Annotated in this window: 53 protein-coding genes and 1 other RNA gene (1 of these 54 only partly in view); 32 read left to right on the top strand and 22 right to left on the bottom strand. The window is 53.2% G+C overall.

Annotated elements, in window-relative coordinates:
- The 3 genes from ACT3TF_RS12470 to argC form a co-directional block, all read right to left on the bottom strand.
- A protein-coding gene (locus ACT3TF_RS12470; protein ID WP_096276735.1) for a transporter substrate-binding domain-containing protein crosses the window boundary here: on the bottom strand, nucleotides 1-187 show its beginning. Its footprint begins 590 nt before the window's first position; 187 of the gene's 777 nt are visible here — the first part of the coding sequence; its start codon is at nucleotides 185-187; its stop codon lies beyond the left edge, outside the window.
- A gap of 148 nt (nucleotides 188-335) precedes the next feature.
- Nucleotides 336-689 (bottom strand): iron-sulfur cluster insertion protein ErpA, encoded by a 354-nt coding sequence (gene erpA / locus ACT3TF_RS12465; protein ID WP_441672486.1) that lies wholly within the window; start codon nucleotides 687-689, stop codon nucleotides 336-338.
- A gap of 103 nt (nucleotides 690-792) precedes the next feature.
- A complete protein-coding gene (gene argC, locus ACT3TF_RS12460; RefSeq protein ID WP_096276731.1) occupies nucleotides 793-1,827 on the bottom strand; it encodes an N-acetyl-gamma-glutamyl-phosphate reductase in 1,035 nt (344 codons plus the stop codon).
- Nucleotides 1,828-2,033: 206 nt separating this feature from the next.
- Here argC and ACT3TF_RS12455 point away from each other — a divergent pair, with 206 nt between their 5' ends.
- From ACT3TF_RS12455 to ACT3TF_RS12415, 9 genes are all read left to right on the top strand, one after another.
- Nucleotides 2,034-3,863: a chloride channel protein gene (locus ACT3TF_RS12455; RefSeq protein WP_441684357.1), complete on the top strand. Its 1,830-nt coding sequence runs from the start codon at nucleotides 2,034-2,036 to the stop codon at nucleotides 3,861-3,863.
- Nucleotides 3,863-4,294: a protoporphyrinogen oxidase HemJ gene (gene hemJ / locus ACT3TF_RS12450; protein WP_096276727.1), complete on the top strand. Its 432-nt coding sequence runs from the start codon at nucleotides 3,863-3,865 to the stop codon at nucleotides 4,292-4,294. Before ACT3TF_RS12455 ends, hemJ begins: the two co-directional genes overlap by 1 nt.
- Nucleotides 4,294-5,103 carry a bifunctional hydroxymethylpyrimidine kinase/phosphomethylpyrimidine kinase gene (gene thiD / locus ACT3TF_RS12445; protein ID WP_441684356.1) on the top strand — a complete coding sequence of 270 codons (810 nt, stop codon included), beginning with the start codon at nucleotides 4,294-4,296 and terminating at the stop codon, nucleotides 5,101-5,103. The genes hemJ and thiD overlap by 1 nt, the downstream gene beginning before the upstream one ends.
- 36 nt (nucleotides 5,104-5,139) lie before the next feature.
- Nucleotides 5,140-6,420, top strand: coding sequence for a glutamate-1-semialdehyde 2,1-aminomutase (gene hemL / locus ACT3TF_RS12440; RefSeq protein ID WP_096276723.1), 1,281 nt, complete (start codon nucleotides 5,140-5,142; stop codon nucleotides 6,418-6,420).
- A gap of 170 nt (nucleotides 6,421-6,590) precedes the next feature.
- On the top strand, nucleotides 6,591-6,860 hold the full coding sequence (locus ACT3TF_RS12435; RefSeq protein WP_444672291.1) for a hypothetical protein: 270 nt from the start codon (nucleotides 6,591-6,593) through the stop codon (nucleotides 6,858-6,860).
- Nucleotides 6,861-7,007: 147 nt separating this feature from the next.
- Nucleotides 7,008-7,616 carry an RdgB/HAM1 family non-canonical purine NTP pyrophosphatase gene (rdgB, locus tag ACT3TF_RS12430; protein ID WP_441684354.1) on the top strand — a complete coding sequence of 203 codons (609 nt, stop codon included), beginning with the start codon at nucleotides 7,008-7,010 and terminating at the stop codon, nucleotides 7,614-7,616.
- Complete coding sequence (hemW, locus tag ACT3TF_RS12425) at nucleotides 7,609-8,793, top strand: radical SAM family heme chaperone HemW (protein WP_441684353.1); 1,185 nt, start codon at nucleotides 7,609-7,611, stop codon at nucleotides 8,791-8,793. Before rdgB ends, hemW begins: the two co-directional genes overlap by 8 nt.
- A 61-nt stretch (nucleotides 8,794-8,854) precedes the next feature.
- Complete coding sequence (locus ACT3TF_RS12420; protein WP_441684352.1) at nucleotides 8,855-9,535, top strand: OmpA family protein; 681 nt, start codon at nucleotides 8,855-8,857, stop codon at nucleotides 9,533-9,535.
- An 89-nt stretch (nucleotides 9,536-9,624) separates the two neighbouring features.
- On the top strand, nucleotides 9,625-10,467 hold the full coding sequence (locus tag ACT3TF_RS12415; protein WP_444672290.1) for a 23S rRNA (adenine(2030)-N(6))-methyltransferase RlmJ: 843 nt from the start codon (nucleotides 9,625-9,627) through the stop codon (nucleotides 10,465-10,467).
- A 9-nt stretch (nucleotides 10,468-10,476) separates the two neighbouring features.
- Here ACT3TF_RS12415 and mnmE read toward each other — a convergent pair whose 3' ends face one another.
- The 4 genes from mnmE to rpmH form a co-directional block, all read right to left on the bottom strand.
- Entirely contained in the window at nucleotides 10,477-11,847 is a 1,371-nt protein-coding gene (gene mnmE, locus ACT3TF_RS12410; protein ID WP_096276693.1) for a tRNA uridine-5-carboxymethylaminomethyl(34) synthesis GTPase MnmE, read from the bottom strand.
- 153 nt (nucleotides 11,848-12,000) lie between these two features.
- Nucleotides 12,001-13,689, bottom strand: a complete 1,689-nt coding sequence (gene yidC / locus ACT3TF_RS12405) for a membrane protein insertase YidC (RefSeq protein WP_096276691.1) — start codon at nucleotides 13,687-13,689, stop codon at nucleotides 12,001-12,003.
- Nucleotides 13,690-13,810: 121 nt separating this feature from the next.
- Nucleotides 13,811-14,203: a ribonuclease P protein component gene (gene rnpA / locus ACT3TF_RS12400; protein WP_096276688.1), complete on the bottom strand. Its 393-nt coding sequence runs from the start codon at nucleotides 14,201-14,203 to the stop codon at nucleotides 13,811-13,813.
- A 13-nt stretch (nucleotides 14,204-14,216) separates the two neighbouring features.
- Entirely contained in the window at nucleotides 14,217-14,351 is a 135-nt protein-coding gene (gene rpmH, locus ACT3TF_RS12395) for a 50S ribosomal protein L34 (RefSeq protein ID WP_008959105.1), read from the bottom strand.
- 534 nt (nucleotides 14,352-14,885) lie between these two features.
- Between rpmH and dnaA the strand changes: the two genes are divergently transcribed.
- The 4 genes from dnaA (at nucleotide 14,886) to gyrB (ending at nucleotide 21,233) form a co-directional block, all read left to right on the top strand.
- Nucleotides 14,886-16,355: a chromosomal replication initiator protein DnaA gene (dnaA, locus tag ACT3TF_RS12390; protein WP_096276686.1), complete on the top strand. Its 1,470-nt coding sequence runs from the start codon at nucleotides 14,886-14,888 to the stop codon at nucleotides 16,353-16,355.
- A gap of 60 nt (nucleotides 16,356-16,415) precedes the next feature.
- Nucleotides 16,416-17,519 carry a DNA polymerase III subunit beta gene (gene dnaN / locus ACT3TF_RS12385; protein ID WP_096276684.1) on the top strand — a complete coding sequence of 368 codons (1,104 nt, stop codon included), beginning with the start codon at nucleotides 16,416-16,418 and terminating at the stop codon, nucleotides 17,517-17,519.
- Nucleotides 17,520-17,657: 138 nt separating this feature from the next.
- Entirely contained in the window at nucleotides 17,658-18,761 is a 1,104-nt protein-coding gene (gene recF / locus ACT3TF_RS12380) for a DNA replication/repair protein RecF (protein WP_193063011.1), read from the top strand.
- A gap of 51 nt (nucleotides 18,762-18,812) precedes the next feature.
- Nucleotides 18,813-21,233, top strand: coding sequence for a DNA topoisomerase (ATP-hydrolyzing) subunit B (gene gyrB / locus ACT3TF_RS12375; RefSeq protein ID WP_444672289.1), 2,421 nt, complete (start codon nucleotides 18,813-18,815; stop codon nucleotides 21,231-21,233).
- Between the two features lie 132 nt (nucleotides 21,234-21,365).
- On the opposite strand, the gene gmhB is transcribed toward gyrB, so the two are convergent.
- The 4 genes from gmhB to glyQ all read right to left on the bottom strand — a co-directional run bounded on the left by gmhB (nucleotide 21,366) and on the right by glyQ (nucleotide 26,136).
- Nucleotides 21,366-21,929 (bottom strand): D-glycero-beta-D-manno-heptose 1,7-bisphosphate 7-phosphatase, encoded by a 564-nt coding sequence (gmhB, locus tag ACT3TF_RS12370; RefSeq protein ID WP_193063007.1) that lies wholly within the window; start codon nucleotides 21,927-21,929, stop codon nucleotides 21,366-21,368.
- Between the two features lie 13 nt (nucleotides 21,930-21,942).
- On the bottom strand, nucleotides 21,943-22,731 hold the full coding sequence (locus ACT3TF_RS12365; protein ID WP_444672288.1) for a hypothetical protein: 789 nt from the start codon (nucleotides 22,729-22,731) through the stop codon (nucleotides 21,943-21,945).
- Nucleotides 22,732-23,109: 378 nt separating this feature from the next.
- Nucleotides 23,110-25,176, bottom strand: a complete 2,067-nt coding sequence (glyS, locus tag ACT3TF_RS12360; protein WP_444672287.1) for a glycine--tRNA ligase subunit beta — start codon at nucleotides 25,174-25,176, stop codon at nucleotides 23,110-23,112.
- The gene (gene glyQ / locus ACT3TF_RS12355) at nucleotides 25,177-26,136 is read right to left on the bottom strand and encodes a glycine--tRNA ligase subunit alpha (protein WP_193063001.1); all 960 of its coding nucleotides are present in this window, start codon (nucleotides 26,134-26,136) and stop codon (nucleotides 25,177-25,179) included.
- Between the two features lie 109 nt (nucleotides 26,137-26,245).
- On the opposite strand from glyQ, the gene rfaD reads away from it, so the two are divergent.
- A complete protein-coding gene (gene rfaD / locus ACT3TF_RS12350) occupies nucleotides 26,246-27,202 on the top strand; it encodes an ADP-glyceromanno-heptose 6-epimerase (protein ID WP_444624794.1) in 957 nt (318 codons plus the stop codon).
- Entirely contained in the window at nucleotides 27,195-28,238 is a 1,044-nt protein-coding gene (gene waaF / locus ACT3TF_RS12345) for a lipopolysaccharide heptosyltransferase II (protein ID WP_444624793.1), read from the top strand. Before rfaD ends, waaF begins: the two co-directional genes overlap by 8 nt.
- On the opposite strand, the gene ACT3TF_RS12340 is transcribed toward waaF, so the two are convergent.
- Together ACT3TF_RS12340 and ACT3TF_RS12335 are read right to left on the bottom strand one after the other, a co-directional pair.
- The gene (locus ACT3TF_RS12340) at nucleotides 28,228-29,874 is read right to left on the bottom strand and encodes a sulfatase-like hydrolase/transferase (RefSeq protein ID WP_193062995.1); all 1,647 of its coding nucleotides are present in this window, start codon (nucleotides 29,872-29,874) and stop codon (nucleotides 28,228-28,230) included. The genes waaF and ACT3TF_RS12340 overlap by 11 nt on opposite strands.
- A gap of 86 nt (nucleotides 29,875-29,960) precedes the next feature.
- Nucleotides 29,961-30,713 (bottom strand): glycosyltransferase family 2 protein, encoded by a 753-nt coding sequence (locus ACT3TF_RS12335; protein ID WP_441684342.1) that lies wholly within the window; start codon nucleotides 30,711-30,713, stop codon nucleotides 29,961-29,963.
- 83 nt (nucleotides 30,714-30,796) lie between these two features.
- Between ACT3TF_RS12335 and ACT3TF_RS12330 the strand changes: the two genes are divergently transcribed.
- Both ACT3TF_RS12330 and ACT3TF_RS12325 read left to right on the top strand, forming a co-directional pair.
- Entirely contained in the window at nucleotides 30,797-31,834 is a 1,038-nt protein-coding gene (locus ACT3TF_RS12330; protein WP_441684341.1) for a glycosyltransferase family 4 protein, read from the top strand.
- Complete coding sequence (locus ACT3TF_RS12325) at nucleotides 31,831-32,730, top strand: glycosyltransferase family 9 protein (protein WP_444672286.1); 900 nt, start codon at nucleotides 31,831-31,833, stop codon at nucleotides 32,728-32,730. Before ACT3TF_RS12330 ends, ACT3TF_RS12325 begins: the two co-directional genes overlap by 4 nt.
- A 16-nt stretch (nucleotides 32,731-32,746) precedes the next feature.
- Here the strand turns inward: ACT3TF_RS12325 and ACT3TF_RS12320 are convergent, their stop codons facing one another.
- A complete protein-coding gene (locus ACT3TF_RS12320; protein ID WP_444624790.1) occupies nucleotides 32,747-33,451 on the bottom strand; it encodes a 3-deoxy-D-manno-octulosonic acid kinase in 705 nt (234 codons plus the stop codon).
- Here ACT3TF_RS12320 and ACT3TF_RS12315 point away from each other — a divergent pair.
- From ACT3TF_RS12315 to waaA, 3 genes are read left to right on the top strand one after another with little or no spacing between them, the layout of a single operon-like run.
- A complete protein-coding gene (locus ACT3TF_RS12315) occupies nucleotides 33,450-34,541 on the top strand; it encodes a glycosyltransferase family 9 protein (protein WP_193062985.1) in 1,092 nt (363 codons plus the stop codon). The genes ACT3TF_RS12320 and ACT3TF_RS12315 overlap by 2 nt on opposite strands.
- Nucleotides 34,538-35,968, top strand: a complete 1,431-nt coding sequence (gene hldE, locus ACT3TF_RS12310; protein WP_193062983.1) for a bifunctional D-glycero-beta-D-manno-heptose-7-phosphate kinase/D-glycero-beta-D-manno-heptose 1-phosphate adenylyltransferase HldE — start codon at nucleotides 34,538-34,540, stop codon at nucleotides 35,966-35,968. Before ACT3TF_RS12315 ends, hldE begins: the two co-directional genes overlap by 4 nt.
- Nucleotides 35,968-37,260 carry a lipid IV(A) 3-deoxy-D-manno-octulosonic acid transferase gene (gene waaA / locus ACT3TF_RS12305; RefSeq protein ID WP_444672285.1) on the top strand — a complete coding sequence of 431 codons (1,293 nt, stop codon included), beginning with the start codon at nucleotides 35,968-35,970 and terminating at the stop codon, nucleotides 37,258-37,260. The genes hldE and waaA overlap by 1 nt, the downstream gene beginning before the upstream one ends.
- A gap of 61 nt (nucleotides 37,261-37,321) precedes the next feature.
- Here waaA and rpiA read toward each other — a convergent pair whose 3' ends face one another.
- Nucleotides 37,322-37,993 (bottom strand): ribose-5-phosphate isomerase RpiA, encoded by a 672-nt coding sequence (rpiA, locus tag ACT3TF_RS12300; RefSeq protein WP_444672284.1) that lies wholly within the window; start codon nucleotides 37,991-37,993, stop codon nucleotides 37,322-37,324.
- Between the two features lie 149 nt (nucleotides 37,994-38,142).
- On the opposite strand from rpiA, the gene ilvA reads away from it, so the two are divergent.
- Nucleotides 38,143-39,657 (top strand): threonine ammonia-lyase, biosynthetic, encoded by a 1,515-nt coding sequence (gene ilvA, locus ACT3TF_RS12295; RefSeq protein ID WP_193062977.1) that lies wholly within the window; start codon nucleotides 38,143-38,145, stop codon nucleotides 39,655-39,657.
- Between the two features lie 433 nt (nucleotides 39,658-40,090).
- Here the strand turns inward: ilvA and ACT3TF_RS12290 are convergent, their stop codons facing one another.
- The 3 genes from ACT3TF_RS12290 to ACT3TF_RS12280 all read right to left on the bottom strand — a co-directional run bounded on the left by ACT3TF_RS12290 (nucleotide 40,091) and on the right by ACT3TF_RS12280 (nucleotide 41,295).
- Nucleotides 40,091-40,720 (bottom strand): 5-formyltetrahydrofolate cyclo-ligase, encoded by a 630-nt coding sequence (locus ACT3TF_RS12290; protein WP_193062975.1) that lies wholly within the window; start codon nucleotides 40,718-40,720, stop codon nucleotides 40,091-40,093.
- 38 nt (nucleotides 40,721-40,758) lie between these two features.
- Nucleotides 40,759-40,942, bottom strand: a non-coding RNA gene (gene ssrS, locus ACT3TF_RS12285) — 6S RNA.
- 53 nt (nucleotides 40,943-40,995) lie between these two features.
- Complete coding sequence (locus ACT3TF_RS12280) at nucleotides 40,996-41,295, bottom strand: cell division protein ZapA (RefSeq protein WP_193062973.1); 300 nt, start codon at nucleotides 41,293-41,295, stop codon at nucleotides 40,996-40,998.
- Between the two features lie 158 nt (nucleotides 41,296-41,453).
- Here ACT3TF_RS12280 and ACT3TF_RS12275 point away from each other — a divergent pair, with 158 nt between their 5' ends.
- The 4 genes from ACT3TF_RS12275 to ACT3TF_RS12260 all read left to right on the top strand — a co-directional run bounded on the left by ACT3TF_RS12275 (nucleotide 41,454) and on the right by ACT3TF_RS12260 (nucleotide 46,034).
- Nucleotides 41,454-42,032: a UPF0149 family protein gene (locus ACT3TF_RS12275; protein WP_193062971.1), complete on the top strand. Its 579-nt coding sequence runs from the start codon at nucleotides 41,454-41,456 to the stop codon at nucleotides 42,030-42,032.
- Between the two features lie 20 nt (nucleotides 42,033-42,052).
- Nucleotides 42,053-43,393 (top strand): Xaa-Pro aminopeptidase, encoded by a 1,341-nt coding sequence (pepP, locus tag ACT3TF_RS12270; protein ID WP_441684336.1) that lies wholly within the window; start codon nucleotides 42,053-42,055, stop codon nucleotides 43,391-43,393.
- 90 nt (nucleotides 43,394-43,483) lie between these two features.
- On the top strand, nucleotides 43,484-44,713 hold the full coding sequence (ubiH, locus tag ACT3TF_RS12265; RefSeq protein ID WP_193062967.1) for a 2-octaprenyl-6-methoxyphenyl hydroxylase: 1,230 nt from the start codon (nucleotides 43,484-43,486) through the stop codon (nucleotides 44,711-44,713).
- Nucleotides 44,714-44,738: 25 nt separating this feature from the next.
- Nucleotides 44,739-46,034 carry a UbiH/UbiF/VisC/COQ6 family ubiquinone biosynthesis hydroxylase gene (locus tag ACT3TF_RS12260; protein WP_441684335.1) on the top strand — a complete coding sequence of 432 codons (1,296 nt, stop codon included), beginning with the start codon at nucleotides 44,739-44,741 and terminating at the stop codon, nucleotides 46,032-46,034.
- Here the strand turns inward: ACT3TF_RS12260 and ACT3TF_RS12255 are convergent.
- The 3 genes from ACT3TF_RS12255 to gpmI form a co-directional block, all read right to left on the bottom strand.
- Entirely contained in the window at nucleotides 46,031-47,341 is a 1,311-nt protein-coding gene (locus ACT3TF_RS12255; protein ID WP_441684334.1) for a S41 family peptidase, read from the bottom strand. The genes ACT3TF_RS12260 and ACT3TF_RS12255 overlap by 4 nt on opposite strands.
- A gap of 161 nt (nucleotides 47,342-47,502) precedes the next feature.
- Entirely contained in the window at nucleotides 47,503-48,648 is a 1,146-nt protein-coding gene (locus ACT3TF_RS12250; protein ID WP_444624785.1) for a murein hydrolase activator EnvC family protein, read from the bottom strand.
- Nucleotides 48,649-50,241 carry a 2,3-bisphosphoglycerate-independent phosphoglycerate mutase gene (gene gpmI, locus ACT3TF_RS12245; RefSeq protein WP_444672283.1) on the bottom strand — a complete coding sequence of 531 codons (1,593 nt, stop codon included), beginning with the start codon at nucleotides 50,239-50,241 and terminating at the stop codon, nucleotides 48,649-48,651.
- A 202-nt stretch (nucleotides 50,242-50,443) separates the two neighbouring features.
- On the opposite strand from gpmI, the gene ACT3TF_RS12240 reads away from it, so the two are divergent.
- The 7 genes from ACT3TF_RS12240 (at nucleotide 50,444) to ruvX (ending at nucleotide 55,113) form a co-directional block, all read left to right on the top strand.
- A complete protein-coding gene (locus ACT3TF_RS12240) occupies nucleotides 50,444-50,866 on the top strand; it encodes a rhodanese-like domain-containing protein (protein WP_193062958.1) in 423 nt (140 codons plus the stop codon).
- A gap of 41 nt (nucleotides 50,867-50,907) precedes the next feature.
- A complete protein-coding gene (gene secB / locus ACT3TF_RS12235) occupies nucleotides 50,908-51,408 on the top strand; it encodes a protein-export chaperone SecB (RefSeq protein ID WP_441672001.1) in 501 nt (166 codons plus the stop codon).
- Between the two features lie 3 nt (nucleotides 51,409-51,411).
- Nucleotides 51,412-52,167, top strand: coding sequence for a 16S rRNA (uracil(1498)-N(3))-methyltransferase (locus ACT3TF_RS12230; RefSeq protein WP_441684331.1), 756 nt, complete (start codon nucleotides 51,412-51,414; stop codon nucleotides 52,165-52,167).
- A 124-nt stretch (nucleotides 52,168-52,291) separates the two neighbouring features.
- On the top strand, nucleotides 52,292-52,984 hold the full coding sequence (locus ACT3TF_RS12225) for a CvfB family protein (protein ID WP_444672282.1): 693 nt from the start codon (nucleotides 52,292-52,294) through the stop codon (nucleotides 52,982-52,984).
- 89 nt (nucleotides 52,985-53,073) lie between these two features.
- The gene (gshB, locus tag ACT3TF_RS12220; protein ID WP_441684329.1) at nucleotides 53,074-54,030 is read left to right on the top strand and encodes a glutathione synthase; all 957 of its coding nucleotides are present in this window, start codon (nucleotides 53,074-53,076) and stop codon (nucleotides 54,028-54,030) included.
- 70 nt (nucleotides 54,031-54,100) lie between these two features.
- Nucleotides 54,101-54,658, top strand: coding sequence for a YqgE/AlgH family protein (locus ACT3TF_RS12215; RefSeq protein WP_096276617.1), 558 nt, complete (start codon nucleotides 54,101-54,103; stop codon nucleotides 54,656-54,658).
- Nucleotides 54,658-55,113 (top strand): Holliday junction resolvase RuvX, encoded by a 456-nt coding sequence (gene ruvX / locus ACT3TF_RS12210; RefSeq protein ID WP_193062948.1) that lies wholly within the window; start codon nucleotides 54,658-54,660, stop codon nucleotides 55,111-55,113. The genes ACT3TF_RS12215 and ruvX overlap by 1 nt, the downstream gene beginning before the upstream one ends.
- Here ruvX and ACT3TF_RS12205 read toward each other — a convergent pair whose 3' ends face one another.
- Complete coding sequence (locus ACT3TF_RS12205) at nucleotides 55,114-56,139, bottom strand: aspartate carbamoyltransferase (RefSeq protein WP_444672281.1); 1,026 nt, start codon at nucleotides 56,137-56,139, stop codon at nucleotides 55,114-55,116.
- Nucleotides 56,140-56,268: the final 129 nt, after the last annotated feature.

Below are 56,268 nucleotides of genomic sequence, written 5' to 3'. Positions count from 1 at the left end.
TGATGATGTCCATATCAAAACCGGTCATTTCACCCGTTTCTTGATCCATCATCTCAAAAGGCACGAAGCTTGGGTCGGTCGCTACGTTTACTTTCGGTAAGTCAGCCATGGCAGCAGTGGTGCCGGCTAATCCAAGGGCTAGCACAAGCGTTGTTTTAGTGAGACTGAGTGGTAGCGCTACTTTCATAAGTTTCCCCGTGTTTTATGTGGCCTGTCATGGCTTTCCAAGCGATTTTTGTCGTTTGGAAAAGCCTTAAGGCTGTTATTGACCTATTAACCTTGGCGAGAAACCGACAAGGCGTCAAGTCACGGGGTGAGCTTTGAGCCAACGCTGTTTAGACCATAAAGGAAGCGCCACAGCCGCAGGTAGCGGTAGCGTTAGGGTTTTGCACGCGAAAACGAGCGCCTGCAAGCCCTTCTTCATAATCGACGGTGGAGCCGACTAAATATTGATAAGACAGCGGATCGACCACTAAGGAGGCATCTCCAAATGCGATGACGGTGTCATCCTCGGCAACGTTTTCAGCAAAATCGAAGCCGTACTGAAAACCAGAGCAGCCACCGCCGGTGACGTAGACGCGTAGCTTTAGAGATGGATTATTTTCTTCTGCAATCAGTGCATTAATGCGCTTGCGTGCACTATCAGACAGCAGTAATGGGGTCGGAACAAAGGCTTCTGCACCGCTCATGGGTACCTCCCGCGAGCTTAAAGAACGAATAAATCGGCATTGGGGGGTGATTATGGGTAATTCCCAGCAAATTGGTCAACTATTGCTGGGAATTAGTCGAACGTTAAGGCATCAGTGCAGGCGCTGTTAATCCCATGTTTTCATCAAAGCCAAACATTAAGTTAAGGTTCTGAATCGCTTGGCCTGAAGCACCTTTGACTAAATTATCAATCACCGATAGCACCACCACAGTATTGCCATTGCCAGGACGATGTACCGCTAGCCTGCAGGTGTTGATACCTTTGACACTGCGCGTTTCGGGATGGCTCCCGGCAGGCATGACATCAACGAACGGCTCGTCGGCGTAGCGCTGTTCAAACAGTGCCTGTAAATCGCCTGGCTCAGCGGTTAACTGGCCGTAAAGCGTGGCGTGAATACCGCGAATCATGGGCGTAAGGTGAGGTACAAACGTCAACCCGACCGAGGCATGACTAATATCCTTAAGGCCCTGGCTAATTTCCGGTAAATGGCGGTGACCCGACGCACCGTAAGCCTTCATTGATTCACTGGCTTCTGCGAGTAACGATCCCACTTTTGCGCCGCGGCCCGCGCCGGTAACGCCGGATTTACAGTCTGCAATCAGCTGTTGGGGATCAATCAAGCCCGCTTCCAATAGCGGTAGATAGCCTAACTGCACGGCCGTGGGGTAGCAGCCGGGTACCGCAATTAAGCGTGCGTCTTTAATTTTTTCGCGGTGCATTTCTGGCAGGCCGTAAATCGCCTCTCCCAGTAGCGCTGGCGCCCCGTGGGGCTGCTCGTACCAGCGGCTCCATTCATTGGCATCGCGTAGGCGAAAGTCAGCCGATAAATCGATGACGCGGGTGCCATTGTCGAGCAGTTCACCCGCTAGGGTGTGAGCAACGCCGTGGGGCGTGGCAAAAAATACCGCATCCATGGCGCCTAGCTGCTTGGCATCCGGCTCGCTAAATGCCAGCGTGTCGTAATGGCCGCGCAGATTAGGGTACATATCGCATACTTTGATGCCCGCCTCTGAGCGCGAGGTAATCGCGGCGACGTTGACGTGGGGGTGCTGGGCGAGCAGCCGCAGTAGCTCAACGCCGGTATAACCGGTACCGCCAACAATGCCGACCTTAATCACAAATAACTCCTTGCGGGTTTGCAAAACAGATTTTAGAAAAAAATGTAAATTACTTTTGACCTGAGTATTGATAGCAACAGCCTAAGCGGATTGCTGCGGGCTGTCTAAGCGTATCGGGCTATGATACACAAGAGGATGAAGACACAAGAACACTAAGACTAACCCAAGACATAGAGTACCAAGGCAAAAAAACAAGGAAGGTCGTCGTGGCGCGTTTTTCCCGTTCGGATTTTACTCTAGAGAGCTTTCGTCGCCAGTTGGCCAATGTCGATGCCCTTCCACAGCTTTGCTTGCTGGGGCTCGTCTCTGGGATTATTACCGGCGCGGTGATGGTGGCGTTTCGCCTGCTCTTGGAAACAGGCGCGGCGCTGTACATGACCGATGGCGACCCTGAAGCCTTTGAAAGCATGGCGCCTTGGCTGCGTACGCTGCTTCCACTCGTGGCGGTTACCTTAGTGGGTGTTTTGCTGTATCGGCAAAAGCCTGCCGCGCGCAAGCTAGGTGTTGGCCATGTAATTGAGCGGCTTTCCTACCATCAAGGTCGCTTTCCTCTGCGTAACTGGCTTAATCAATGGTGGGTCGGCGTCATTTCTGTGCTTGGCGGGCTATCCGCTGGCCGCGAAGGGCCTGCTATTCATTTAGGCGCCGCGGCAGCAAGTGGCTTAGGCCAACAGATGCGCTTACCCAATAATAGCTTAAGAGTTCTAGTAGCGTGCGGTACCGCTGCTGGCATTTCCGCTTCATTTAATACGCCTATCGCCGGGGTCATCTTCGCCATGGAAGTTGTCATGATGGAGTACACCCTGATGAGCTTTATGCCGGTCATTTTAGCCTCTACGATGGGCGCGCTGATGGCACAGCTTGCCTATGGGAATGAGCCGGCTTTTCGTATTCCAGAAGTAGTGCTTGGTTCGTTAATGAACCTTCCTTGGATTGTGCTAACCGGGCTATTTATCGGCTTGCTGGCGGGGCTATTTATTCATATTTCGCGCAGTCAGCGGATACAAGCCTGGCCGCTTTGGCTGCGTTTAGGGCTAGTCGGCGTAGCCACGGGTGCTGTTGCCTGGTGGTTTCCGCAAGTACAGGGCATTGGTTACGACAGCGTGGCGGCTGCGCTCAATAATCAGTTGGAAATTAAAGTCCTGCTGGCGCTAATGATAGCCAAGCTATTACTGACGGCGCTGACCGTTTCTGGCGGAGTGCCAATCGGTATTATCGGCCCCGTGCTAGTCGTCGGCGCAGCGACAGGCGCGCTGTTTGGGCTGTTGGGCGGCTGGCTGTGGCCCGATAAAGCCGCTGACCCGGGTGTTTATGCCATGCTAGGCATGGCTGCGATGATGGGGGCGGTGTTGCAAGCGCCGCTGGCAGCGTTGATGGCGCTTTTGGAGCTGACGCATACGCCGAGTATTATGCTACCCGGCATGTTGGTGGTGGTCGTTGCGTGTCTCACCTCGCGTCAAATTACCGGCTGTGAAGGCTTTTTTATTAGCTCGGTACGCTATGGTTTGCACCCTTTGCAGCAACCACTGATGCAAGCGCTCTCAAGAGTATCAGTACCCGCCGTGATGGAACGTCAACTGGTGCGGACTGAGCGAATGATTACCTCTGATCAGGCGCGTTTGCTGCTCGAAACTAATCCGGTATGGCTGGTGATCGAGCGTTCAAGCGAGGAAAAACCGGTGCTGGCGCTTAAAGCTGCAGAGCTTGCACGCTGGTTGCTCGAACATGATGAAGCGCTTAGCGATCAACCACCGCCGGACGATGAGTTGATTGATTTGTTAGAAATCCCCGGGCAGCGCTTAGAATTGGCGCCGATTGGACTGCAGGCAACGCTTTCTGAAGCCTTTCTAAAACTTCAAGATAATGCGCTAGGGGCACTGTATGTCGTTCATGGTTATCGCCCTAAGCAGCAACGGATTTCAGGTATTATTACCCGTGGTGCTATCGAACGTTATTATCACTACTCAGAGCCCCGCGGTGCTGACCCCCGTGAAAACGATTTACAAGAGAAAGATTCATCAGTTAAGGAGCGATAATGTATCTATGGGTGAAGGCTATTCACTTAATGGCCGTGGTGACCTGGTTTGCTGCACTGTTCTATTTGCCTAGGCTGTACGTTTATCACGCTACCGCACGGGATAATGGCGATGACCAGGCAATGAGCTATTTTAAAACCATGGAACGCAAGCTTTACCGCGGCATCATGACGCCGTCTATGATTGTGGTGTTAGTGTTTGGCGGTTGGATGCTTTACTTGGTGCCGGCATGGTTTAGCCAAGGGTGGATGCACGCTAAGCTGGCCTTAATAGTGGTTCTAATTGCCTATCATCACGTTTGTTTGATTTATTTAAAGCAGTTCGCTCAGAATCGCTGTACCAAAAGCCATGTGTTTTTTCGCTGGTTTAACGAAGCGCCCGTCATTGTGCTTATCGCGGTTGTGTTACTCGCGGTTGTGAAACCCTTTTGATGCGCCAACCGCTTCCTCCCGTTGTTTTGGTGCTGGCTGGACATGACCCGACTGGCGGTGCGGGTTTAATTGCTGACAGCGAAGCTATTTCGGCATGCGGTGGTTGGGCTGTCACTATTCCCACCGCGCTGACGATACAAAATTGTCATAATGTGACTAGGGTGATACCTGCTGACTCTAACGCAATGCGTCAAATGGCCGAGGCGATGAGCGAGATGCAGGTCGCGGCCATTAAGATTGGCTTGCTTGCCGATGAAGCCACGCTGCGTGCGGCGGAGCAAATTATCCGACGGTTTCCGGGCATTCCCGTGGTCGCCGATCCGGTATTTAGAGCAGGCGGCGGAACTGAGTTATCCACACCCGATTTACGGCAGCTATTTATTGATCGCGTGCTACCGCTTGTGGATATCTTAACGCCCAATCGCGCGGAGCTCGCTCAGTTAACGCCGGGTATCGCCACCCCTTACGACGATACCTCGCGTGCAGTGGCGCTGATGTCTCAAGGGTGCCAGGCAATTTTAGTAACGGCCACCGATGAACCATTACCGGGCAACGATCACCAGGTAGTCCACACATTGCATTCGCCAGAGACCACTCGCCAATGGCAGTGGCCGCGGCTGCCCGAACAGTTTCACGGCTCCGGTTGCACGCTTGCTTCAGCTATTGCCGCACGATTGGCTGTGGGTGAGCGCTTACCAACTGCCTGTGAGCAAGCTCAGCACTTTACTTGGGAAAGCTTGTCTCAAGGCTTTCAGCCACCCAGTGGCCAGTGCTTGCCTAACCGCTTTTCACAGGCTGTCCGCTTTTGATCCTATCTTCTGTACGCCTTTTATTTAGAGGATGTCATGACCACATCAGCTGAACTATTCGATCTAGCGAGCCGCCATATTCCTGGCGGCGTAAATTCGCCTGTCCGGGCATTTAAAGGTTTGCACCGTCCGCCGGTTTTTATGGAGCGCGCTCAGGGCGCCTTCCTGTTTGACGTTGAAGGGAACCGCTATGTGGATTACGTGGGCTCCTGGGGACCAATGATCACAGGGCATGCCGATCAAGACGTACTGGCAGCCGTTCGAGCTCGTTTGGATAATGGCCTTTCGTTTGGCACCCCGACGGCGGTAGAAACCACCATGGCGGACCTCATCTGCGAGATGATTCCCTCTATGGATATGGTGCGTATGACTAGCTCTGGCACCGAAGCCACTATGTCGGCTATTCGCTTGGCGCGGGGCACCACCGGGCGCGATAAGATTGTTAAGTTTGAAGGTAATTATCATGGTCACTCGGACTCGCTGCTGGTAAAAGCCGGCTCAGGGGCACTTACCCACGGTGAACCTAGCTCACCAGGCGTGCCTGCTTCACTGGCGGAGCATACGATCACTCTGTCGTATAACGACCCTGAAGGGGTTGAGGCGTGCTTTGCTGAGATTGGCGATCAGATTGCCTGCATAATCGTTGAGCCAGTGGCTGGCAACATGAACTGTATTCCACCCCAGCCAGGCTTCTTAGAAACACTGCGAAGAGTATGCAATGAACACGCTAGCGTGCTGATTTTTGATGAAGTGATGACAGGTTTTCGTGTGGCGCTGGGCGGTGCACAGGCACACTATGGCATTACCCCGGATCTGACCTGCCTGGGTAAAATTGTCGGTGGCGGCATGCCGGTGGGCGCATTTGGTGGCAAGCGCGAGATTATGCAGAATATTTCTCCCATGGGTCCTATATATCAGGCAGGCACGCTGTCCGGTAATCCACTGGCGATGGCGGCGGGAATAGCTCTACTGACGAAGCTTCAGGTACCGGGTTTTCACGATGCGTTAACCCAGCGGGTTAACACATTGTGTCAGGGGCTGCAAGAGCGCGCCAACGCTGCACGTGTACCAATGATGACGCAATCAGCTGGCGGTATGTTTGGTCTCTTCTTTACCTCTCAACGTCGTGTGGATAACTTTGCCCAAGCCACGGCATGTAATCCAGATGCGTTCCGCCGCTTCTTTGGCGCGATGCTAGATCACGGTGTTTATCTGGCCCCTTCTGCCTATGAAGCGGGTTTTATGTCGAGTGCTCATACCCCGGAAGATATCCAGTTCACCCTGGATGCAGCAGAGAAAGCCTTTGCAGTTATGTAACGGCAAGTAACGTAAAGCTCGCTATACCACAAGAGCCGCTCATTACGAGCGGCTCTTGTGGTAAACGAGGTATCACAATGCAACGACCAACGGCTTGGCGATATGCGATGTGTGCGGCGGGGCTAATAGCATGCGCCCCACTGCTGGCGTAGTCGTCTCAGGAGCAGACTATGAATGAGATCCATATCAGCATGAGCGGCTCTCCAGGCGCAGAGTTTTCAGCCCACTGGCGTATTACCCATGAGGGCGAAACGACGGAGCATATCGAAGAGCGTGGGACCGTACCTGCCGAGTACACGTTTATCGGTACTGAACTGGAAGGTGCCGTTAAACTGTTGAGTGATGATGAGCAACTGGACGTCGACATTCAAAAAGGCACTAACCGTACTCGTTCTTCTACCCAAGGGGTGGGAGGCACGTTAACGCTCGTGATGCGGTAGGGATATCTAAATATCACCGTATTAATTTATCTTAAATTAGCGTGTTCTAACCTATCTTTTTCTAAGATACGTTCAGTAACATTTTGCTGGCTTTTGATACGGCGGATGAGCGCGTAAACTGACGCTCTAATGTCTGGAGTGTTTGTCATGTCAGCAGCCAATACCCTTGTTCTGGCGAGTGGAAATAGCGGAAAGTTAAGAGAATTCAATCAATTACTTTCACCTTTAGGCTTTGATGTTCGCCCTCAAGCAGATTTTGGGGTTATTGATGTCGAAGAGACAGGGTTAACATTCGTAGAAAATGCCCTGCTCAAAGCCCGTGAAGCGAGCCTTATTAGCGGTTTGCCCGCGCTATCGGACGATTCTGGCCTCGAAGTGGACGCATTGAATGGTGCGCCGGGTATCTATTCCGCGCGCTATGGCGGCGAGCCAAAAAGTGATCAAAAAAATAATGAGACGTTATTAGCCGCGTTAAACGATTGTGCGGAAGGTCAGCGCAGCGGGCGCTATTGGTGCGTACTGGTTTACTTGCGCCATCCTAAAGATCCGGTTCCGGTGATCGTACAGCGCAGTTGGGAAGGTGAAATTCTTGCTCATCCGCGGGGCCAGGAGGGGTTCGGCTATGATCCCCTTTTCTGGCTACCGGATCAGGGAATGAGTGTTGCCGAGCTGCCCAGCGAAACTAAAAATCGCCTTAGCCACCGAGGCCGCGCGCTTCAGGGCTTGGTGGAGTTGCTGCAGGTGGCGCATGGCTGACACGCTGCCGCCGCTATCGCTTTATATCCACACCCCTTGGTGCGTACGTAAATGCCCCTATTGTGATTTCAATTCCCATGAGCCAGGTTCGCACGGCTTTACGCCGAAAGCGTTGCCTGAAGATGCTTATCTTAAGGCGCTGTTACAAGATCTGGATGGCGACCTTGCATTAGCCGCTGAGCGGGAAATACAGACTATTTTTATCGGCGGTGGGACGCCGAGCCTGCTTTCGCCACTGTTTTATGATCGTTTACTGACAGAAATCAAGCACCGGCTGCCTTTTGCTAACGATATTGAAATTACCTTAGAGGCCAACCCAGGCACTACCGAGCAAGAACGTTTCACTGGCTATCGTAATGCGGGTATTAACCGCTTATCGCTGGGTATTCAGAGCTTCCAGCCCGCCCAATTACATGCTCTTGGGCGCATTCATAGCGGCCAAGAAGCCGTGACAGCGGTTACCCAAGCGCGGCACGCTGGATTTACCAATATCAATATTGACCTCATGCACGGTTTGCCAGAGCAAACGCCTGAGCTTGCAATGGATGATATTGAGCAAGCCTTGGCGCTAGCCCCACAGCATCTTTCTTGGTATCAGCTGACTCTAGAACCGAATACCGCCTTTCATTCTAATCCCCCGTTATTACCGGAAGAGGAGGCGCTTTGGGATATTCAGGACACAGGGCACCAGCGTTTAGAGCAGGCAGGATTTGAACGTTACGAGATTTCGGCTTACGCCACTGCTAATCATCAAAGTCGTCATAATCTTAATTATTGGCAGTTTGGTGATTATTTAGGCATTGGTGCAGGCGCCCATGGCAAGCTTAGCCACATTGATCAAGATAAACAGTGGAATATCGAGCGGCGCTGGAAAACTCGCCAGCCTGATGCCTACCTTAAACGTATGGACGATTTGCGCGGTTTTGTGGCAGGCAAGCAGTTAATAACAGCAGATGAACTGCCCTTGGAGTTTGCCATGAACGCTTTACGGCTGACGGAGGGTGTTACGCTGGGTACGTGGACAGCTAACACAGGGCAGTCACATACTTTGTTACTGGAGCGTTTACAGTCCGCCGATAAAAAAGGACTTTTGATGCAAATGCCTGAAAAACTGCGTGCATCGCCTCAAGGTCTATTATTCTTGAATGAGTTGCTGGCATTAATTGGCGATGATTGATAAGTAATAAACCAACTATCTTTTAAGAAACAAACGATTGAAGATAAATAAGGAGTGAGTGATGCGTATTTCTCGACTACTGACACCGTTGGCCGCTGCTATTTTAGTCGCAGGTTGTGCCACCTCTGACCCCTACGGTGGCCAAACGCAGCGCTCTAGCACCGCTATGGGTTCGGGCATTGGTGCCGCAATCGGTGCCGCTGCGGGTGCGCTGTCGGGCGATGGCAGTACTAGCCGTCGCGACCGTGCGTTGATTGGTGCTGCCGTCGGCGCTGCCGCAGGTGCTGGCGTTGGTGTCTATATGGACCGCCAAGAGCAGCAGCTGCGTGACAACTTGCAAGGTTCACGTATTGAGATTGATCGCCGCGGTGACGATATCGTCCTCAATATGCCAAGCGGTGTCACGTTTGGTTTTGACTCGGCCGACCTTACCAGTGAAGCACGCAGCGCCCTGAACGAAGTCGCTAGCGTATTGACGCAGTACCAAGACACTCGCGTTAACATTGCTGGTCATACCGATAGCACCGGCGATGCAAGCTATAACCAGCGCCTGTCTGAACGCCGCGCCCAGGCTGTCGGCAGTTACTTAACCCAGAACGGCGTCGGCTCTATGCGCCTCAATACATCCGGGTATGGTGCAACTCAGCCAATCGCTAGTAACGACAATGAACAGGGCCGTGCCCAGAACCGTCGCGTCGAAATCACGTTGACCCCCACCGGTGATGGTCAGGGCCAGCGTTAGTAAGCGCGAGTCGCTTAACTACTTATTGCCGCTGATAGCCCGCTATGTTCACATAGCGGGCTTTTTTATTCATCTGCTGACGAGTCCCCATGCTGTCATATCAACATGCCTACCATGCCGGTAACTTTGCCGATGTTCATAAGCATCTTACCCTGTATGCGGTGACCGATTATTTATTACGTAAAGAATCTGCCGTTACATATGTTGATACTCATGCAGGGCGCGGCCTTTATCCCCTTAGTGGGCAAGAGAGCCAACGCTTGCAAGAGTACCGCGAGGGTATTTGGCCACTTTGGCAGCAGCCTAAGTCCAGCGCCCCGTTCTTGGGCGCATGGAAAGAGGTGCTGAGAAGTGCCCAGCCGGACGCAGCCACGTTAACGCATTATCCGGGTTCACCCTGGTGGATGAGTAATGTGCTACGTGAGCAGGATAAGCTGCGTCTGTTTGAACTCCATCCCGGAGAGCACAAGCAGCTTAATGCCCAGGTATTATCGCCTAACGCACAGCGCGTTTTTGGTGATGGTCTAGTGGGATTAACAGATATGCTGCCGGTGAGAACGCCGCGACTGTGCGTCCTTATCGACCCAAGCTATGAGCGCAAAGTGGAGTATCAAGAGGTCGCTGAGACGGTGGTACACGCCTTGGAAAAAGTGCGCCATGGCGTGATATTAATCTGGTATCCATTGCTACCGGCAGGCCACCATCACGCGTTACTAGATACGCTAAAGGCGCGTGGAGTGCGCAAAATCTGGCGCAGCGAGCTGCTATTGCGCGCCCCAGCCGAGCAAGCTCACGGTATGTATGGCAGTGGCATGCTAGTGATTAATCCACCCTGGGGATTAGATCAGCAGCTAGCGGCGGCAATGGCGGAGATAACGCCGCTACTAGGCTCCAGCAGCCGCTATAAGGCAGATTGGTGGGTACAAGAGTAGCTGCCTTTGCTATTTACCGATACAGAAGCTGCCGAAAATCTCGCCGAGTAGGTCATCGGCGCTGAATTCGCCGGTGATCTCGCCTAATGCCTGCTGGGCGTCACGTAAGTCTTCAGCCAGCAGCTCTCCTGCACCATAGCCATCAAGCTGAGCACGGCCGGTATCGAGCGCTGTCATGGCGCGGTCAAGCGCATCCAGGTGCCGTCGACGAGCAGAAAAGCGACCTTCGGTGGTAGCGGCAAAGCCCATTACCTCCTTCAAGTGCGCTTTTAAGTTATCCACACCCACCCCCGTTTTGACAGATAGCCGCACAATTGGTGTGCCTGTGGATAGGTCTAAACACGGCTGCTCAGCGCTGGTGTCTATCTTATTACGGACTAAGGTTAGGCGCTGCTGATCCGGTAGGCGTGCCACGAACTCTGGCCAAATCTCCATTGGATCGATTGAATCGGTGGTCGTGGCATCGACTAGCAGCAGCACCCGGTCAGCCTTTTCTATTTCGTCCCAGGCGCGAGCGACGCCGATTTTTTCAACCGCATCGGGGGTATCGCGTAGTCCGGCCGTATCGATGATATGCAGCGGCATGCCATCGATATGAATATGCTCACGCAGCACGTCGCGGGTCGTTCCGGCGATATCGGTAACGATGGCGGTATCCTGCTCGGTAAGCGCATTAAGTAGGCTGGATTTGCCGGCATTAGGACGTCCTGCGATCACCACACTCATACCTTCGCGCAACAGCGCACCTTGCCCCGCGGCTTGACGCACATCGCTAAGCGCCTGCTGTACGCTGCTTAAATGTTGTGCCACATGGCCATCGGCAAGAAAATCGATTTCTTCTTCTGGAAAATCAATGGCCGCTTCGACATAAACACGTAGCTCGATAAGGCGCTCCACTAGCGCGGAGATCCGCTTTGAAAACTCGCCTTGCAGCGAGCGAACGGCGTTTTCTGCCGCCGAGCGTGAGGTTGCATCAATCAGATCGGCAATGGCTTCTGCTTGGGCAAGATCTAGCTTATCGTTCAAAAAAGCCCGTTCGGAAAACTCACCTGGTCGCGCTAAACGAGCACCTAATGCTATGCAACGTTCCAGCAGCATATCCATGATAATCGGGCCGCCGTGCCCCTGAAGCTCGAGTACGTCTTCACCGGTAAAAGAATAAGGGCCATTAAAAAGTAGCGCGATACCTTCATCAATAGTGCCTTCAGCGCCCTGAAAGGGGCCGTAATGGGCGTACCTTGGTGCTGGGCAGTGCCCAATCATAGCTTGGGCGATCTCGCGGCAGGCGGGGCCGGAGACTCGTATAATACCGACGCCACCGCGCCCAGGAGGAGTCGCCAGTGCCGTGATGGTGTCAGGAGTGTAGAGGCGTTCGGCCATGGTGGCTCTCTTTAACAGTGGGCTGAAATAATAATGGATCGTTCCAGTATTGATCACAACTAGTGTGAATTTATTGGTCTTAAAACGCCAGACCCCCGCACGGGGCGGGGGTCTGAAGGCGCAGATTACAGCGGTAAATCACTGTCTCTTTAACTACTTAGTTCTCATGCCTTTGCCGATACTCGGGTCATTTTCGATTTTGCGCGTAATGTAGTACTGCTGCGCCACCGAAATGATGTTGTTGACCACCCAGTAGATGACCAGACCCGCTGGGAACCACAGGAAGAAGAAGGTAAAGATGATGGGTAGCATCTTCATAATCTTCGCCTGCATGGGGTCTGGAGGCGTCGGGTTCAACATCTGCTGAACGAACATCGAGATGCCCATAATGATCGGCAGGATGAAGTAAGGATCCTTCATCGATAGATCTTGAATCCAGAACATAAACGGCGCATGGCGCAATTCAACCGATTCTAGCAGCATCCAGTAAAGAGCGATGAAGACCGGCATCTGGATCACGATAGGCAAACAGCCGCCCAGCGGATTGATCTTCTCTTTCTGATAGAACTTCATCATCTCTTGAGACATTTTTTGACGATCGTCGCCATACATCTCTTTTAGACGCTGCATTTCCGGACCAAGCTTACGCATCCGGCCCATAGACTTGTAAGCCTTGGCAGACAGCGGGAACAGCACGGTCTTAACCAGCACGGTTAGCAGAACAATCGACCAACCCCAGTTACCAACGATTTCATGGATATGATCCAGCAGCCAGAACAGCGGGTTAGCGATAAACCAAAGCCAGCCATAATCCACGGTTAATTGCAGGTTGGGAGCGACCTGTTCTAGGTAGTCCTGAACCTTCGGTCCCATGTACAGCGTTGCGCCCAGAGTAGCTTCACCCTCTGCTGCAATGTTGCTTGTGGGGCCGGCAAAGGCGACGACGTTACGATTACTGGAATCGCTGGTGACGTAAAACAGGTTCTGCTGATCCTGCTGCGGTGCCCATGCGGATACAAAGTAGTGCTGAATAATAGCAATCCAGCCACCCTGCGCTTCACGGTTTTCAAACTCACGATTTTGAATATCTTCAAAATTGATTTTCTCGTAGCGAGCATCTGGCGTTGAGTAAGCTGCGCCCAAGTAGGACTTCATACCCATTGAGACGCCGCTGGAAGGGTCGGGGCTATTATCTCGTGCCAGCTGACCAATAAAGCGCGCAGTAACGGGCGCATCGGTATTGTTAGCTAGGTAGTAATTGACGTTGACCGCATAGCTGCCGCGGTCAAAGGTAAGTCGTTTAATGATCTCAACGCCGTTAACGTCAGCGGTTAGATTAACGCTTAGCTCATCATCGTTATCGCCTAAACGATACTCAGAATTTTCGGGAGTGAACGCGATGCGGCTAGCTTGACCGTCGAGCTGCAGCCCTGAGCGTGCGACATAGCTACGGCTGTTGTTGTCCGATAGCAGCACGTAGTTGCGCTCTGAATCGAGTGATTGCTTGTGCTGTGGTAAAGCAGCATAAACAATATCGCCACCGTGGGGATCGATACGCACATCAAGAACGTCGGTCGTGACGGCAATAAAATCGCGGCTTGATGACTCGCTTTCAGTACTGCTCGCGATTCCTTCTCCAACCGGGTCTTGCTGCGGAGAACTGCTGGGAACTGCTAAGCCATCGTCAGTTTCGACATTGCTAGGCACCGCCGAGTTGCTGCGTTGCGTCATTTCAGGAGCCGAATCATAATTTGGCTGCCCGTAATCCTGATTCCACTGGACGACTAACAAATAGGCTAGTACGGCTAGTGGAATCAGTAATAAAAGTCGTTTTACGTCCATGAGGGTTCTGCCCGCTGGGTGGTGAACATACTAGTGGCGCAGTGTCATTTACTTGCCCCTTGACACACGAAAGCCTGCCGGGGGGCAGGCCGAGGTCGAGCGGCGAAGTGTGCACCAAATGTCACGTGTTACGCTCTGGCGTTGGTTCTGCTATCACCGCCTGCGCGTCACGCTGGAGTCGCTTCCACATGCCGTATAACTGGCGATGTAAGGTGTCGTTATCGATATCCTGCACACCCCGCCGCGCAAGAACCACAATATCCACAGAGGGTAAATGGTCTTGGCGAAGGCGTACGGATTCTCGTACGAGACGCTTGAAACGGTTGCGGTCTACGGCGCGTTTAACATTTTTTTTGCTAACTATCAGTCCAAGGCGAGGGTAACCCCGAGTACTAAAGCGAACTAACGCCATCATACCTTTGCCATGCACTTTTAAGTCGGCTTGTTCAAACACGTGACTGAAGTCCCCAGCATTTAGTAACCGTAATTGCCGGGGAAAGCCTTGCTGCGGCACACGCAATCCGAAATCAGGCGCTCAGACGCTTGCGGCCTTTGGCACGGCGGCGTGCTAGGACGGCGCGACCGTTTTTGGTTGCCATACGAGCACGGAAGCCATGCGCGCGCTTGCGCTTGAGAACGCTAGGTTGAAAAGTGCGTTTCATAACTCGTTATTCCCACGTGGTTTAGGACGGAAAGTGAATTCCAAAAAGCCCGGTCCAGTGAGGAACTAGCCGGGGAGATTCAATTCAAGACCGGAAATTGTAGAGACTTCCTACGCCGGGTGCAATTTTTCCTTGCATAAAAAGCCTTGCAGAGGGATTGCAGCGCTGCTTTTGGGATATTGTTGGGCAATCGACGCTACCACTATTATTACTAGTTAGTAGTTCTAAACCTGTTGTTATTAATAGTGGGGATACTATTTGTGGATAAGTGATTTTAATATCGATATTTCAGTAAGTTATAATGATAAAAAATCTGTGTGTAAGTGTCGTATAAGCGGTCTAAAACATGTTGGTTAGATGTTTATAACCTTTAAGAAAACGTTATTATTCATATTTATCCCCCTTTCCTCCCGAGGTTGTCCCGCAGGCTTATTGCAAGTTGTCCACAGGCCAATATGGGTTCCTAAACCCATGTGGATAACCGGAGCTTTGAGCGCTACAATGGTCGGCCGTTTTCAACCGATGGTGAGATGAGTGTCACTGACGCTTTGGCAACAGTGCCTGGACAACCTGCAGGATGAACTGAATTCACAGCAGTTCAATACCTGGATACGCCCGCTGCAGGCAGAGGAAGGAGAGTCCAACGAGCTGCGCTTATTGGCGCCGAATCGCTTTGTGCGTGATTGGGTGAGCGATAAGTACGCCAAGCGGATAAGTGAGCTGATGCGTGAACTAGCCCCCGCGAAACCGCCTAAGGTCAGCCTGACGGTAGGTAGTCGCCGCCCGGCTACGCAGGCGCCTCAGCATCGTGATTTAGGTAATCCTATATCGGCTTCACCATCGCGACCTGCTTCGGCATCGGTGCATACGTCATCGCGGGCAGATGCCGCCGACGAGCGTGAGATCGATAAATTGCGTGAGCAGCAAGCGGCTACGCGGCGCCCCAATGAGCGACAGGTACAAGTTGAGGGCAGCCTGAAACATGGTAGCGGACTTAATCCTAATTTTACCTTTGATACCTTTGTTGAAGGTAAATCGAACCAACTGGCTCGCGCTGCGTCGCGCCAAGTGTCTGAAAACCCTGGTGGTGCCTACAACCCGCTGTTTTTATACGGTGGAGTGGGACTTGGTAAAACTCACTTGATGCATGCTGTTGGCAATGCGTTAGCGACCCGGCGCGAAAATGCTCGCGTTGTATATCTGCATTCCGAGCGATTTGTTGCCGATATGGTGAAGGCATTACAGCTTAATGCGATTAATGATTTTAAACGTTTTTATCGCAGCGTTGATGCCTTACTAATTGATGATATTCAGTTTTTTGCCGGCAAAGAGCGTTCACAAGAAGAGTTCTTCCATACGTTTAATGCACTCTTGGAAGGCGGCCAGCAAATGATCCTGACCTCTGATCGCTATCCGAAAGAGATTAGCGGTGTAGAAGAGCGTCTGAAATCACGCTTTGGCTGGGGGCTGACGGTGGCGATTGAGCCGCCGGAGCTTGAGACACGCGTGGCCATTTTGATGAAGAAGGCTGATCAAGCTAAGGTCGATTTGCCTCACGATGCGGCGTTCTTTATTGCGCAAAAAATTCGCTCTAACGTGCGTGAATTGGAAGGCGCGTTGAAAAAAGTCATCGCTGATTCGCATTTCATGGGCAAAACCATTACCCAAGATTTTATTCGCGAGTCATTAAAAGATCTGTTAGCCCTTCAAGATAAACAGGTTGGCGTTGATAATATTCAACGTACGGTGGCGGAGTATTACAAAATTAAGGTGGCGGACTTACTTTCTAAGCGCCGTTCACGCTCCGTTGCCCGCCCCCGTCAGGTGGCAATGGCGCTTGCTAAAGAGCTAACCAATCATAGCTTGCCAGAGATTGGCGACGCTTTTGGTGGGCGTGATCACACCACGGTGCTGCACGCATGCCGAAAAGTTAAATCGTTGCAGGAAGAAAGTGCGGACATTCGTGAGGACTATAAGAATTTACTGCGCCTGTTGACCAGTTAATCATTCCATAGGACGGACCTGCGATGCGCAGGTCTTTCAGGATTTAGAACCGGAGCATTGATGAAATTTTCGATTTCCCGAGAGGCGCTGCTACGTCCGCTGACGCTGGTCGCCGGTGTCGTCGAGCGTCGCCAAACACTACCTGTGCTTTCTAATGTGTTGATTCAGATAGAAGGCGATCAGGTTTCACTCACCGGTACTGATTTAGAAGTTGAGCTGGTTGGGCGTACCGTAGCAAGCCAAGTTGATCAGCCGGGCGCCGCCACGGTGCCCGCTCGTAAGCTGATGGACATTTGTAAATCTCTTCCCGATCAGTCTGACATTCAGCTTAGCGTTGAAGACGGCCGCGCTATACTGCGCAGCGGTCGTTCGCGTTTTACGCTGTCCACACTACCGGTAGCCGAGTTTCCAAATATTGAAGATGCCGACGGCAGCCAGGAAATTAGCGTGCCTCGCGGTATTTTAAAGCATCTGATTGAAGCCACATCATTTGCCATGGCACAGCAGGATGTGCGCTATTACCTCAACGGCATGCTGCTAGAAATTCAAAGTAACTTGCTACGCACGGTAGCCACAGATGGTCACCGCTTGGCGATGTGCTCTCGGCCAATCGACGTCTCTGTAAGCCAGTCGCAAAAGCTGATTGTCCCGCGTAAAGGCATCTTGGAGCTGTCGCGCTTGTTAGACGACAGCGATGAGCCGGTAAGCCTAACGTTGGGCTCCAGTCATGTTCGTGCACACACAGGTGATTTCACGTTTACCTCTAAGTTAATCGACGGTAAATTTCCGGATTACGAGCGTGTAGTACCGCGCAATGGCGATAAAGTGTTGATAGCTGAGCGTGCAGAGCTGCGCCAGATGCTTTCACGTACGGCTATTCTGTCGAATGAGAAGTATCGCGGGGTACGCCTTTACCTTGAGGAAAATAATCTTAAAGTAATGGCCAATAACCCTGAGCAGGAAGAAGCTGAAGAAAATATCGCCATTGAGTATAACGGTGGTGCAATGGAAGTGGGTTTCAACGTTGGCTATCTCGTTGATGTGTTAACGGTGCTTAATCAAGAACGGGTGCAAATTACGCTGGCTGACCCAAACAGCAGTGCGCTGCTTGAAGAGCCGGGCGGCGGTGACGCGCTTTATGTCGTAATGCCTATGCGCCTGTAATTATATTACGTATAGAATAATGTGAAGAATTGAGCGGCGCTTCTGATAGCAGAAGCGCCGTTTCTTCTTTGAATGCTACTGGCCTAATTAGTCTTACTGGTTACCTAGCCTAGAGATATTAGAAGTGACGATAACGAAATGAGCCTAACACTGCTTAATTTCCATGGCTTGCGCAACCTTCTACCGGTTGAGATGACGCCATCGCCTCGTATCAACGTTATTAGTGGTGCTAATGGCAGTGGTAAAACCAGCCTGCTGGAAGGCGTGCATATTCTAGGCATGGGACGTTCATTTCGTACTCGTCAGTTGAAGCATGCCATTCAATCTGAGCAGCCGCATATGACGCTCTTTGGGCGCCTAAGCGGTGAGCCTGAGGTTGCCCTAGGCGTTCGCCGTCTACGTGCCCAGAGAGAGCTAGAATTGCGCTTAAAAGGCGATAAGAACGCTCGGTTAGCAGCCTTGGTTGAAGCAATGCCGCTGCAGCTTATTAATCCGGATGCGTTTCGTTTGCTAGAAGGGTCACCGGCAGGACGGCGTGAGTTTCTGGATTGGGGTGTGTTTCACGTGGAACACGACTTTTTGGGAATATGGAAGCGTACTCGCCGTGCGCTGAAACATCGGAATGCACTGCTTAGGCGTGGTAGAATACAACCCCAGGAAATGGTTGTTTGGGAGCAAGAGCTTGCCAACTGGGGTGAGCAAATGGATATGCTGCGAAGGGCCTGGTTCAGCGATTTTCTACCTGTATTTGAAGAAACCTTAAAAATGCTGTTTCCTTTGTCCGGCCTCTCACTGCGCTACGCGAGAGGGTGGGATAAAGAAAGGTCTCTTTCGGCAGTGCTGCACGATAGCCGCACCACCGATCAGCAGATGGGGTTTACCCAGCAAGGCCCGCAGCGTGCCGATTTACGCATAAGAGTGAATAAACAGCCGGCTGTTGAAGTGCTTTCCAGAGGCCAGCAGAAGTTAGTGGTCAGCGCCATGAAGCTTGCCCAAGGCCGGTTTCTGGAAAGAACAGCGCAGCGACACTGCATTTATCTTATCGATGATTTGCCTGCGGAACTTGACGAACAAAATCGTTATCAGTTTTGTCAGCTACTTGAAGATATGCAGTGCCAAGCTTTTATTACCAGCGTCGAGTCTTCTGCTTTACGACGCACATGGCTTCCTAGTACGGCGGTAAAAATGTTTCACGTGAAACATGCTGAACATGGGCTAAGCCAATTAGTGCAGGACAGCTAAGCAGAAACATCGGCGATACGGAACGAGACAGACTTCACGACGGAGTGGTCAATGAGCGAGCAGGCTTACGATTCATCAAGCATCAAGGTGCTCAAAGGGCTGGACGCAGTACGCAAGCGCCCAGGTATGTATATCGGTGACACCGACGATGGAACCGGTCTGCACCATATGGTCTTCGAGTTGGTGGATAACTCCATCGATGAAGCTTTGGCGGGCCACTGCAGCGAAATTCGCGTTGTCATTCACCCTGATGAGTCGGTCACCGTTAGTGATAACGGCCGCGGTGTTCCTACCGAACTTCATGAGGGTGAGGGGGTTTCCGCCGCTGAAGTTATCATGACGGTACTACACGCGGGCGGTAAATTTGATGACAACTCCTACAAGGTGTCTGGCGGCCTACACGGCGTAGGGGTTTCTGTTGTTAACGCGCTTTCTGCCGAGCTGCGCCTCACCATCTGGCGTCAGGGCGAAGTGTTTGAGCAGCTGTATCGTCACGGTGTTCCTCAGGCGCCTCTTGGCGTGGTCGGGAAAACTGAAAAAAGTGGCACGCGTGTTCATTTCCGCCCCTCGCCAGAAACGTTTGGCAATATCGAGTTCCATTTCGATATATTAGCCAAGCGCCTGCGTGAACTCTCCTTTTTGAATTCCGGCGTTGCCATCCGTTTATTGGATGAGCGCAGCGGTAAAGAGGAGCTGTTCCATTACGAAGGTGGCTTAAAAGCCTTTGTTGATCACCTGAACACCAATAAGAATGTGATTAACCCGGTGTTCCACTTTAATGCTATCCGTGATGATGGCGTTGAAGTTGAGGTGGCCATGCAGTGGAGCGAAGCCTTCACTGAAAATATTTTCTGTTACACCAATAATATTCCTCAGCGGGATGGCGGCGCACATTTGGCGGGCTTTCGTGCCGGCCTTACGCGTACGTTAAATAACTACATCGACGCCGAAAATCTGCTTAAAAAAGCCAAAGTGAACACTACCGGTGATGATGCCCGTGAGGGATTAACGGCGATTATCTCAGTAAAAGTGCCGGACCCTAAGTTTTCATCTCAGACAAAAGACAAGTTGGTTTCCAGCGAAGTTAAAACAGCGGTTGAGCAAGAAATGAGCCACCTGTTTTCTGAATACCTTGTTGAAAAACCCAACGAAGCTAAAGCAATTGTTAATAAGATGTTAGACGCAGCGCGTGCGCGAGAAGCAGCGCGCAAAGCACGAGACATGACGCGGCGCAAAGGCGCGCTAGATATCGCCGGCTTGCCCGGTAAGCTTGCAGACTGCCAAGAGAAAGATCCGAGCCAATCTGAGCTTTACCTGGTGGAGGGTGACTCTGCAGGTGGCAGTGCGAAGCAGGGGCGCGATCGTCGTACTCAGGCTATTTTGCCGCTTAAGGGTAAAATCCTAAACGTCGAGAAAGCACGTTTCGATAAGATGCTCTCGTCTGCTGAAGTGGGCACCTTAATCACTGCGCTTGGCTGTGGTATCGGCCGTGAAGAATTTAATCCCGATAAGCTGCGTTACCACTCCGTTATTATCATGACGGACGCGGACGTTGACGGTTCGCATATTCGTACCCTGCTGCTGACATTCTTTTTCCGCCAAATGCCGGAATTAATAGAGCGTGGTCACATCTTTATCGCTCAGCCGCCGCTTTATAAAATTAAGCGCGGCAAGCAAGAGCTGTATCTTAAAGATGAGCAGGCGATGGTTGATTACTTAACCACGACGGCGTTGGATGGTGCTGGCCTGCATGTTAATGCCAATGCCCCGGGCATTAGCGGCTCCCAGCTTGAAACGCTGGTCAACCAGTACCGCACAGTGATGAAGCGAATTGATCGCTTATCGCGCGTTTATCCGAATGAAGTGCTTAAACAGATTATCCATACGTCGGCATTGAAAGGGGAGGCGAGTCTTAAAGATCGTGTCACCATGCAGAACTGGATTGATGAGCTGCAGAAGACAATGGACGATATGGTGGCCTATGAAGGCGGGCCGCGGTATCACTTCCATCTTCAGGAAGACACTGAGCGTGCGCTGTACTTACCTACAGTCTCGCTAGTCGCCCACGGGGTGACTACCGACTATGTTTGGGGGCTCGATTTCTTCGAAAGCGCCGACTATCGTGGGATTGCTGAGCTTGGCGCAGTGTTGGATGGCTTCCTTGAAGAAGGGTCTTATATCGCTCGAGGAGAGCGTCAGAAGCCCGTAGCTCATTTTTCCGAAGTCCTTACATGGCTTATGCAAGAAGGGCAGCGTGGCCTGTCCGTGCAGCGCTATAAAGGTCTAGGTGAAATGAACCCCGATCAGCTTTGGGACACTACTATGGATCCTGACAGCCGTCGTATGCTGCGTGTCACCATTGAAGACGCTGTGGGGGCCGATATGATGTTTAATACGCTGATGGGTGATGATGTTGAGCCGCGTCGTGAATTCATCGAGACAAATGCCCTGGTTGCCAATCTCGACGTATAAAAAACGCATCACCATGTTTCACGTGAAACAATGAAAATAAAATGCCGCTGGGTGAATAGCCCGCGGCATTTTTTCGTTTTAACCGTTGGCGTGTAATGCTGGTATCAAAGGAGGTTTAAATTAATAAACGCTTTAACCTAGTCGTCCAGCGAGAAGCTTATCTGCAAAGTCTGTCAAGTTAGTGCAGATTAATGCGTCATTGAGACCTAGGCCTTTTTGAGCGGTCTGGGTGCCTTTGCCCGTTTTGACGAGCACGAGCCTACAGCCACAAGCGTTACCTGCCTGAAGGTCGCGAAGGCTATCACCTACCATCCAGCTTCCTGACAGGCTCGATAATCCTAATACGCGCTGGATGTCATGAAGCAGTCCAGGCAGCGGCTTGCGGCAAGTACATTTATCGTCGGGACCATGTGGGCAATAGGCAATGTGCGCAATACGGCCTCCTGCGGTCTCTACCAATGTTTTTAAACGGGCGTGGATCTTGGCAAGTACAGTTTCATCATAATACCCCCGCGCAATTCCTGACTGGTTAGTGGCTATGGCTACAATATAGCCTGACTGCGACAAACGAGCGATGGCATCAATTGAATCAGGATAAGGTATCCATTCATCTAGGGACTTTATGTAAGCATCTGAGTCCTGATTGATGACGCCGTCACGGTCAAGAATAACCAGCTGTTGAGGGTATATCGGCATCGAAATCTCGTCGTTATAGGCGCTGATTGAGTGCTGCAAGAGACTGAAGGGTAACGCTTAACTTTCGTCCGTCGCTACCGAAGAATTTAAAGGGTATGCGCCGTAAGTGAAGCAGCTTAGGAAGTGTTTCGCAAAAGCGCTCGCGTACGTCCTGCTTCGCATTCTTCAAACCTTCCACTAGTGCCGGTGTTAAACGCTCATACTGCACTGGTGATTTATAAAGCTTGCCGTATAGCGAAAAAATAAAGCAGTACCAGTCGCATACCATGCAATCCACCGGTGCATGAACCTGCCCAGGGTCGGTCTCAAAGTCAATAAAAACAGCTCTATCATCAGTGATAAGAATATTGCGTGCGAAGGCTTCACTCAGGTAGCAGTCTCGGCGATGAACGCTATTAAGTGCTTCAATGCTGAGTGCTAAAATCATATCAATTTGAGCAGCATCATTCGTGCTTTTGATTTTCTCTAGCAATGTGACCGCGGGCTGCTCAGGCGTACCCGCATCAGCCAGCAACAGCGCCTGAGGAGTTTTCGCTAGAATAGTTGGCACCGCAACACCCGCCTTTCGTAGGGTTTCGATACGCTTAGCTTCAATGAGAATACTTTCTTCACCGCCTATATTGGGAACCGGTTTAAGCGCATCTAGTTTGAGCCACGCGGCCAGTAATTTAAGCGGCGCATAAACCCAACGCGAGTTGCGCTTTGCCGCACGTTTCAGCCACAGCTTCTGTCCGTTGAGGGTATGCGGCGCCATAGTCGCCTGCTGACGAGGGAGAGAGTCGAGTAAAAAAAGATCGTACATAGGTAGGCTCCTCGCGGCTAACTATCAAACAAGTCGTCATATATACTCAGCCACGTAAAACGACTTGTTTTAAAAGCATGTTTTATTTCACATAATATCGATTATTTTACTCTTATATGCCTTTGGAAACAAAAAAGCGCCTTGGCGATGTTATTAGGTCTAGGCCTTGGTTAAATCCGTATGCCGCTAGCCGAAGGCAAACCAGGATAGCATTGGATAGCTATATAGATAAGGATAGACTCAGATGTAGATAACCACCTCATGTTCTCAATGCAGGTCTTTTGACGTTACAAGGTGTTTGGCACTATCGAATGTTTCACGTGAAACAAAAAACCGATGGCGCTAAGCCATCGGTTAAGGGGGAGGGCGGTGAAAAGCTTATTGAGGCAGTAGCGAGATATCGGCCACTTCTAAAAACAGGCCTTGTAGGCTGGCAAGTAGCGCTAATCGATTGCGCTGAATAGCCGGATCGTCTGCCATGACCATTACCTGGTCAAAGAAGGCATCCACGGGCTCGCGCAGCGTGGCCAGTATATCGAGCGCTTTCTGATAGTCACCCAATGCAAACAGCGGTGCCACCTGTGCTTGGTTAGCCGTTACCACCTCGAACAGTTTTTTCTCAGCGTCTTCAGCCAGTAACGCTGAGTCCACCTGAGTGATGTCGGCATTGGTCTGCTTCGCCAAAATGTTAGAAACTCGCTTATTGGCGGATGCCAGCGCTGAGGCTTCATCGCGCTGAGCAAAGGCTTTAACAGCGCGAAGGCGGCGAGCGAAATCAAGCGGGTTCGTCACCGGGCGTGCGCGCACAGCTAGATACATTTCAGCACTAATGCCTTCATCCTGCCCCCAGGCGCGGAAACGGTCCAACATATAAGTCAGCACATCCTCCACAAGCCCGTCTGCCTTAGGCAGGCTCTTATGCTGTTCTGCGGCAACGTTAAGAAGCTCGCGCAAATCAAGATTAAGCTCGCCCTTAACCAGAATGTTAAGCACGCCGATAGAGGCGCGGCGCAAAGCAAAGGGATCTTTTGCGCCAGTGGGGCGTTGACCAATCCCAAAAATACCGACCAGAGTGTCCAGGCGGTCTGCCAAAGCTAATGCCTTACCGGTTGCGCTTTGGGGGATGGCATCGGTGGCAAAACGCGGTAAGTACTGCTCTTCAAGTGCTTGAGAAACGTCGGCAGGCTCACCGTCTTGCTCAGCATAATAGCGTCCCATAATTCCCTGAAGTTCGGGGAATTCGAGTACCATTTCGGTGACTAAGTCGCACTTGGCCAGCGCCACGGCGCGCTGAGCATGAGCAACGTCCGCATTGATCTTTTCTGCAATAAAGGTCGCCACAACTGTACTGCGACGCGCTTTGTCCGCCAGGGTGCCTAACTGCTTTTGGAATACAACGCTTTCCAGCAGCGGAGTCCTGGCGGCAAGTGTACGCTTGCGATCGACTTCGTAGAAAAAAGCAGCGTCGGCTAAACGCGGGCGAATCACTTTTTCGTTACCGGCGATAACTTGATCCGGGTCCGTGCTGTCGATATTAGCAATGGTGATAAATAGCGGCTTCAGCTTGCCGGCGTCATCTAAAAGATGGAAATACTTTTGGTTGGCTTTCATGGAAGAAATCAGGCATTCCGCCGGCACCTCAAGAAAGCGCTCATCAAAGCTTCCGGTAAGGGCTACCGGCCACTCAACTAAACCGCTTACTTCTATGAGAAGCTCTTCGTCGATAACGGCATTAGCTTCTTGTACTTCGGCTTCCGCCAACACCTGCTCGCGGATGCGCTCACGGCGCTGCACGCGGTCTACCAGCACGTATGCATTTTCCAAGCTGGCGACGTAGTCATCGGCATGCGCCAGCTGAATGGCATCCGGCGCATGAAAACGGTGGCCGAAGGTCGTGCGGCTGGCCTGCAAGCCAAGCACTTCGGCGGCCACAACGTCGTTGCCGTAAAGCGCTAAAAGCCAGTGCACGGGCCGTGAAAATTCAATGCGTGAGGCACCCCAGCGCATATATTTAGGGACCGGAAGTGCACTGATAGTTTTGCGCAGAATCTCAGGTAGCAATGCCTGAATCGACTCGCCTTGCTGCTGCTCACGAAATGCCAACCAGGTGCCTTTATCAGTATCTAAATGAATTAGATCGTCAACCGTGACGCCGCAGGAGCGGGCAAAACCTTCGGCAGCTTTCGTAGCAACGCCATCTTTAAAGGCTGCTGCCAGGGCTGGGCCACGCCGTTCAACATCGCGATCGGGCTGCTTGTCCGCAAGCTCGAATACTTGCACTGCCAGCCGCCGCGGTGTCGCAAAAGCGGCAACGCTGGCAAAGGGAACGTCGGCTTCCTTCAGGCCTTTTTCAATACCGGCGGCAAAGGCGTCCGACAGTGCGTCTAATGCTTTCGGCGGCAGCTCTTCAGCACCCAGTTCTAATAAGAGCGTATTAACAGCCATTTAATCGTCTCCCTGGTCGGCGAGTAGTTCGCGGCGAAGTATTTCTGGCGCCATGGGGAAACCTTCTGCCTTACGCGACTCAAAGTAAGCGGTGGCAATATCACGGGCCATGGTCCGGACGCGCAAAATAAAGCGCTGACGTTCGGTGACTGAAATAGCGTGACGCGCATCCAATAGGTTAAACGTGTGCGATGCTTTCAGCACCTGCTCGTAGGCAGGTAAGGGCAAGCTTGCTGCGAGAAGCTTGCTGCACTCTTTTTCCTGGTGGTCGAAGGAGGCAAATAGCTGATCGACATCGGCATGTTCAAAGTTATAGGCGGATTGTTCGCGCTCATTTTGCAAGTAAACGTCGCCATAGGTGACCTTGCTACCATCTGGAGCCGTGGCCCAAACAAGGTCGTAAACGCTGTCGACGTTTTGCAGGTACATGGCGATACGCTCAAGCCCATAGGTGAGCTCGCCGGTAACCGGGTAGCACTCAATGCCACCTGCCTGCTGAAAGTAGGTAAACTGGGTAACTTCCATGCCGTTTAGCCAGATTTCCCAGCCAAGGCCCCAAGCGCCCAGTGTAGGAGACTCCCAGTTGTCTTCTACAAAGCGCACATCGTGAACCAGCGGGTCTAGGCCTAGCCGCTTGAGCGAGCCCAGATAAAGGTCTTGGAAGTTACTCGGCGATGGTTTCATCACCACTTGGAACTGATAATAGTGCTGCAGGCGGTTAGGGTTTTCGCCATAGCGACCATCGGTGGGGCGTCGGGAAGGCTGCACGTAGGCAGCATTCCACGTTTCTGGCCCAATGGCGCGCAGAAACGTCGCTGGGTGAAAAGTGCCTGCGCCGACTTCCATATCGAGCGGCTGGAGAATGACGCAACCCTGTTCTGCCCAGTACTGCTGCAGAGCAAGGATCAAGCCTTGAAAGGTCGACACATCAGGTGTCGATTGGTTTGTCGAGACACTCATCGCGGAAAGCACCGTTGGCCATGAATTCATAAGGCGTCAAGTATACAATCCTAGGCAGATGGGTTATAGGCACGTATGCCAACAAGCCGCTTTAGATAAGGAGAACAGCATGATTGTGATCACTGGCGGTGCCGGTTTTATCGGGGCCAACTTGGTTAAAGCGTTGAATACGCGCGGCAGAAACGACGTGATGGTTGTCGACGATTTGCGCGACGGTACCAAATTCGTCAATTTAGCCGACTGTACGCTGGCCGACTATCTGGATAAAGACGATTTTCTCGTTAGGATAAAAGCGGCGCTGAGGGGCGAGAGCGTTGACTTACCTAAGATTGAAGCCATTTTCCATGAAGGCGCCTGTTCGGATACAACCGAATGGGACGGCCATTACATGATGGAAAATAACTTCGAGTACTCCAAGGTATTACTGAATTATTGCGAACAGCAGGGTATCCCTTTGCTATACGCATCATCTGCCGCGACCTATGGTGGCAGTGACGTATTTAAAGAAAGTCCCGAGTGTGAAAAGCCGCTCAACGTTTATGGCTATTCAAAGCTGCTGTTTGATCAGCATGTGCGTTCGCGCTGGAGCGAGCTGACGACCCAGGTGGTAGGCTTTCGCTATTTCAATGTTTACGGGCCCCGTGAGCAGCATAAGGGCAAAATGGCCAGCGTGGCGTATCACAATCATCTGCAAGTACGTAACGATGAAACGCTGAAGCTGTTTGGCGCCTATGGAGGCTATGAGGCGGGCATGCAGAGCCGCGACTTCGTTTATGTCGGTGACGTCGTCGATGTAAACCTATGGTTTTTGGATAATCCCGATAAGTCAGGCATTTTCAATCTGGGTACCGGACGAGCGGAGCCTTTTAAAGCGATAGGCGAAGCGGTAATCGATTTTTACAGCAAAGGTGAGATCGACTACATCGCCTTTCCTGACGAGCTTAAAGGACGCTATCAGAGCTATACGCGTGCCGATATTGATGCGCTGCGTGGCAGCGGCTGTGATGTTGAATTTAAAACCGTTGCTCAAGGGGTTAAGGCCTACTTGGGGTGGTTGAATGGCTAATCCAGCGCCGCGTCTGCTGATTATTGGCCCTTCATGGGTGGGCGATATGGTCATGGCACAAAGCCTGTTTATGACCTTAAAAGCCCGCCAGCCCGGTGCGACGATTGCCGTCGTTGCGCCGGCGTGGTCGCAGCCTATTTTAGAGCGCATGCCCGAAGTGGATGAGGTCTTGCCACTGACGGTGGGCCACGGAGAGTTTGGCTTGGCTAGCCGTCGGAAGCTTGCCAAACAGCTGCGTGGGCGCTTTGATCGCGCCATTGTGCTGCCCCGGTCTTGGAAGGCCGCGCTTATTCCCTTTATGGCGCGGATACCCGAGCGTGTTGGCTTTACCGGTGAGCATCGTTACGGGCTGCTTAAAGAGTGCCGTAAGCTCAATAAGCAGGTGCTTGACCAAACGGTAAAGCGCTTTGTATCGCTTGGGCTACCGCTGGCTGAAACGGAGAGAGGCAACTTTTTATTACCCAAGCCTTGTTTGCAGATTGACAGCGATAACCTGGTGAACCTGTACCTAGCTCACTCGCTTTCATCACGCCCGGCCGTTGGTTTGATGCCGGGCGCGGAGTATGGCCCTGCCAAACAGTGGCCCGTCAGTTATTTTCATGCATTAGCAAAACGGCTGGTGCAAGACGGTTTCGAGGTGCGCGTGCTGGGTGGGCAAAAAGATCACGCGGCAGGGGAGGCGATAGTGCAAGGGCTTGCCCATGCCCATAATCTGTGCGGTAAAACTCAGCTGGCCGATGCGGTTGATCTACTCGCCGATTGCCGACAGGTGGTCACCAACGATTCAGGTTTGATGCACGTGGCGGCGGCGGTAGGGGTTCGCGTTCATGCGCTCTATGGCTCTTCATCGCCCGTCTACACGCCGCCCATGACGGATAACGCCGCCATCCATTATCTTGCACTATCCTGCTCGCCCTGCTTTGAGCGCACTTGTCCATTAGGGCATACCAATTGCCTTAATCAGCTGAGCGTTGATCAGGTGTATAAAGCAATACACGCTGACCCGCAGCGCGACGGCATGATGGCTAATGAATGATCTCAATTTCGTCGGCAATGTCTGCGGGCGTTTCCAGCGTTTGCTCTAAAGGAGGAGGGGCTTCCTGAGGTTCGCGGCGCTGAGGCGATATACCTTCCCACAAGCGATGCTGGAGCGCTGTCTCCTCTCTTAGGCGCTGATTCACCACCTCAATGCCATGGATCTCCACCAGTGTCTGCTTATCACTGAGTAACGACGTTCCGAGGCCGGCACGCTGCTCTGCTAAATTAAACCCAAGCGCATCCAGCAGCGTAGGAAAGATATCCAGCGTCGTCGCATCGCGGCGAATGCGCTGGGGCTCAATACCATCTCCGATCATAATCAGCGTATTATCACGGTCCATCGCCGTCAGCTGATCCCAGACCGACACGCGCATCGTAAGATGATCACTGAGCACCATGACGAGGGTATTATCGAGAAGCCCCTCTGCCTCTAAGCGCTCAATAAAATGACGCGCTAGCCACGCCGAGCACTGCACGGAATACAGGATATCCTGCCCATCGAACTCGCCCTGCTGTTCCACACAGGCTTGCGAGGGGTAGCCGTGCGGCGCATGGCCTGCAAGGTTGAGGCTCACAACGCCCCAGGGGCCGTTACCTTCGCTATCTAGTCGGCGTATTTCGTCGGCGGTAATATCGTAAAGCGAGTCGTCATACAGCCCCCAGCTGTTGACATACTCAGGGTCATCTAGCAGCGGTTCTAGATCTTCACGGCCTTTCACATTATTGAATTGATGGCCACGATAGAACAGCCCCTTACCTGCAAACTGAGTACTGGCACCGCCTAAATAGCTCAGTTGATAGCCCTGCGCGGCAAGTACGTCACCAAGACAATCGACGCCAGGTGCAACTTTTGAAAGCGGCTCAAATTGAGAGTCGTGGATAAGGCCAGCTGGCATTAGAGGGACGCCACACTGGCTGGCGATCATTCCGGCCATCGTCCAGCCGGTGTTATCCATCTGACGTATACCTTCAAAGACTGCGCCTCGTTCTCCGAGCGCGTCGAGATCTGCGTAGACATCGCCGAAAAGCTCATTAGAGTAAGTTCGTTCGAGGCTCTCTAAATACATGATGAGTAAATTAGGCGGATCTTGTAGCTCTTCGGTAGGCGGTGCCTTATAGCGCCGGTCCAGCCAAGCCCCATCATCAGTGACAATGGATGCGCTGCGCTGGCCTAAGCCAAACAGCAGCGGGTTGCTAGCCAGTAGTACAATAGCGAAAAAACGCTCGGCTAAGCGCCAGCGTTGGTCGTGGCGCGATAGCCAGGTGACCGCTGCCAGCACGCCGATCATGACCAGCGTATAAAGCACAGCGGTAAACATTTTACCCGCACCACCATGCTCGGCGATGCCAGCCTGGAGATGGAAAAACACTGCCCCTAAGTCGACAATGCCAAAACTATCTGCTAAGTAAACGTAGATACCCCAAAGGCTTAGCGGCAACAGTGACCACGGCCAGATTTTGCGATAGCGTGCATTAGAGGGTTGGCCCCAGCGCAGTTTTAGCCCCAGGCCAATCCATACGGCAGCGACAATAAACAGTGTCCACCACGGCAGGCGTGTCAGTACAGTGACTGCATAGCCAAGACATAAGCCAATAATAACTAACGCTATTTTTTGAATAGCACGAGGATGCATAGATAACCTATTTTGTCAGACGAATTCCGTAAATAATCTAGTGTCGCCTGCTTTTAAAAGGGTGATTCTCAGGGACAGCTCTGAGATTATTGGCGGTTTCTTACCGACTGTTTCATATATTTCCAAAATACGCCGTTGGCGTTCGAAACAGAAATGACTAATCCTCTCCAACCGTCGCGCCAACCGTGCTGCAGGACATAAGTACGTAAAAAAGCAAAGATGGCTTTTAGAAAAACGATAGCTGCAGGATAGTGTTTAAGCTTTCCGGACTCGGCGCGAAGGCTCGAGTAGCGGTTTATTTTTTCAAGAAACTGAGACAAATCTGTCACGGCAGTATGCTCAATGATGCCTGACAATCGCTGCAGACGGCTGGTCTCGCTCAATAGAATAGATTCGTGAACCATCGCATCATTAAAATTATGGCAGCGTCGGTTGAATAGACGCACGAGCCAGTCATTACCCCACCCTGAATAGCGAACAGGCCTGCCCATCATCCAATTCTCGCGTCGTATCTGTCCAAGATCGTTAGAGGCAGCGCTGGGGCACCATGAGGCGATGGCCTCAATAAGCTCCATGGAGGGAGCCTCGTCGGCATCTAGCGACAAGATCCAGTCATGTTTCGCTAAAGAGACCGCAAAACGCTTTGTCGGGCCAAAGCCAAGAAAGTCACCTTCATGCAGTGAAACGTTCGAATAGCCAGAGGCAATATGCGTTGTGTCGTCGCTTGAGCCGTTGTCATAAACCACAACGTCATCGAAACATTGCACGGCGTCCAGAGTACGCTGCAGCGTCGAGGCAGCATTTCGAGTGATGATAACTACGCTAACGCCAGCGGGCATGAGGATGTCTGTCCTGTCAGAGAATGAGAAAGCAATGCTATTATATCGGCTTTTAAAGCCACAATATCTCCCAGGAGGCGCTTTTGCACATTATTCATGTCAATCTGGCCAAAGGCTTTCGTGGAGGAGAGCGTCAAACAGTCCTTTTAATTCAAGCACTCGCTAAGCTAAGTGAGATAAAGCGCCAAACACTCGTGTGTCAATTATCGTCACCGCTACGTGCTGAACTAGCCGAGACCCCGGGCGTGGTCTTTGTTAATGCAGGTCATCAATTGGCTGGCCATAGGCAGGCAGGCAGCGCTGATATTGTCCATGCGCATGAAGCCAAAGCAGTGCATTGGGCCTGGCTGCATAATAAGCTTTATCAAACGCCTTATATTATTACTCGCCGTGTCGATACGCCGATTAAGCGTAAATGGAGCAATACTGTTTTTTATCGAAATGCAGGCTACTGCGTGGCGATTTCTAGCGTTATTGCCGAGCAGCTAAAAAGCTTTACCACATCTCCTATATACACAATTCCAAGCGCTCATTCTGGCGCTGTAAACGACCCGAAAGTAGCCATTGAGTTTAGGCAGCAATATCCAAACAAAATTATTGTTGGGCATGCTGGTGCGCTTGTGGATCGTCATAAGGGGCAACGTGTGTTAATGGATGTAGCCAAAAGTTTAGAACATGATTACCCCGAGTATGTTTTTGTTTTTTTTGGTAAAGGCGAAGACGAAGCAGCGCTTAAAAAAGAAAGCGAAGGTATTCGCAATATTGTCTGGGCGGGCTTTAAAGATAATGTTAATGATTATTTGTCTGGATTTGATGTTTTTGTATTCCCCTCAAGAAATGAAGGGTTAGGGTCGGTGCTTTTAGATGTAATGAATGCTCGTGTCCCTATTATAGCGAGCGATGTCGGCGGCATTCCTGATCTTATAAAAACTAATGAAACAGGTTTTCTGGTTTCTGTTGACTGTGCTAGTGAAATAAAAGATCGGCTCTTAATGCTCAGAGACAACGCTATGTTAAGGCATCATGTTATAGATACTGCATTTTCATCACTGCATCTTTACAGTAGCGATGCGATGGCTGAGAAATATAGTCAGCGATATAAAGAGTTAGTCCAAAAATGACAATGCTATTAAATGAACGCCATATTGTGATTTTTTTACATAACAGGCCTTTTTTTGGTGCCCATTTAGTGCACGTGCCATTTTTAGTGATGCTAAGGGAAAAGTACCCTGGGGCTAAATTGGTTGGCGTAACAAAAAACAACGGTGCTAGTTTTCTTGTCGATAGTGGATTTTTAGATAGTTTAGAAGTTATTAACAAGAGAGATCAATTTTATTTACTTAAAAAATATAATTTTGATATCGGGTTCAATTTGAGACCTTCGAGTATTGGTGTTGCTCTACAAATGCTGTTGTTGAAGATACCTCATCGCGTTGGGTTTAAGAAAACGGGGGCTTTTTACACGCATACGCTACCGTTAGATGTATCTATCTATAGAGCAGATTTATTTTTACAATTAATGAATGAAACATGCGCATCTTCTGTTCCTTATTTGAAACAGTTTATTAGCCACGATGAACGTTTTTTAGACAGTGTTTTGCTCGTTCCGGGGGCAGGTAAAGAGGAAAAGAAGTGGCCAATAGAAAAATACATGCAGTTGGCTGATCAGTTTGTCGAAAACGGTGAGAAAAACGTGTTTTTCATTACGGGCCCGCAAGAAACTGAAGAAACAAGCATACTAAAAAGCAAAGGATATACGGTCTTTAATCAGCCGAGTGTCGATCTTCTGTTTAGCATGGTAGAAGGATGTAAGATTTTTGTTAGCAATGACTGTGGGCCTTCTCACATTGCCCACATTCTAGGTGTCAGGCAAATTGTGCTATTTAAAGAGTCTCTGCCCGAGTGGTTTTTGACGAGAGACAATAGCCGCTCTGTTTCTTGCTCTCTTGGCGTGCCTGATATTGTGGTTGATGACGTGATGCAGTTAGCAAAAGAGCTGTTAGAGCAAAAGGCTTAGTGTAAAAGCTATGTAATTACTGATAGCCGTCTAGTATTGATGAATAGCTATTTTCCGCGTTAAATTTAATGAGCGATCGCTTCAGGCGCGTTAAGTTGTCGTTCTGCCACTTGCCCGGCGAACGTAGCCGGCAGCGATCTAAGTCGATCAACCACGGCGTGTCGTTACTATCGATCAGAATATTGCGGGCATTTAAGTCCACGTGATCAAGCCCTGCCTGATGAAAGCGTTTAATCATCGAGCCTACTTGCTGCAATAACGCATCATCTGCCTGGCGACGGTTAAGCAGCTCGGCTAGCGCCCGTGCACCGGGGATGCGTACCGTCATCAACGCAGCCTCATAGGTTAAACCATGCCGGGTAACGCAGCTGGCGACGGGGCGCGGTACGGGGAGCCCTTGCGCAAAAAGAGTAGCGGTTAAGCGCAGCTCACGAAACGCTCGTGTACGCTCAGTTCCTGTCCAAAAGTAGCGTTTCTCACTTAGCCTGGCCGCCATACCACCGCGTCGATAAGGCCTTAATACCCATTGTTCAGTAGGCGTTGCCTGCAGAAAAAAGCTGCTACCTCGCCCCGGGGCTTCACCCACAATGAGCCCCTGCCTGCGCCAATAATCGCTCGTGAATAAGCCCGGATGAATTTGGTGTGTTCCCGGTGCGTCACATAAACTGTCTGCATCATGTAAAATCAGACTATTTTTCTGCCGGAGTGCCGCTAAGCGCATGAAGCCCTCTCTGCCTGTTCAGCCCAAACACATTGCCATTTTGCGCCTCTCTGCTTTAGGAGACGTATGCAATCTGGTGCCCACGGTGCGGGCGTTACAGCGCCAGTGGCCTGACGCACGTATTACCTGGATTATAGGTAAGGGGGAGCACAGTCTACTGGCAGGCCTTTCCGGGGTCGAGTTCGTCGTTTACGACAAATCAACCGGCCTTGCCGGCATGCGCGCGCTGTGGCGTCAGCTTGCCGATACTCGCTTTGACGTACTGCTGCATATGCAGCAGGCCATTCGCGCCAGCGTTCTGTCACTGGGGCTAAAGGCCAATGTGCGGGTGGGTTACGACAAAGCGCGTGCCAAAGATGCCCAGCACTGGTTTACCCAGTATCAGCTAGCGCCCCATTCCAATGCTCACGTGCTGGAGTCGTTTATGGACTTTGCACGCGTGCTGGGCGTAGAAGACGACCGATTGGAATGGGATTTACCCATCTCGTCGACGGCGTTAAACGAGGCGCGCGTGATTAGCGGCGAGACGCCTTATCTCGTGATTAATCCTTGCAGCAACGTTCGCCTGCGTAATTTCCGCAATTGGTCGGTAGAAGGCTACGCCAGTGTTATTGAACATGCTTGGGTACATCACGGTCTTAAAAGCGTGTTGACCGGCGGGGGTAGTGTTCAAGAGCGTGCAATAGGCGATCACATTGAAACGCTTTGTCAGCCTGACAGCGTCATTAATGCTATTGGCGGCACGTCCTTGAAAGGGGTTCTGGCGCTAATTGACCAAGCCCGCGCAGTGATCGCACCGGATACTGGGCCTATTCATATGGCCAACGCTGTGGGCACGCCGGCGCTGGGGCTATATGCATCGACCAACCCTATGCGCGCTGCGCCCTATTGCTGGCGTGACTTCGCGGTCAACGCTTATCCAGAGGCTGTGCGTACCTATCTCCACAAATCGGTGGAGGACGTTAATTGGGGCCAGCGAGTTCGTCATCCCAGCGCCATGATGCTGATTAAAGCAGATGATGTTATCGCCAAGTTAGATGCACTTTTGGCGCATACCGCTGTAACGGCTAGCGTTAAGGAGCATCCATGAAAATTGATTTAACTGCCCTAGAGCATGCCCGTGTGCTGGTCGTGGGGGATGTGATGTTAGACCGCTATTGGCACGGTGGTACTTCGCGTATTTCGCCAGAGGCGCCGGTGCCGGTGGTGCGCGTCGAAGACGTTGAGGACCGCCCGGGCGGAGCCGCTAATGTGGCATTGAACATTACCTCGCTAGGAGGCCACGCCGTATTGGCTGGAGTGGTGGGCCAAGACGATAATGCTCAGCTGTTGGAAGCAAGCCTTATGGCTTCCAGTGTGAGCACTTACTTTCAACATAGCGCCGATGTGCCAACGATTACTAAGCTTCGTGTGATGAGTCGTAATCAGCAGCTGCTGCGCCTAGACTTTGAGCAGCGCTTGGATAGTGTCGATACCACCGAGCTTTTAGCTCACGTGGAAGCGGCGCTACCTCACTGCGATATTGTGATCCTTTCTGATTACGGTAAAGGCACGCTGAACCAAGTTGAAAGCCTCATCGCTAAGGCGCGTGCCAGCGGTAAGCGCGTGTTGATTGATCCCAAGGGACAAGATTTCAGCAAGTACCGCGGGGCGAGTTTAATGACCCCCAATCTAGCTGAGTTTGAAGCGGTTGTTGGCCCCTGCGCCACCGATGCTGAGTTATCAAGCCGCGGTGAAGCGCTGCGCGCTGAGTTAGCGTTGGAAGCGCTGCTCATTACCCGTAGTGAAAAAGGCATGACGCTGATCCGCGAAGGCCAGCCGCCGCTGCATTTACCGACGCGTGCCCAGGAAGTGTTCGATGTGACCGGTGCCGGCGATACCGTTATTGGCCTGATGGGGTTGGCATTAGCAGCGGGGCACGCTCTGCCCGAAGCAATGATGCTGGCTAATTTAGGCGCGGGGTTAGTGGTGGCCAAACCAGGCACGGCGATCCTGTCGATCGCCGAGCTGTATACTGCGTTACACGGTGACAAACTGGCCGAGTTTGGCGTGATTGAGCCCACTGTGCTGGCGGATGCGGTGCGTGCTGCTCAGCTGCGCGGTGAGCGGGTGGTGATGACCAACGGATGCTTTGATATTTTGCACGCCGGACATGTTGCCTACCTAGAGCAGGCCAAGCGGCTCGGTGACCGTTTAGTAGTGGCAGTCAATGACGATGCTTCCATTGGCCGTCTAAAGGGGCCTAAGCGGCCAATCAATCCGCTAATCCGACGTATGCAGGTGTTAGCGGGGCTCGGCGCCGTGGATTGGGTCGTGCCGTTTAGTGATGACACGCCCCAAGCGCTGATCGAATCGATACTGCCGGATATTTTGGTGAAAGGGGGTGACTACCGGCCCGAAGATATCGCCGGAGGAGCCGCCGTTATTGCCAATGGAGGCGAGGTCAAGGTGCTTGGGTTTGAAGACGGTGTCTCTACCTCTGCGATGATTAGCTCCATTCTAGATCGCGAGCGCTAATGGCCTCACCGGCTTGGCCACGGCTTGCGTACTCAGCGGCGCTCTATACGCTATCGCCGCTGATCGGCTGGCGCATCTGGCGAGAGCAAGTAAGCACTCACTCACGATGGCAGCGTCTTGGAATAAGGCTTGGGCAGCTTCCGCCCGCGCCACGTATCTGGCTGCACTGTGCCTCGGTGGGTGAAGCGCGCGCCGCCCGTCCGCTGATTGAAGGGCTCTTAAAGTCTTATCCAGGGCACAGCGTTGTGCTGACTACCATGACGGCTAGTGGCGCCGGGCAGGTCAAGGCACTGATCGATGAGCAGTCCTCCCACGATCAAGCTCGGCTGACGCATTGCTTTCTGCCGCTGGATTTTCCCGGCGCGACTAAACGCTTTGTGCGGCGTGTTCAGCCTGAGCTGGCTATTTTATTTGAAACCGAGCTGTGGCCCAACGTGATACATGCCTGTCGCCAACAAGACGTGCCGGTGGCTCTCGTTAATGGGCGTTTATCGCCACGGGCTTTCAAACGCTACCAGCGCTTACGCCCGTTAATGGCCAGCACCCTTGCCGATATTCGCTGGCTAGCCGCGAAGTCACCGGCAGACGCCGAGCGTTTTAAAGCGCTCGGTTGCCGTGCAGAAACCATCAGCCTCGTTGGCTCGTTAAAGTTCGAAATGGCCAGTCAGGAAAAGGCCCTCAGAGAGGGTGAGCGCTTACTTCATGAGTGGGGAGAGCGCGCAGTTTGGGTGGCCGGTTCCACTCGTGAAGGTGAAGAGGCGCTATTGCTTGAGGCCCATAGCCAGCTGCTACGACGCTATCCAGAGGCGCTGCTGATAGTGGTACCCCGCCATCCCCAGCGTTTTGATGACGTAGCCAACGCTTGCCTTGCCGCAGGTTGGGCGCTCAGCCGCCGCAGCCAACAGCAGCCCGTGACGGCGCAAACACAGGTTTATCTAGGTGATACGCTGGGCGAACTAGCAACGCTGTATGCGGCGGGCCGTGTGGCCTTTGTGGGGGGTAGTATGGTGCCGCTTGGAGGGCACAACGTGCTAGAACCGGCAGCGCTAGGAAGGCCTGTGCTCAGCGGCCCTTATATCGAAAATTTTGCCGATGTGGCTGAGCCGCTACAGGCGGTAGGGGCACTAACGCTGGTCGAAAATCCAGAGGCTTTGGCGAGCGCCTTAGCGCATTCTTTCGCTAATCCGCAGCTTGCCCTCCAAGTGGGGCAAGCCGGTCGTGAAGTAATTCATCGCCACACCGGAGCACTGGCCCGAACGCTTGAGGGGCTGGAAGCGTTGCTACCTCGTTAGCGCACTGACTTAACGGGCTAATTTAGCGGTCCCATTTAACGGGCTCATTTAAAGAACTGATTTAAAGAACTATGCGCTCTACGCCGCCGGGTTTACCCAACAGCAGAATATCGGCGCTGCGAGCGGCAAACAGGCCGTTGGTGACGACGCCGACGATGGCATTGATTTTGGCCTCCATCGCTACAGGGTCACTAATTATGAAATCGAAGCAGTCGATAATAGGATTACCGTTGTCTGTCAGCACTCCCTGGCGGTAAACCGGCTCTGCACCCAGCGCCACTAGCTCACGGGCGACATACGAACGTGCCATGGGAATAACCTCAACCGGTAACGGGAAGCTGCCTAGCTTAGGCACGTACTTTGAGCCATCTGCTATGCAGATAAAGCGCTCAGCGCAGGCGGCGACAATCTTTTCACGGGTAAGCGCAGCGCCGCCGCCTTTAATCATATGTAAGTTAGCATTTACTTCGTCTGCGCCGTCGATATAAAAGGGCACCGTGCCAACGCTGTTGAGCTCAAATACCTCAATGCCGAGTTTTTCGAGACGTTTAGCACTGGCGTCGGAACTGGCCACGGCACCTTGAAATAGATGACGTAGCGGGCCGAGGCGATCAATAAATAGATTGGCCGTAGAGCCCGTACCAATGCCTAAGATGGTATCTTTTTCGAGCTGAGATTTAATTTCTTCAATCGCAGCGTCCGCCACCGCGGCCTTCAATTCATCCTGATTCATAGCAAGCCTGTGCATTAGAAATGAGGTAGTGACGTTAGTATAACGGCCTAAACGGTGCTTGCCGATGGAAACACGGCTAGACGCCGCTAGCCGTAATCTGCTACCAATAAAAGCTTTGTCCGTTCACGTTCTTCCCTTGGGATACCCGCATGCTAGAAGCAACCGTCAAAAAGATCCTCCAAGCTCGCGTTTATGAAGCCGCTTGTGAGACCCCGATTTCCCCTGCTCCCTTTTTGTCGCGTCGCTTCAACAACCAGATTCTGATTAAGCGTGAAGATCTACAGCCGGTGTTTTCGTTCAAGATTCGCGGTGCTTACAACAAAATGGCGCAGCTAACCCAGGCGCAAAAAGACAAAGGTGTGATTGCGGCTTCTGCTGGTAATCACGCGCAGGGGCTCGCCATGGCCGCGAAACTCATGGGTGTTAAGGCCGTGATTGTGATGCCGCGTATCACGCCCGAGATTAAAGTGCAGGCGGTACGCGCTAGGGGCGCCAAGGTCATACTTAAAGGTGATGCTTTCGCTGCGGCGGCGGAGCATGCGCAGGAGCTGATTAGCGAGCATGGCTATACCTATATTCCTCCCTTTGACGATATTGATGTGGTCGCTGGGCAGGGCACGGTGGGGATGGAGATTTTGCGCCAACACGCCGGGCGGCTAGATGCCATCTTTGTACCGGTTGGCGGCGGCGGGCTGATTGCCGGCGTGGCGGCATACGTTAAATATTTGCGTCCCGATATCAAAGTGATTGGTGTGGAAGCCGAAGACAGCGCATGCCTCAAAGCGGCTCTCGAAGCCGGGGAGCGGGTCGTGCTCGATCAAGTGGGCGTGTTTGCCGAAGGCGTCGCGGTAGCGCAAATTGGTGAGGTGCCTTTTTCGCTAGTGAAAGACCTGGTTGATGATGTCATTACCGTCAATACCGATGAAATGTGCGCGGCGGTGAAAGATATTTTTGAGGACACTCGGGCCGTGGCGGAAACTTCTGGCGCGCTGTCGCTGGCAGGACTGAAAAAGTATATTCAGCAAACCGGTGCTGAAGGGCAAACGCTGCTGTGCATTAACTCCGGCGCAAATACCAATTTTGACCGCCTGCAGCACATTGCCGAACGCACGGAGCTAGGCGAACAGCGCGAAGCGATCCTGGCGGTCACCATTGCCGAAAAACCCGGTAGTTTTAAAAAGTTCTGCCGTACGCTAGGCAAGCGTATGGTGACTGAGTTTAGCTACCGTTATGCCGACAGCACTGAAGCGCATGTTTACGTGGGGATCCAGGTGAAGCCGGGTGGAGAAGACCGCCAGGCGGTGATCGACAAACTTCGTGAAAATGACTATCAGGTAGAAGATCTTACCGATAACGAGTTGGCGAAGCTGCATATTCGCCATCTTAGCGGCGGACGCCCCAGCGAGCGTTTTGAAGAGGAAGTCTATCGCTTTGAGTTCCCTGAACGCCCGGGCGCGCTAATGAACTTCCTTACCCAGCTGCCCCATGACTGGAATATCTCATTGTTCCACTATCGTAACCATGGCGCTGCCTATGGTCGTGTGCTGGTGGGCATGCAAGTGCCTAATGGCGACAGGTCTCATGTGGCTGAGCATTTAGACGCTATTGGCTACCGCTATTGGCGGGAGAGTGATAACCCCGCTTATCGCTTATTCATGGCCTAATATCGTTTGTACCAGTGTAAGTGGTTGCTTACCCTGAACGCCAGAGCAGCTAGGCAACATTTGTTAACGAAAACGTTTCATTAAGCGTGAAAAAATGTTGGTTACGCTGTTGTCAACGGTGCCCTTATAGCCCTATAGTCGTGGCCGAAATTAATCGAATCTGCCACGACGTTTTGATCGGAAATAGAGGGCAGGTTTAAGACATTCGGTAACAGTAAAGGTGTTGGAGAAGCAGCATGCGGCGGAAGAAGCCTGATATGGTGATGGCGTTGATGGTGGTGTTTGCATTAGGAGTGCTCGCCACGGGTTATGCGCAGGCGTTGTCGGGAAGTTAATCCACAGCGTTTTGCAGCAGCGCCGTTAACCGACAAGGTGCAGTTGATAGGCAGCATATGAGCTGATTCTTGACAGAATCAGCTTTTTTTATGGCAGTTTATCGACGGCGTACACAGCCTTGGTCGCTCACCACGGCCTTTAAAGGCACGTCCCAGGGTTCAATCGGCAGCGAAGCGACTTGCTGGCAAGCGTGGGCGACGCCGATCAGGGCAGGTGAAGGGCCGAGGCGGTGCATAAACGCTAAGCTGCGGTCATAAAAGCCGCCACCCATGCCCATGCGATTGGCCTGGGCGTCAAACCCCACTAGCGGCACGATGAGCGTGTCTAGGGCCCAGGCGGGCAGGCGATTACAACGCTTGGCGCTAAATCGCTCGTCAGGCTCCCAAATGCCAAAGCGGTTTTTGACCATGGGGGTGTCCGAGCGGTAGGCAACAAACCAAAGATTATTGTCACTAAATGGCCGTAAAACGGGCAAGTACACATCTACCTTTCGCCTGCGTAACCAGGTAAGGAGCGGGGTTGGGTCAATTTCGCCGTTAACAGGCAGATATAGGCTTAAGCGTCGCGCGCGGCGAATTTCAGGCAGGGTTTTAAGCTGATGACACAGGCGCTGTGCCGCAACATGCTGCTCTTGCTGGGAAAGGGCGTTGCGCTGATGACGTAAAAAGCGGCGTAGCGCGCGTTTATCAACGTCGGGTAGTGCGGTAGCGTGATGGAGATTGTTCATAAACCGCTATTCCCCTATATCTTTACGCTCATACAGAGGTGTTCTCCAAGGTGCCGCTGCCGTTCTGGCCCTGAACCTACTGGTTCAAGGTGGGTGGCCGCAGCCAGACCGTCAGGCTTTCCGACGCACGGACATGCACACGGGTCTGGCTAGCATTTGGCCCCCTGGGTACTGCGCATAGGCTCGAGGGACTATAACGACTGGCGTACACCCCAGAGAACTCCGTCATCCTAACAGAGCCGTGGCTAATGCCAAAGTGTTGGTTAAAACGTTAACTAGCGCTGACGGGTTTTGGCGAGCACCCGGTCAAGTCGATCGTTAAGGCGATTAAGATTCGCTTCGCCAGCACGGTGCTCATCTATTGCTTCGAGCAACTCGTGGGTAATATTGAGCGCTGTCATGATAGCAACACGCTCACTTCCCAAGGCGCTACTTTGCGCATTAATGCCCTGCATAGCGCGATCTAGGTAGCGCGCGGCACGGTCCAGTTTTGCTTCTTGGCCCGTGTCGCAGGCAATGACATAACCGCGCCCTAACAGGGTTATTTCTTTGGTTGGCCGCTTGGCGTTACTCATCAAAGACTCCAGCACGGGCCAGCAAGGGGCCCAATGCGTTAACATCACAGCATAGGAAGATAGACGTCGCTCACTATAAGAGAGGCGCTTGTACGCGGTCAACGCGTAAGCACTATCGCCAATACGATCCCAACCTACCCAGTGGAGCAAGTGAAACGATGTCATTGATTGATGAGCGCCAGGATTTCTCTGACGTAGCGGATGTTTTCTTACTGCATGGCAGCATGCAGTCACCGGCATTTTTAGATGGCCGCCTTTGCGCTTTGCTAGCACTGCGCGATGTTAGCGCAGCGACATGGCTTGAAGAAGTTTGCCAGAGCCTGGGCATTGAACAGCCCCGTGATCCTGCCAGCGCAGAGCGCCTATTAGGTTGGCGGCGCCAAACGTTGGAGGCGTTAAGCGCCAGCGATCTGGATTACACGCCGCTGCTGCCTGATGAATTGTTCTCTTTAGGAGAGCAGGCGCAGGGGCTTAAAGAGTGGACGCAAGGCTTTATCGAAGTGGTCGATGAAGTGGCCGATAACGAGCTTCGCGAGCGCTGGTCGCAAGCGCTGTGCGAGGCAATTGAGGACCTAGAGGGGGTCGGCCGAATGGAGGCCGATATCGACGATAGCCCCGAAAACGAAAACGATCTTTTTGCGCTTACCGAGCATGCCCGTATGGCTGCTATGCTGCTTTACACCGAGCAGCATCCCGGCATGCCGCAAGTAGAACAAACTGACGCACCCGTTCATTAATTCTGCTGCTTGGAGGCTTTATGCTGCCTGAGTTGTTACCTCGGCCATCTGCGATAGGCGTGGCTGAATATCGCCGCCGCCGTGACGCCTTAATGGCCCAGCTGCCGAATAACGTCGCCGTTATTCTTGTAGGTGCCGGGCTAATGACCCGGTCACGCGACAGTGAGTTCGCCTTTCGTCAGAACAGCGATTTCTACTATCTCACGGGCATTCGTGAGCCCGATGCGCTATTGCTGCTGCTCCCCGGAAAAGCGGGCAACGAGAGCGTGGTGTTCTGTCAGGACCGGGATCCTGCTCTGGAGGCGTGGACAGGTCGCCGCTTGGGCGCTGCCGGCGTGATCTCAGAGCATGGGATTGATCAGGCGTTCGAAAACGCTGACCGCGATGAGCGGCTGCCCGAGCTGTTAGCCGAGCGTGAGCTGCTTTATTTACCTCTAGACAGCGCCGAGGCCGTGGCCATTGCAGAAGATGCGTTGATGTCAGCACAGGCAGGGCTGAGACGCGGAAAGCCGCCGCTAAAAGGCTGGCTGGACGTGAGCCCGTTGATTCATTCCATGCGTTTGATCAAAAGCGAGGCGGAGATTGCTCTGCTGCGTCATGCGGCGCTGATATCCGCCCGCGCCCATAGGCGTGCCATGCAGGTATCTCGGCCTGGGCTGAGTGAATATCAGCTACAGGCCGAGTTAGAGCATGAATTTGTATGGCAAGGCGCCAGCGGCCCCGCCTACAGCACGATTGTCGGCAGCGGTGCCAACGCTTGTGTACTGCACTATATTGAGAACAGCGCGCCACTCGCCGATGAGTCTTTAGTACTCATTGATGCCGGTGCCGAATTCGATCTTTACGCTGGGGATATTACCCGCACGTTTCCCGTCACTGGGCAATTTAGTGACGCTCAGCGAGCACTCTATCAAGTAGTATTAACCGCTCAAGAAAAGGCCGTGAACGCTATACGGCCGGGAGTATCGCTCGCAGATATTCACACTGGCGTGGTGCATGATTTAACGGCTGGGCTAATAGCGTTGGGCTTGCTGGATGGAGAGGTTCAGGCGCGCATTGATGACGAGAGTTATCGCCGTTTTTATCTGCATTCAACGTCACACTGGCTAGGCCTAGATGTGCACGATGTCGGCGCCTATCGGCTAGACGAAAAGACGCCTCAGCCATTGATGGCAGGCATGGTGCTTACCGTTGAGCCAGGCCTTTACATACCTAGCGATAACGACATTCCTGCTGTCTTTCGCGGTATCGGCATTCGCATTGAAGACAACGTGGTGGTAACAAGCGATGGTCACGAAGTGTTGACGGCCGATGTGCCTAAGCAGGTGAATGAAATTGAAGCATTAATGGCTAAGAATTAAGCAATTAAAAATCTCTATAATAGCCTTTATGTAATTTACGTTACGAATTATTAGTTGCCTTTGGGTGGCGGTAATGAGAGGGGAAAGCCAATGCAGCAGTCTGATTCAGCGGCTGAGCAACCATTGACCCATGACATTGTGATCATCGGGGGAGGGTTGGTCGGTGCAAGCTTAGGCTGCGCCCTGGCACCGTTGATAGAGCGCTATGGCTGGCGGGTCGCGATTGTCGAATCTGCTCCGCTACCGGCGAAGCCGTTGGAAACGCAGTGGCAGCCCAGCTTTGATGCTCGCGCCAGCGCTATTGCGGAAGGTTCTGCGCAGCGCTTTCAGCAGTTGGGTGTTTGGGAGGCGATGCGTCGCGAGGCAACCCCGATACGGCGTATCCATATCAGTGAGCGCGGCCGCCTAGGCGCGACGCGGCTAAGCGCAGATGAGCTGGGCATCGCCGCGCTTGGCCATGTGATACCTAATGCATGGATGGGGCGTGTACTTCATCAGCGTCTTACTCAGCTGCCGTTAGCCTGGCACTGCCCCGCCACGGTTGAGCAGCTTACGCCCGTGGCGGGCGGGCATCACTTGCAGCTTTCCGATGGTAGTCAATTAACGGCAGGGCTAACGGTGCTCGCTGACGGTGGCCGCTCGGGGCTTAAAGAGCAGCTGGGCATCGGCAGTCGCCGCGAATCGTATGAGCAAACTGCCTTGATTGCTCATGTGGGTGTTAGCCAGCCCCATCAGGGCGTTGCTTACGAGCGCTTTACGCCGCTGGGGCCTATGGCATTGCTACCGCTTCCCGGGCAGGCGATGGAGTTGATATGGACGCACCCCAGCGGTAGCGAGCAAGCAAGGCTGGCGCTGTCTGAGCGTGAATTCCTGCGGCAATTACAGCATGCCTTCGGCGATCGCGTAGGTCGCTTTACCCGAGTAGGGACTCGTCATGTCTATCCTCTGTCACTAGTGACAGCTGACGAGCCGGTTCGCCCAGGGCTTGCCGTATTAGGTAATGCTGCTCACGCGTTGCACCCGGTGGCCGGTCAAGGGTTTAATTTGGCACTGCGCGGAGTCATGGATCTAGTCGATGCGCTAGCACAAGGCGCGCTCGATCAGCGGCCATTGGGCGACATAACGACCCTGCTAGCCTTCGAACAGCAGCGCTCCCAAGATCGCGCTAACGTGATCCGGTTTAGTGATGGCTTAGTGCGTCTGTTTGGCCTTTCGTTTCCGCTACTGCCCCACGCTCGCGCTGCGGGATTAATTGGCTTGAACCTCATCGGGCCATTGCGTCGCAGCCTTGCGCGCCGCGCGATGGGGTTAGAGCGCTAGTGCCGCAAACAAGGAACACAAAACTATGCACACGAACACTGCATGGCAGATGAATGCTGCACCAGGAGCGCCGCTGGTTGAGCGGTTTGAGGCCGTTATCGTCGGTGGCGGCATGGTCGGCTCTGCGCTTTGCGCGCTGCTGGCTCAAGCGGGCATGCGGGTGGCGCTTGTTGAAGCACTGCCCGCGCCCGTTAGTCTGAAGCAGGCAGCTAGCGCACTGCCCGCCCCGCGAGTCAGCGCATTAACGCCGGTTTCACAGCGGTTGTTGACGCATTTAGGGGCTTGGCCCGCGATGCAGCAAACCCGGATAACGCCTTATCGCGGTATGCAGGTATGGGACGCTGAGGGTAGCGGTGACATTGCGTTTTCTGCCGATGAGGCGGGTGTTCTGGTATTGGGGCATATTGTGGAAAATGCGGTCACGCTAGCCGCGCTCAATAGCCAGGTGATCGATCATCCTAACGTTACGACGTTTTTTGGTACCAGTATTCAGGCCTTGCAACGCGCTAGTCAGAAGGCCGATAAGCAGGCCGATGGGGATTGGCTGGTACTGGATGACGGGCGCCAACTACACGCCCCGCTGATCGTAGCGGCCGATGGCGCGCATTCGTCACTGCGCGAAATGGCCGGCATTGAAGTGGCTAGCGATGCTATGCAGCAAGACGCGGTAGTGACCACCGTGCAGTGTGCTAAGCCGCACGGCGGTACGGCGCGGCAAGCGTTTATCGATGGTCGTCCGCTAGCGTTTCTGCCCTTAACGGTGGCGGACGACGATCGCTACTGCTCAATTGTATGGTCGACAACCCCAGAGCATGCAGCTGAGCTGTGCAGTAGCTCTCGCTCAGCGTTGGGCGATGCGCTGGCTCAAGCGTTAGGCCACCGGCTAGGCTCTGTTAAGGTCTGCGATCAGGCGCATCGTTTTCCGCTTGTGCAGCGCCATGCCCGTCAGTATGTTCAAGAGCATTTTGCGCTAGTCGGTGATGCTGCCCACAGCATTCATCCGTTGGCAGGTCAGGGTGTCAATTTGGGGCTCATGGATGCAGCGGTATTGGCTGAAGAGGTCGTGCATGCCTGGCAGCGCGGCGCCCCCTGGGGGGCGATAAGCACACTAAAGCGCTATGAGCGCCGGCGGCGCTTTGATAACGCTGCCATGCTGGCGTTGATGAAGGGGTTTAAAGTGCTGTTCGGCAGTCATCATCCTGTGTTGACGCTGGCGCGCAACCTGGGCATGAGCGGTATGAATCAGCAAGTGCCCTTAAAGCGGATGCTAATGCGGCAGGCGACCGGAGAGCGGGGCCGCCTGCCACTGACCTGCCGTTAGCGGCGGCGATCAACCACGTTAAGTGCTTTCAACAGGTTAAGCGCTTCGCTGAGCTGATAATCGTCAAGCAGGCGCTCGGCCATTTCTTGGCGGTCACGCGGTGCCTGTTGAGCGCTTAGATGCCCGTCAAGATCCGCCTCGCGAATTTCACGACGGCTTTCGGCGACTTCTAAACGCCCGCGGACGACTTCGACGTCAGGCTCAATGCCTTGGGCCTGAATAGAGCGCCCATTAGGGGTGTAATAAAGCGCGGTGGTGAGCTTTAGCCCCTCACCATTACCCAGCGGCATAATCTGCTGCACCGACCCTTTACCAAAGCTGTCGGTTCCCATAATGATGCCGCGCCGCTGGTCCTGCAGCGCACCCGCCACGATCTCGGCGGCCGAGGCGCTGCCGCCGTTGATCAGCACCACCAGCGGAATATCGCCAGCGGGGGTGTTGGACGAGGCGGAAAACGACATGGCGGTATCCGAGAGGCGCCCTTCGGTATACACGATCAGCCCTTGATCGAGGAACAGGTCGGCAATACCTACGGCAGCCTGAAGCACTCCGCCAGGATTATTACGCAAATCAAGCACCAGCCCTTCTAGCGGCTGTTCACGGGCCATCATCGCCAATGCGTCGCGAGCCTGTTCCGCAGTGCGCGACTGGAACTGGCTAATGCGAAGGTAGCCATAACCAGACTCAAGCAGCTCATGTTTAACGCTTTCGCTGCGAATAATTTCACGTTTTAGGATGAATTCCCGCGGAGTGTCTTCGCCTGAACGAAGTATGCTCATACGCAGCTCGCTTTCCGCTTCGCCGCGCATTAGCGTCACCGCTTCCTGAAGGGACAGATTCGCGGTGGGCGTACCGTCAATGGCGACGATAATATCGCGAGACAGCAGCCCCGCGCGTGAAGCGGGCGTGTCATCAATGGGTGTAATCACCATGAGCTGGCCATCTTCCATGCCGACTTCAATCCCAATGCCGCCAAACTCGCCCTGGGTCGACTCACGCAGGCTTTGGAACTCCTCCTCATCCAGATAGGCTGAGTGCGGGTCCAGTTCGCTAAGCATGCCTCGCATGGCGTTGCGCAGCAGCGTGCGGTCATCCACTTCTTCAACGTACGCGCGCTTAATACGCTCGAACACTTCGGCGAAGGTCTGAATCTCTTCTAATGGCAGCGTATCACCGGCATTTTGATTTGCCCCGCTAGCGCTGGATTGAGCGAACAACGGTAGCGGAACCGACAATAAAGCAATCGGGAGCAGGGTGGCCAAGAAACGCTTGGCGGGGGCTGATACCCCGATAACAGATAGCGTCATGCAGACTCCGCAAGGCGATAGGTAGCGCCGTAGCGCGCCACCCTGTAGTTGAGAAAACGGTAGTTAAAACACTGTCACTGAAAAACTGTCGTTGAAAATGGTTATTAAAACGGTCGTTAACACGGTAGCTAAAACCGCCAATAATTATGCAGCTTATCCCGTCAGCGTCGTGCAATCCAACGCTGTGGGTTAATTGGTTCGCCGCCACGGCGAACCTCGAAGTAAAGCGCCGCGCGACTCTGGCCACCGCTATCGCCGACACGGCCAATTTCATCACCCCGATTGACTTGCTGCCCCGGTCTTGCGCTGAACTGCTGTAAGTGAGCGTGTAGCGTCATGATCTGGTCGCCGTGATCGATAATCAACAGGTTACCAAACCCCCGCATCCAATCAGCAAAGACCACGCGGCCAGAGTGAACGGCCGTCACCGGCGTACCGGCACTGGCTTGAATCACAATACCGTTATAGTGAACGCCATCGCGATAATGAAAATCGCTGCTGATAGAGCCTTGTACTGGCCATGGCAAGTCGCCCCGAGTACTCACAATATGCGTAGTTGGCGTTGGTTCAGCAAGCTTTGCCATCTCGGCTTGGATATTGCGCAGAACGCTTTCCGCTTCTTCACGGCTCTGGTTGAGGTCCGCCAGCCGCTCCTCTTCGCTGCCGTAGCGGTCATCCAAGTTGGAAACAACGCCGCGGCGATCGGTGGTGCGCTGGGCGAGTAGCGCGCTTTGATCCTCTAATTCCTCGGCGAGCAAATCAAGGCGGGCTTGGCGTTCACTTAACGCGTTTTGAGTATCAGCCAAGGCCGTATCGAGGCGCGCTATATCGCTTAAACGACGATTGCGTGCTTCGGTCAGGCGATTCATATACGCCTGCATACGGTCAAGTTCAGCGGGATTGCCTTGATTAAGCAGCAGCTTGAGCTGTGGCGTTGGGCCGAGGCGATAAAGCGCAGAGAGCTGCTGGCCAAGCGCGGCATACTGACTGGCGCGCTCAGATTCCAGCCGGTCACGGTGCTCAAGCAGCTGGGCCGTTTCGTCATTAAGCTGACGCCGCTCGGCCTGCAGGGTGTCTAAGCGCTGATGCGTTTCGGCAAGCTCTGTTTCAACTTCACGCAGCTCACGCTCGGCACTGTCTCGCGCCTGGCCGGTCGAGGTAAGGCGCTCGGCAACCGATTTAATCTCTTGACCGATCGCATCAAGCTGCTGGCGCGCCGTGCTTTCATCCTGCTGGGCCAATCCGGCTGGCGCATAGCATAGCGCCAGGAGGACAACCACAGCCGAGTATCGCCGTGTACGCTGCATTTATGGCTGAGTGTCAGACTGAAAGTGAATTAATGATTTGCCGGTCATCGCTTCGGGCTGGGATTGGTTCATCATTGTTAGCAGTGTGGGTGCCAGATCGCATAGCCTGCCTTCTTTCAGCGAGGCCGCCCGCTCACCGACGTAGATAAGCGGCACCACAAAGGTAGTATGCGCGGTTTGGGGGGCGCCTGTTTCCGGATGCACCATCTGCTCGGCATTGCCGTGATCGGCGGTAATTAAACAGGCGCCGCCCGCGCGTTCGATAGCGTCAACCACGCGGCCTACGCATATATCGACCGTTTCAATGGCTTTCACCGCAGCGTCAAAGTCGCCGGTGTGACCGACCATATCGCCGTTGGCATAGTTACAGATAATCAGATCAAAACTGCCGCCATCAATGGCCTCTACGAGCTTGTCGGTAATCTCATAGGCGCTCATTTCGGGCTTTTCGTCGTAAGTGCGCACGTCCTGCGGGGAGGGCAGGAGAGTGCGTGTTTCACCATCAAACGCATCTTCGCGGCCACCGGAAAAGAAGAAGGTGACATGCGGATACTTCTCGGTTTCGGCAATACGCAGCTGCGTTAAGCCGCGTTTGGCCACCACTTCACCTAAGGTATCGCTGAGGTTAGACGGCGGAAACGCCGCAGGCGCAGGGATATCCGCCGCGTACTGGGTCATCATCACCAGCCCTTTACCGGCAAGCGTAGGACAAGCCCGACGCTCGAAGCCTTTAAAGTCGGGCTCGGCAAAGGCGCGGGTTAATTCGCGCGCGCGGTCGGCGCGAAAGTTAAGAAAAATTGCCGCATCGCCATCCTGCAGAGTAACTGCATTATCTTTGGAGCCGTCTTTGAGCGGTATACTGCTGGCTGATACAAACTCATCGGTTTCGCCGCGCTGATAGGCATCGCGTAGCGCCGTTTCGGCGCTGGAAGCGTAATGCTCGGCGTGCCCATCTGTTAGCAAGCGATAAGCTTGCTCAACGCGTTCCCATCGATTATCGCGATCCATGGCGAAGAAGCGGCCAATAATCGAAGCGACGAAGCCGTTGTCAGCGCCCACCAGCTCGGCGAGACGGGCATTGGCTCGCTCAATGGAGAGCAGGGCGCTTTGCGGTGGCATATCGCGGCCATCGAGAAAGGCGTGGATAAAAATACGCTGAGCACCGCGCCGAGCTGCGAGCTCAGCCAAGGCGATAAAGTGGCCTTCGTGGCTATGCACGCCGCCCGGAGACAGCAACCCGATTAAGTGTACCGGGCGATTATTCGCGACGGCTTCATCAATTGGCTGCGTGAGGTTGTCGTTTGAATCTAGGTCGCCGTCTTCAATCGCTTTGCTGATGCGAGTGAAGTTCTGATAAACAATCCGCCCAGCACCAATATTCATGTGCCCGACTTCAGAGTTACCCATTTGGCCGTCGGGTAAACCTACGTGAAGACCGTCGGTATGAACGAAGGCGTGGGGGCGATTTTCCCAAAGCGTATCCATCACCGGGGTAGCGGCAGACGCCACCGCATTGTGGGCGCTGTCGGGGTTGTGGCCGTAGCCATCAAGAATAATTAGCGCCACCGGGCGCGGGGTGCGAGAAGTGTCCATGAAAACCTCGTTAGGATTGGCAAGTCGACCGACTCGATAATTCAGGGTCGCGACGGGCGCACGCTTGGGGCATCATAACGCAGGCAACTGCCAGGCGTCATGATCAAGGCCTGCGCGGGAAGCTATCGGACGTGTATACTTGTCGCGTTTTGGCAGCGGTTAGGCCGCTTTTTTCTGCATTGACCAAGAGATTGTGTTCGCGATGATCGATCAAGTGTTCGAATTCGTACAGAACCACCCCCTGCTCGTTGGGGCATTTTTGCTGGTACTGATAGCGTGGCTTGTCTACGAAACGCGCAGTGCCTCCACCAATGCGTTGACCTCAACCCAGGCCACTCAGCTCATTAACCGTGAAGACGCGGTGGTGCTGGACATCCGTGAAAACAAAGACTTCAAAGCCGGGCATATCGCGGGGGCGCGCAACATTCCGCAAAGCAACCTCGATAGCCGCATGAACGAACTGGAAAAAGTCAAAGCCCAGCCGATCATTGTGGTGTGCAAGCAAGGGCAGAGCTCGGGTGCCGCGCAGGCCAAGCTTGCAAAAGCTGGCTTCGAGCGAGCCTTTAAGTTGAAGGGTGGCATGGCGCAGTGGCAAGGCGATGGCCTTCCAGTGGTTAAAAAGTAAGCATTGCTATCTTTATTTAATAAATAATCAGGAGTTTTCTCATGGCGGAAGATAACAACACCCCGCAGGCTGGTGCCGCAGCTGATGAAAAACCGCAGCTTAAGTTTTCGCTGCAGCGCATTTATGTAAAAGATATTTCGTTTGAAGCGCCTAATTCTCCGTCGGTGTTTAAACAGTCGTTCAAGCCGAAGGTCAATTTGGATCTTAATACGACCAGCACTAAAATTGCCGATGATCAGTACGAAGTAGTCGTCAAAGTGACGGCTCAGGTCAACGACAGCGAAACCGGCACTACCTCTTTCCTCGCGGAAGTTGAGCAAGCAGGTTTATTCCGCATTGCAGGAATTGAAGGCGCGCAGCTGGAGCAAACGCTGGGGGCTTTCTGCCCGAATTTGCTGTTTCCTTACGCCCGCGAGTGCGTAGATAATCTGGTCAATCGTGGTGGCTTCCCGCCGCTGATGCTGGCGCCGGTTAACTTCGAAGCAATGTACGCCCAGCGCAAACAGCGCGAAGCTAAGCAAGCCGCTGAGAATACGCACTAAGCGATGCACGCCTCTGACTGGTACGCCCAGCATGGCAAAATGCCGCGTCTCTATGTGCCTGCTGCTTTTGTCGCAGGCAGCGACGTTGCATTGCCTGAAGGGCCTGCTCGCCATGTCACTCGGGTATTGCGCATGGCTGAAGGCGCACCTCTGGTGCTGTTTGACGGCCATGGGCAGGAGGCCGGCGTACGGCTGGCGGCGGTGAGTCGTAAGCAAACGCTGGCGCATGTTGAGGCCGTGTGGGCGGGCAGCGGCGAGTCGCCGTTAACGGTGCATTTAGGTCAAGCGATCTCCAAAGGGGATCGCATGGACTATGCCATCCAAAAGGCCGTTGAGCTGGGCGTTGCGACCATCACGCCGCTCTACACAGAGCGTGGTGATGTGCGTTTGAAAGGCGATCGTGAAGATAAAAAACAGGCGCACTGGCAGGCGATTGCTGCCAGTGCCTGTGAGCAGAGTGGGCGTGCCGTGGTGCCTTGCGTACATGCGCCAATGGCGCTGTCTGCATGGCTGGAAGACCGTCAAGAGCCGCTGCGCTTGATGCTGCACTTGGCTACGGGCAATGCCTTTGATCAGCACAGTCGGCCCGCTGCGGTGGCGCTGTTGATCGGCCCAGAAGGCGGTTTGAGTGACAGCGACATCGCCGCTGCACAGGCCGCCTCCTTTACGCCCTTAACGCTTGGTCCGCGCGTTTTACGCACGGAAACCGCCCCGGTCGTGGCACTTACTCTTCTCCAGCACTATTTTGGAGATTTGTAAGTACTCACTTTCGATTATAGCCTTTAGCTATCCTCTATAATGGCTTATTGATCCCCAATATTTGCGTTTTAGCGTACTCCCTAAGACACCGTCATCCTGGTCTATTTTTTGAAGGACGTTCCCCATGGTCCGCGAGTCACACTCCTCTCCTCGATCTGCTAGCGATGCATCCGCCCAGTTGGGTGAGGTGGCGTACTTAACGGTAACGGCCGTTAATAACGTTGGTGCTTTTTTACAGTGGGGGCAGCCTAAGGATGTGTTGCTACCGTTTAGCGAACAACATTTTCGCCCTGATCCCGGTAAGCGTGTTCTGGTCATGCTGTATAGCGATGACCAGGGGCGGCCAGTGGCTACCATGAAGCTTGATCGTTTTTTGACCGATGACGCTTGGGCACTAGAAAAAGGCGATGAAGTGGCCGTGGTGGTGGCCGAGCGCACCGATCTGGGTATGAAAGTCATTGTGAACCACCGCTACTGGGGGCTCATTTATCAAGATGACGTTACCCAGCCATTGCGCAGAGGCCAAGCCGTTAAAGGCTATGTTAAGCAACGTCGTGAAGATGGCCGCTTGAATATCTCGCTGCTGCCGCCAGGTGCCGCGCGCTTAGATATCGTCGGCGATAAAATTATTCAGGCACTGCGTGAGAGCGGCGGCTATTTGGCGTTGGGCGATAAAAGTGCGGCGCACGAAATTAAAGCCCGGCTAGGCGTCAGCAAAAGCGCTTTTAAACAAGCGATTGGACGTCTTTATAAGCAGCAGCTGATTACCTTAGAACCTGATGCTATTCGCTTAGTGCCCGGTGCTCTTAGCGAGTAGTTCTTAGCGAGTAGTTAGTTGGGGCAGTTGGAGCCGGACGGGCAGTACGGCATACTGAGCGTCAATTGTTTATGTTTGGAAAATGCCCGATGAGCCACTCAAATTTGCATCTCGGCGTTGTGATGGATCCCATCAGCGACATCGCTTACAAGAAAGATACGACCATTGCCATGCTGTGGGCCGCCCAAGAGCGTGGCTATACCCTGCACTATATGGAGCAGGAAGATCTTTTCTTAAACGCAGGGCAAGCCTACGCGCGTATGCGCCCTTTGACCGTGCACCGTAATCCCGACCACTGGTACGACTTAGGTGAGCCTTCTGCTCGTCCCTTAGCCGAGCTGGATGTGGTGCTGATGCGTAAAGATCCGCCGGTGGATGCCGATTTTACCAATGCGGTACACCTGCTGGGTTTTGCTGAGCGTGACGGCGTGCTGGTAGTGAATCCTACCGCGGCGCTCTTGCAGTGCAACGAAAAACTGTTTGCTCAGCAGTTCCCTCAGTGCTGCGCGCCTACCATCGTGGCCAGCCGCGATGATGTGCTGCGCGCCTTTCACGCTGAGCATGGCGATGTGATCTTCAAGCCGCTTGACGGCATGGGTGGCACGGGCATTTTTCATATTGGCCCAGAAGGTCGCAATATTGGTGCCGTGATTGAACAGCTTTCCTTGCGGGGTCAGCGCCAAATTATGGCGCAGCGCTATCTGCCCGAAATTAAAGACGGTGATACGCGCATTTTGCTCGTTGATGGCGAGCCGGTGCCCTACGGGTTGGCACGCATCCCCTCGGCGGGCGAAACCCGCGGCAATTTGGCGGCCGGCGGGCGTGGTGTTAGCCGTGAGCTAACCGAGCGCGACCACTGGCTGATTCAGCAGGTACAGCCGATGATCCGAGAGAAGGGGTTAATGTTCGTCGGGCTAGATGTGATTGGTGATTATATTACGGAAATCAACGTCACTAGCCCCACCTGCGTGCGTGAAATTGACGATCAGCGCGGCACGAATATTGCCGGCTTGCTGCTGGATGCCATCGAGCGCCGCTTAGCCTAAACCAGGGCTGCACCCTCAACTCATTTATTACGCTACGCCTGCTGGAGCCCCTGCAGGCGGTGGGAGACGCATGCAAAGTTTGAAACATCACTTTCTCATGGCCATGCCACATCTAGAAGATCCTAACTTTGCCGGTAGCCTTATCTATCTTTGTGATCACGATGACAACGGCTGTATGGGTGTGATTACTAACCGCCCGCTGGAGATCACGCTGGAGGCTTTATTTGATCAATTAGAGCTGGGTGGTGACGCAAGTCCGCATCGTAATGCGCCGGTCTATTACGGTGGGCCAATGCATAAAGACCGCGGCTTTATTCTGCACGTTGGCGATAGTCAGCAGTGGGACTCTAGTGTTCAGGTGGAAGATGGCATTGCGCTCACCACGTCGCTGGATATTTTGCAGGCTTTCGCTGATGGCGATGGTCCTGAGCAGTTTTTAGTCTGCCTAGGCTGTGCGGGCTGGGATGTTGGGCAGCTTGAGGATGAGCTCAAAGAAAATTCCTGGTTGACCGTAGAAGGCCAGCACCACGTGCTGTTTAACACGCCACCCGTCGAGCGATTGACGACCGCAGCTGGCTTATTGGGCGTAGACCTTAATCTGATGACTCGAGATGCGGGGCACGCGTAATGGCCGATGCAGGCCAACGCTTAGTGCTTGCTTTTGACTATGGAACCCGGCGCATTGGCGTTGCCGTGGGCAATGAGCTATTGCGTAGCGCCCGTGAGTTGACGCCTCTCACGGCGCGCGCGGGTATTCCAGACTGGGACATCGTTGCGCGGCTGCTCAATGAGTGGCAGCCGGATCTGTTAGTGGTAGGGCTGCCGCTTAATATGGACGGTACCGAGTCGGAGATGAGTATTCGCGCTCGCAAGTTTGGTAATCGTTTACACGGCCGCTTCGGTAAACCGTGTGCAATGGTCGATGAGCGCGGCACTACGCGGGAGGCGAAAATGATCGCTCGCGAGGCAGGCCATAAAGGCAACTATCGTCAAGACAGTGTCGATGGTATTGCCGCTATTCTTATTCTTGAAGGTTGGTTTGCCCACCAGGAAGGCTTGCCTGGCGGGCGTCTTTCCTTGTAACTAGCGATCCAGCGTGCCTACTTGGGCTGGAACATACCAGCGCACGGGGCGCAGATCCTGTTCTATCAGCTCGTCAACTTTCAGCAGCGTAGCGAATATCGCCATGCGCATGGGAATGCCGTTATCTGTTTGGCGAAAGATCGCCAGCCGCGGGTCGCCGTTAAGATTTACATTCAAATCATTGGCGCCAGGGCGGCTATCGCGGGGCAGCGGATGCATCACGATGGTGCTCTGGCCGCAACGCTGATCGAGAAAATCGCGATTGACCATAAAATCATCGGAGAGCCCTTGGAAGCTCTCGTTCATTTCGTCGGTAAAGCGTTCTTTCTGAATGCGCGTGGTGTAAACCACGTCCAGGTCTGCAAAGTCATTGGCCAATGACTCACGCTGCTCAATGCGGTGACCGCGCGATGCAACTAGATCAATGAGTCGTGAAGGCATCTCCAGGCCTGGCGGTGACACCAGAGTAATGCGCAGCGGATCATAAAGTGACAGTAGCTTAATCAGTGAATGCACCGTGCGGCCGTACTTTAAATCGCCTGTCAGCAGAATATGCGCACCGCTAAGCGATTTGCCCAGACGCTGAAACTCCTTATCAATCGTATAAAGATCCAGCAGCGCTTGGCTGGGATGTTCGCCAGGGCCGTCTCCGCCGTTGATGACTGGTACATTGGTCGCGGCCGCAAACTCTGCGACGGAGCCCTGATCAGGATGGCGCATCACGATAGCATCGCAGTAGCCGCTCATTACGCGGCTGGTGTCGTAAAGCGACTCCCCCTTTGCCATCGATGAGAAGGTAAAGCCGGTCGTGTCACATACGCTGCCGCCCAAGCGACAAAAAGCGGTATGGAAGCTTACCCGTGTGCGGGTGCTGGCTTCAAAAAACAGATTCCCGAGTACCGCCCCTTCTAATACGCGTGTCACCTGGCGGCGCTGGGCAATCGGCTCCATGCGCGCGGCGACGCGTAATAGGTGATCAACGCTTTCGCGATTTAATGAATCGACAGTTAGCAGATGGTGGCTCATAAGGGACCTCGGCAGGGTGGTAGATAGGCTAGTGTAACCGCCAATGAGGGGTGTGCCGAAGGGGTTTTACCTACGAATGTCAGTTAACAAATAACGGCCCAATCGTTCTTTTTACAGTTATTTTTCAAT

It is taken from the genome of Halomonas sp. AOP25-F1-15, from assembly GCF_052378675.1.
GTDB lineage: Bacteria > Pseudomonadota > Gammaproteobacteria > Pseudomonadales > Halomonadaceae > Vreelandella > Vreelandella casei.
This window is presented reverse-complemented; position numbering and strand designations above follow the sequence as displayed.

What these genes read in the sequence shown, in the direction of transcription:
- ACT3TF_RS12415 (WP_444672290.1), top strand. Translation starts at nt 9,625, where the DNA reads ATGCTGTCATATCAACATGCCTACCATGCCGGTAACTTTGCCGATGTT.
- mnmE (WP_096276693.1), bottom strand. Translation starts at nt 11,847, where the DNA reads ATGGCCGAACGCCTCTACACTCCTGACACCATCACGGCACTGGCGACT.
- ACT3TF_RS12260 (WP_441684335.1), top strand. Translation starts at nt 44,739, where the DNA reads ATGCACACGAACACTGCATGGCAGATGAATGCTGCACCAGGAGCGCCG.
- yidC (WP_096276691.1), bottom strand. Translation starts at nt 13,689, where the DNA reads ATGGACGTAAAACGACTTTTATTACTGATTCCACTAGCCGTACTAGCC.
- rfaD (WP_444624794.1), top strand. Translation starts at nt 26,246, where the DNA reads ATGATTGTGATCACTGGCGGTGCCGGTTTTATCGGGGCCAACTTGGTT.
- hemJ (WP_096276727.1), top strand. Translation starts at nt 3,863, where the DNA reads ATGTATCTATGGGTGAAGGCTATTCACTTAATGGCCGTGGTGACCTGG.
- ACT3TF_RS12255 (WP_441684334.1), bottom strand. Translation starts at nt 47,341, where the DNA reads ATGACGCTATCTGTTATCGGGGTATCAGCCCCCGCCAAGCGTTTCTTG.
- thiD (WP_441684356.1), top strand. Translation starts at nt 4,294, where the DNA reads ATGCGCCAACCGCTTCCTCCCGTTGTTTTGGTGCTGGCTGGACATGAC.
- ACT3TF_RS12320 (WP_444624790.1), bottom strand. Translation starts at nt 33,451, where the DNA reads ATGCGCTTAGCGGCACTCCGGCAGAAAAATAGTCTGATTTTACATGAT.
- waaA (WP_444672285.1), top strand. Translation starts at nt 35,968, where the DNA reads ATGGCCTCACCGGCTTGGCCACGGCTTGCGTACTCAGCGGCGCTCTAT.
- ubiH (WP_193062967.1), top strand. Translation starts at nt 43,484, where the DNA reads ATGCAGCAGTCTGATTCAGCGGCTGAGCAACCATTGACCCATGACATT.
- ACT3TF_RS12290 (WP_193062975.1), bottom strand. Translation starts at nt 40,720, where the DNA reads ATGAACAATCTCCATCACGCTACCGCACTACCCGACGTTGATAAACGC.
- ACT3TF_RS12435 (WP_444672291.1), top strand. Translation starts at nt 6,591, where the DNA reads ATGAATGAGATCCATATCAGCATGAGCGGCTCTCCAGGCGCAGAGTTT.
- erpA (WP_441672486.1), bottom strand. Translation starts at nt 689, where the DNA reads ATGAGCGGTGCAGAAGCCTTTGTTCCGACCCCATTACTGCTGTCTGAT.
- glyQ (WP_193063001.1), bottom strand. Translation starts at nt 26,136, where the DNA reads ATGAGTGTCTCGACAAACCAATCGACACCTGATGTGTCGACCTTTCAA.
- ilvA (WP_193062977.1), top strand. Translation starts at nt 38,143, where the DNA reads ATGCTAGAAGCAACCGTCAAAAAGATCCTCCAAGCTCGCGTTTATGAA.
- ACT3TF_RS12340 (WP_193062995.1), bottom strand. Translation starts at nt 29,874, where the DNA reads ATGCATCCTCGTGCTATTCAAAAAATAGCGTTAGTTATTATTGGCTTA.
- hemL (WP_096276723.1), top strand. Translation starts at nt 5,140, where the DNA reads ATGACCACATCAGCTGAACTATTCGATCTAGCGAGCCGCCATATTCCT.
- ACT3TF_RS12325 (WP_444672286.1), top strand. Translation starts at nt 31,831, where the DNA reads ATGACAATGCTATTAAATGAACGCCATATTGTGATTTTTTTACATAAC.
- ACT3TF_RS12205 (WP_444672281.1), bottom strand. Translation starts at nt 56,139, where the DNA reads ATGAGCCACCATCTGCTAACTGTCGATTCATTAAATCGCGAAAGCGTT.
- ACT3TF_RS12225 (WP_444672282.1), top strand. Translation starts at nt 52,292, where the DNA reads ATGGTCCGCGAGTCACACTCCTCTCCTCGATCTGCTAGCGATGCATCC.
- gyrB (WP_444672289.1), top strand. Translation starts at nt 18,813, where the DNA reads ATGAGCGAGCAGGCTTACGATTCATCAAGCATCAAGGTGCTCAAAGGG.
- rpmH (WP_008959105.1), bottom strand. Translation starts at nt 14,351, where the DNA reads ATGAAACGCACTTTTCAACCTAGCGTTCTCAAGCGCAAGCGCGCGCAT.
- ACT3TF_RS12230 (WP_441684331.1), top strand. Translation starts at nt 51,412, where the DNA reads ATGCACGCCTCTGACTGGTACGCCCAGCATGGCAAAATGCCGCGTCTC.
- ACT3TF_RS12315 (WP_193062985.1), top strand. Translation starts at nt 33,450, where the DNA reads ATGAAGCCCTCTCTGCCTGTTCAGCCCAAACACATTGCCATTTTGCGC.
- ACT3TF_RS12240 (WP_193062958.1), top strand. Translation starts at nt 50,444, where the DNA reads ATGATCGATCAAGTGTTCGAATTCGTACAGAACCACCCCCTGCTCGTT.
- rpiA (WP_444672284.1), bottom strand. Translation starts at nt 37,993, where the DNA reads ATGAATCAGGATGAATTGAAGGCCGCGGTGGCGGACGCTGCGATTGAA.
- dnaN (WP_096276684.1), top strand. Translation starts at nt 16,416, where the DNA reads ATGAAATTTTCGATTTCCCGAGAGGCGCTGCTACGTCCGCTGACGCTG.
- hemW (WP_441684353.1), top strand. Translation starts at nt 7,609, where the DNA reads ATGGCTGACACGCTGCCGCCGCTATCGCTTTATATCCACACCCCTTGG.
- ACT3TF_RS12275 (WP_193062971.1), top strand. Translation starts at nt 41,454, where the DNA reads ATGTCATTGATTGATGAGCGCCAGGATTTCTCTGACGTAGCGGATGTT.
- gmhB (WP_193063007.1), bottom strand. Translation starts at nt 21,929, where the DNA reads ATGCCGATATACCCTCAACAGCTGGTTATTCTTGACCGTGACGGCGTC.
- gshB (WP_441684329.1), top strand. Translation starts at nt 53,074, where the DNA reads ATGAGCCACTCAAATTTGCATCTCGGCGTTGTGATGGATCCCATCAGC.
- secB (WP_441672001.1), top strand. Translation starts at nt 50,908, where the DNA reads ATGGCGGAAGATAACAACACCCCGCAGGCTGGTGCCGCAGCTGATGAA.
- ACT3TF_RS12335 (WP_441684342.1), bottom strand. Translation starts at nt 30,713, where the DNA reads ATGCCCGCTGGCGTTAGCGTAGTTATCATCACTCGAAATGCTGCCTCG.
- ruvX (WP_193062948.1), top strand. Translation starts at nt 54,658, where the DNA reads ATGGCCGATGCAGGCCAACGCTTAGTGCTTGCTTTTGACTATGGAACC.
- ACT3TF_RS12365 (WP_444672288.1), bottom strand. Translation starts at nt 22,731, where the DNA reads ATGTACGATCTTTTTTTACTCGACTCTCTCCCTCGTCAGCAGGCGACT.
- ACT3TF_RS12280 (WP_193062973.1), bottom strand. Translation starts at nt 41,295, where the DNA reads ATGAGTAACGCCAAGCGGCCAACCAAAGAAATAACCCTGTTAGGGCGC.
- pepP (WP_441684336.1), top strand. Translation starts at nt 42,053, where the DNA reads ATGCTGCCTGAGTTGTTACCTCGGCCATCTGCGATAGGCGTGGCTGAA.
- ACT3TF_RS12215 (WP_096276617.1), top strand. Translation starts at nt 54,101, where the DNA reads ATGCAAAGTTTGAAACATCACTTTCTCATGGCCATGCCACATCTAGAA.
- gpmI (WP_444672283.1), bottom strand. Translation starts at nt 50,241, where the DNA reads ATGGACACTTCTCGCACCCCGCGCCCGGTGGCGCTAATTATTCTTGAT.
- waaF (WP_444624793.1), top strand. Translation starts at nt 27,195, where the DNA reads ATGGCTAATCCAGCGCCGCGTCTGCTGATTATTGGCCCTTCATGGGTG.
- recF (WP_193063011.1), top strand. Translation starts at nt 17,658, where the DNA reads ATGAGCCTAACACTGCTTAATTTCCATGGCTTGCGCAACCTTCTACCG.
- ACT3TF_RS12420 (WP_441684352.1), top strand. Translation starts at nt 8,855, where the DNA reads ATGCGTATTTCTCGACTACTGACACCGTTGGCCGCTGCTATTTTAGTC.
- glyS (WP_444672287.1), bottom strand. Translation starts at nt 25,176, where the DNA reads ATGGCTGTTAATACGCTCTTATTAGAACTGGGTGCTGAAGAGCTGCCG.
- ACT3TF_RS12250 (WP_444624785.1), bottom strand. Translation starts at nt 48,648, where the DNA reads ATGCAGCGTACACGGCGATACTCGGCTGTGGTTGTCCTCCTGGCGCTA.
- rdgB (WP_441684354.1), top strand. Translation starts at nt 7,008, where the DNA reads ATGTCAGCAGCCAATACCCTTGTTCTGGCGAGTGGAAATAGCGGAAAG.
- hldE (WP_193062983.1), top strand. Translation starts at nt 34,538, where the DNA reads ATGAAAATTGATTTAACTGCCCTAGAGCATGCCCGTGTGCTGGTCGTG.